We start from the raw sequence: 49,742 nt of genomic DNA, 5'->3' as shown, positions 1-49,742 counted from the left end.
AGAAACGATCGTTTGCGGCAGGGAGATGGCGCCGCCGCGATCCGACAGGCCTCCTGAGACTCCGCCACTTTCGTGAGACGCTCCGACACCTTTCGTGAGACTCCGACACTTCTCGTGAGATCGGACAACTGCTTGAAAAATGCTTGCAGATTGCAATACACGTTGACAACCCTGATAGGCTGTGCCGTAGCTCATCTTGCGCTCTAGCGCATAGGGAGGCGGAGGCACAGTCTCTCACGGTAATCACCCCGCATACACCTTCCGCCCCGCGAAACCCGGCGAATCCTGCTGGCTTTTTTCAAGCACAAAGCAAGCATCCGAGGCGCTGCCCGCCCAGCCCGCTGCCCCTTCCTCCGACCGCCTGCGGCTCCACGGCTCAGCCCGCTGAGGGTCGCAGGGCCGTCGTCGGGTTCCGGTAGGTTCGACCCACGACCTCGACGGGATGGTGTGACGGATGGCTGATTCGGGTTCTCCTTTCGCTTCGACGAATGCTCTGGTGGAGGTCTATGGCCGCTACGTCGACTGGGTCGAGAAGCTGGGTCAAGATGAGCGCCCCCAGTCGGACAACGAGTGGGTCGCTGCTCTTCTCCGGTTGCTCTCGATCGATGAGCAGCTGCTCGATCGGGCCATTGAGTTGAAGGCGGCGGTGGACGCTCGCGGGTTGTCGGGTCTCCCGCTCGAGGTGCAGCCCGAGGTGCAGTTCGCGGTGGACTACGTCGCCGAGATCCCCGACGTCGCAAAGCTGCACTCCGAGCTCGCGCGACGATCAGATCAGTTGCGGGCGATCAAGGCGTCTGGTGAGCCGATGACGGAGCCATTCCCCACCGATCTCCCGGACCCGTTCCAGGCTCAGTGGATCGGTGTTCGGGAGGCAGCGAAGCTGTTGTTCAACCAGGTGCAGCTCCACAATGCCCAGGCATATGCTGCCTCGTTCGGGCGTGCTGCAGAGCTCCACGGTATGCCCGTCGAGACGAGCACCCACCGCGGCGACGATGGATCATTCACCCACACGGTGAGCGTCTCCTTCGACCGTGACGAGCAGCCCAAGGCCACCTGGTGGCAGAGGCTCTTCGGGCGCCGCGCCTGACTCCCCCGGCGCACTCCTGACGCACGGAGGGCCCGCTCAGCTGGTGAGCGGGCCCTCCGTGCGTTGAGGTGCTGCGGGTCTATTCCTTGAGGTACGCCATGCGGTAGACCTCGTTGACGAACGCGCTGCGCGAAGGTGCACCCACGGATGCGGCCAGCTCGGTGAGCTCGTCCTCCTGGGCCCCGGTGATGCGCAGCTGGATCTGCGTGCCGCCGGTGCCACGGGAGCGGCGCTTGCGGCGCTGGAGCAGCCCACCAGCCTCGGCATCCTCGGGTGCGAAGATCGCCCGGATCTCCTCGAGGGGAACGCGCTCGAGGGCGTCGACGAGGAGTTCGTCATACGTCTTGTCAGGCTCTCCTGCAGCGATACCTTCACGACGGGCGACGCGAACGGCAGCGAGGACGACCGGGTTGATGTACGCGGGAACGTTGTCGACCTTGTTCTTGACCGGATCGGCCGGGGCGGCCTCACGAGGTTCCGGCGTCACAGCTGCAGCGGCTTCAGCTTCAGGAGCATTCGGGGTGCTCTCGGTCGCGTCGGGGCTGGCAGGCGCCGGTGTGGCGGCCTCCCGAGGCGGAGACGGCTTGCGGGGTGCGAGGAGGCCGGTGAGTTCGGCTGCGTCTTCGCTGCCGGCGCCCTTGAATGCGTCGGCGAGGCTGCTCCTCTTGATCTCGGGGGCATTCATGCGAGGACTCCTTCCGCTTCACGTTCCTGCTCGAGCTCACCGACGCGCTGCAGGAGCTCCTTGGTGAACTCCTTGTAGTTGTCGGCCAGCAGGCTGGGGTCTTGCGCGTAGAGGCCGTCGACGGGCTTCTCACCGCTCTTCAGCGCCTGGATACGGGCGGTCTTGTCTGCCTTCGAGGCCTGCTTGAGCTCGTGGACGAGGAGGCCGCGCTTGCGGGCGTCGACGGCTGCAGCCTGGTGGTCTCGAATGATGGTGTGGAAGATCGGTGCGGAGTCCCCGACGATCCCGGAGAGGCTGTTGCGCACGTCTCGCTCGATGCGGCGGGAGCGGCTATTGATGCCGAAGAGGAGGACGCCGGCGAGGCGGAGGTTGGGGTTGCGCTTGCGCACGGCCATGAACCGAGCAGCGACACGTTCGACGCCGTCGATGCTGGCCTCGTCCGAGCGGGTCGGGATCACCACGGCGACCGATACGGACAGTGCGGCTTCCACGAGGATCCTGTCGCCCGGAGGGGTGTCGATGAGGATGAGGTCGTAGTCGTCGGCGATCGCGGCCAGCTTCGACTCGAGGACCGCGTCGAGGCCCTCGGCTCCGCGCTGTTCACGGGCACCGAAAACAGCCGGCGCATCTCCGACGGCTTCGCCCCCCGGGACGACATCCAGGTTCTCTCTGACGTTCTTGAGCAGCGGCAGCGGCATGCTCGTCAGGAACGCGTTGAAGAGGGACTCCCCTGTGTCGGGCTCGAAACCCAGCTCGCGAGACAGGTTGCCCTGCGGATCCAGATCGACGGCGAGTACTCGCAACCCCGAGGCGGCCGCCATGCCAGCGACGTTGGCGGTGGCGCTGGTCTTGCCGACGCCTCCCTTGCCTTGGGAGAAGCTCACGCAACGCTCAATGCTCATCGGTATCTCCTTCAATAGTTCCTGCTTGTTTCAACGTATGAGAACTAGCGCGAAGTCCTGCGGTTCGACACGCTATGTTTCCCGCTTGATTTCGTGCGGTTCATATCGCGTCACATCGTGCTGTATTCCACTCGTGAATTATGGCTAGCTTTCCTTCGTCACGTAACGCTTTCCTTATGGCCTTAAGTATGGCGGTAAGTGTAGGTGGATGTCCAGCGTTAGTTGTCGCGTGTCGCGTGGCGTTCGCGGATGAGATCAACGGCGGCAGCGAGGGGAGTGCCTGGGTCGAGCTGAGAGGTGACGGCCGTGACGGTGTGGGGGAGTGCCGGGCTGAGCATGACCTCGACGGCCTGTTCGCTCTCCCGTGTCCAGGTGAGGGCAGCGTCGCCGGTTGTCAGTTGCCAGCCGTCCGCCGTGAGTTGCTTGTGCATTGTCGTGAGGTCTCCGACGAGCTCTTGAGTGGCTGCGGGAGCGTCGTACAGGCGGATGCCTCGGCCGAGGACGGCTGTGACGAGCTCGACGACGTCCATACGGCGCTCTCGCGCAATCGGCTTCCGCTGCCGCCTGGTGGAGGCGAAGAACGCCTGTGCAGCTTCGTGAGCGGCCGCCTGCTCCTCCGGGGTCGGAAGTTCATGCAGGGCGACCTGGCGGCGCTTCTCAGCTCGCTCGAGATCCTCGCGACGGATGCGCTCGAGCGTGGTCTCGCCCTCGGTGAGTTCGTTCAGACGGCGAAGGGTCCATGCGAAGTGCGCGAGAGGATCCCGCAGCTCTTCGTAGCGGGGGGAGCGGAGCTTCCCGGCCTCGATGAGGCGCTGGAGCGTGTCGGCCAGGCTCTGGGGCGTGTATCGGCGCGGTGTGATGCGGTTGCGTTCGAGGATCCGGGCGAGGTTGCCGATGTGGCGGCCGCCGCGGAGTACTCCAGGGCGCAGCGGGGCGCCTGGGCGGGGTGCGGAGCCGTCTGAGAGCAGGAATCGCTGGGCGATAGCCCACACGAACCGCTGTGTTTCGAGATCGCGAGGTGCTCTCTGGGACCGTGGTTGTGACTTCCTCTTCAGCTTCGGCCGCGCAGCGGCCTTCTCGCGCGCTTCAGCGCGCGTTGGTGAGTACTTTTTGACAGGGGGGGTCTTGTTAACCGAACCCCTGCGGGGTAGGTGGAAAGTATCCACAGGCACGGCTTCGGAGATCGGCTCAGCGCCACGAGGAACGTCCGTGTGGGCTTCTGTGGTGAGGGCACGCATGGTGAGGGCTCGGACGGATCCTGCGGCCTCCTGGTAGCTGCCGTGGGCCTTACGCGCCAGGGAACGTTCCTGGGGGGAGAGGTGGCGGCCGCGCACGATCGTCACGGACGCTCCGAGGGCCTCGAGGATCCCCCTGGCGGTACCGACGTGCCGGCCAGACATCCCGAGCCGCTTCGCGACCGTCTCCCTCGACGTCGTGACCCCACGGCCGGAGGTGGAATCTGCCGTCGACGCATCGTCGCGAGCCACCATGATGACCGTGTCCGCCTTGATCTTCCCGCGGCACAGCTCTACACCTCGAGGAGAGGCGAGTTCTTCGACGACCCAGCTCATCCACGCCGACCGTGACCGCCATGCGGGTACAGACGCGTAGGCGCCATCCTCGACCGGAAGCGACCACGAGGTGCATCCACCCGTGACGCTTCGGCGAGCGCGAGCGGTTGTGGGATACGTCGGGGCATCAGAAAGAGCGTCGCCGTGGTGGGAGTCACCGTAAGGCGTACGCGGGTTTTGAAAGCCTGATTTAGCAGTGTCGATCGGCGAAATCTGCTTGCAATTTTCTTGCAAATTGACAGCAGAAACAGGCTCGAATGACTGTGTTTCAGGGCATGACTGAGCTACGATGGGTTCACCACCTAGTCCTACTAGTGGGTACGGAAAAGCCCCGGGTGACTCCCGGTGCGAAGCCAGGAAGCCGACCGCCAAGTCGGATTCCTACAAAATTCAGATCAGTAGCTGCGAACTCCTGAGATCTGAACCTCATGCGAATGGGCCCTCTGCTTCGGCAGGGGGCCTCTTGCGTTAAGCGGTGTCGATAGGCAACTCCCCGTCGCGGTCCCGTGGGGGCATCCAGGCGGGGATGCCTTGGTCGGTCAGCTCGACATGCTCCAGGAGCTGCTCGATGAGCTCGGACGTGGACACGCCGGCTCTGGAGGCGATAGCCTCGGCGCGCTCCTTGTTCTGACGCTCGATGCGCCAGCCAGGAATGACGGGATCGATCAAAGATCCTCGTCGACGTTGAATGCGGGCCATGCGGGCCACTTAACCATATGTGTACATATTCATGGAAGAGGGTTGTCCGCGTGTCGCGGTCGCGGGGCCGGGCCACGTCTCAGTCCTCGCCTGCGACTGGGGAGCGCGTGATGAGGGTGTTGCCGGTGGGGATGGTCTTGGAGCCGGGGTCTCCTGTGGCGAAGTCGCGGTAGGAGAAGGTGATGTCCTCTTCGTCCTCTTCGGCGAACTCGACCAGGCCCCAGGTGTCGGAGTCTTCGTCGACGAGGATCAGGATGCCCTCGGCCCGGAGTTCGCCGTCGACGAGTAGCTCTTCGGGGAACTGGTCGATGGCGGGGGAGTAGCCGCTGAACATCTCGGCCTCGTCGGAGATCTCCGGCTCTTCCTCTTCGATCTGGATGCGCTCGAGGAGGGCGACCTGAGCTGCGAGCTTTTCGCGGCGGATATCACCTTCGGCATCGCCGAGGATCTTGCGTTCGCGTTCGATGAGCTCCGGGTCGCCGGCGTTGATGATGGGCGTGGCCATGTGGTGGCCGTAGTCGGCGTAGATCGGCTTGCCCTTTTCATCGACGTCGATGACGTCGTCTTCCAGGTCGACGATCTTCATGATGTCGTGGATGCGCTTCTTGGGGCGCATGTTCTCGACGAGCTGCAGGTCACCGGGGAACACCCACCGCTCGGGGTGCTCGGCGTCGGTCTGGTACGGGTCGGGCGTCCAGAAGCCCTGCACCTCGACGGCCTGGCCCTGCTTGTTGTACGCGATGCCGCGGCCCTTGGCGGTGGTGGGGATCGTCGTACCGGTGGTGTAGTTGTTCCACATCATCTTCGCGGCCTCGGCCGAGAGGCGACCCCAGCTGGCGCGGAAGGTGTAGTTGTCACGCATGTCACCGGTGAGGAAGTCGGCGTCGGGGCGCTGGAGGCCGTTCATGATGTGGATGCGCATCTTGCGGCCGAGGGAGGCGATGTCGCTGATCTCGTCGAGGACGGGCGGCTGTGCTGCAGCCCCGCGTGGCTTGACCATCCGGTACCAGCGCAGCAGCGCGTTGCGGAAGGTCTTGAACTCGTCGATGACGAACAGGATCGGTACGAACTCCTCGAGGCGGATGGATCCGGCCTCGTAGGCGGCCATGCGGCGCTGCATCTCTTCGTAGACCTCGTGGGCGACGCGCGCCTGGTGGTCGATGCGGCCAGCGATGAGCTTGACGTTGGGCCAGGTGCGGAGCCCGAGCATCTCGAAGCGCTTGCCGTCGATGCCCCAGATCTCCCAGCCGTGCGCGGCGAGGAATCCGATGACCCCGAGCTCGCAAACGGTCTTGCCCTTACCGGTCTTCCCGGTGGTGAGGAAGTGGGGATCCTGCTTGGGGCGCCAGCTGATGACGTTGCCGTCTTCGTCGATCGCGACGGGCACGGCCAGGTCGTCGTAGGTGGCGAGCGGGTCGACAGTTTCGGGGGCGATGAACGGGTTGGGGATGACGCTCGGCAGCTCGGGGCGGGGTTCCATCCAGAAGGTGTCATTGGGGAGATCCCAGTACGCCCTCCAGCGGCCCTCCAGCACGCCGGAGATCTGCGACTCGACGGAGGCGCGCACGCCGCTGCGGGAGAGCTTGGGGGCGACCTCGTACTTGACGCTGATGCGGGTGACCTTCGTCGACGTGATCGTCTTCCCGTCGACCTGGCGGGTGATCGGCTCGGTGGAGACGGTGGTGTTGGCGCTGCTGCCGAAGGTCTTGGAGACGATGAGCTTGGAGCGTTCGATCTTCTCGTCGCGATCGCGTTCGACGGCGGAGGTGCCGGAGGCGACCAGGATGACGGTGCTCTTCTTGTGCTTGGCGACCTTGAACGCGGATCCGAACTGTCGCTTGGCGAGTCGACGGATCTCCGCGAGCATCTCGGGGACTTCCTCGTCGGCGAGCGGGTTGTAGACCACCTTGAGCTGGGTCGGCTTCCCCACCCAGCCGCCGCGGTACTTCGAGGGCACGACCTGGCCGCGGTGGGGGTCTGGCCAGCCGAGGATCCCATGCACCCGGTGCAGGAACAGGTCGGCGTCGTCGTGACGTTCACGGTTGCGGAGGTAGAGCGCGACGGTGCCGGCGATCAGGAGGGCGCCGAGGATCCCGATGAGCACGGCACCGACGGTGTTGGAGGTGATGTACGCGAACATGCTGATCGCGATCGTCGAGAACAGGACGATCGCGATAGCTGCAGTCGGCTTCGTGCGTGGCGGAAGCGTCGACCCGGGGATGATCATGCGGCTCATTTCTCAGCCTTTTCCTTGCGGGCGGCGCGGGCGCGGAGCAGGAGCACGATGAGAGACACGATCGCTCCGACGGCGCACAGCACGATGAGTACTCGGGGGAGATCCAGGCCGATGCCGTCGTGGAAGGGGATCAGCACGTTGTCGGTGACGAGGATGTGCCAGTTCACGAGGGCATCCCTCACGCCCGGGACGAACTTCGCCAGCAGCGGCGGGACGAAGATCATCCCGGCCAGGATGTAGATCAGGGTGTCAGTGTCGTTTTCTTTCACGATGTCTCCTCGAATCGGTGCTCTCACTTAGAAGGGGTGGGCGTGGGCGCTGTTAACCGACAAACTGCCTATTCGGTGGTCTCGGGCGGCATCAGGGTGAAGGCCTTCCAGGCGCCCTGACCCGTGGTGCCGACCTCAGCTGCGCGGACGAGCTCGAGCCGCCAGACGCCGGTGTCGGTGGGGACGTCGACGATGACGAGAGTGGAGCTGGGGGCGTCGACGATGGTCGCCGCGCCGGTCAGCTGCGTCACGGTGATCATGCGCGGGTCGGTATACGCCCACGCCTCTTGCGCCTCCACGGTGAGCAGCGGAGAGAGCTCGGCCCACCAGGCGTCGTAGTCGCGGTCGTGTGACACGAACACGGTCATCGCGGCCTCTGCAGCCGCCACCGCCTCCTGCTGGCTCTTGAAGTCCGCCTTGTCGTCGCCGACGGGCTCTCCCAGCGTGGGGAACCCCTCGGGGCGCTCCGGCCCCTGCACCGCGGTGGGTGTCGGGGTGGGGTCGTCGATCTCGTCGGGGGCGGTGCACCCTGCGAGCAGAAGCATGCCGGCGACGGCTGCCGTTGCGGTGATCAGATGGATTCTCATGCGCTTGCCTTTCCCCAGTACTCCCAATGCCAGGCCTCATCTGGCCCCTGTCCGCCGGGCTCCGCCCACGGCGGATGCACCCACCCGTAGGAGGGTCCGTTGCGCTTGAGCCAGTCGTAGATCTGGCTGTTGAAGCCGATGGCCAAGTGCCCGCGGTCGCCGACGTCGATCGCCATCGCCCAGCCGTGGTTGCTGGTTCCGGGCTCGGCCGCGTTCTTGCCGTACTTCCGCTTCGCCTCGACCTGGCCGGGGTAGTCGCGGTAGCCGTCGTTGATCGGGAGGTCGTACCCGAACTCGGCCTTGAAGGCCGCGTTGAGCTGGATGAGCGCCTGGGTCGCGTCGCCGCGCAGCTTGTACTCGGGCTGCCAGGGGATCGGGGTGAGCAGGTTCTCCGGGATGCGGCCGTTCTGGTGTCCACCCCACGCCCCGGGCTCGGTGCCGTTGGCTGCCGGGTACTCGCCCGTCGAGCCGACACCGCAGCTGCCGGCATCCGTGCCCGAGGTCAGCGGAAGACCGGTCAGGGTGGAGACGATCTCACTCGCCGCGTCGAAGAACTTCGCGTAGTGGTACGGGTTGGCGTTGCCCTGCACGCGGTGTGCGGCGATGGTCGGCTGCAGGGTCTCCCAGCCGCTGACCTTGAGCAGTGAGGTGAAGAACTTCGTCGCCGACGTCTCCGGATTCATCCGTTCCGCGTTGGTGCCCCACCACTTCTGCTGCTGGAACAGACCGATCGAGGATGTCGCCGATCCGTCAGGGTTCGTCACACCGCTGGTCTCCCAGTCGCCGTAGCCGATGTTGACGAGGCTGGACTCGCCCATCGCGGTCATGACGCCGATCACCTGACCGCGCCCGTCAATGCCGAGCTTCTGCGCGGCGATGACGATGTGGGCGGCGTTGACGAGCTGCTCGTGCTTGTATCCGGCGATCGGGCCTGCAGGGACGCCGGCGACGTCGACCTCCGCGGTCTGGGTCGTGCCCTGCTCGTTGGGGAAGCACCCTGCGGCGTTGGCGCCGAAGATCACCGTCATACCCATGACTAGCCAGTACACGAGCACCGCGGCGGGGATCACTGCGATCGCAGTAATCCCCGCAATGACACCGCCGGTCTTCTTCACTTGACGCCTCCTGTGGTGGCGGATGCCGCGGCCGCCGCCAGACGAGCCCGAAGTGCGCTCGAGGACGACGACGCTGCGCTGCTGACAACGGCGGAGCTGGTGGCCGTGGTGGCCGCCGCAGCCCCGGTAGCGGGCGTGCTGACGGGCGTCTTCGGCCGGTAGGAACTCGTGCGCGACGGTGCCTCGCGGGGTGCGATCTGGCTGGATCCTGCAGCGTCGACGATGATCTGGCGCCCGTACGCAGCGAATGACGACCCTGCAGGCCGCTCGTCGTGGTCTCCGTCGCCGGTGGAGGTGGCCTTGTCACCTCGAGACGCAACCTGCTCGATGCCGCGCTGCAGGACGAACTTGCCGCCCTCCTTGGTCAGGGTGAGCACCGCGGCGCTCGTGCCGCCGGTCGCAGCTGCGAGAGCGACGGATGCGCCGGTGGTCAGCAGCTTCGTCGCGGCGGCCTTCACTCCACCCGCCTTCTTCACATCGGTCTGGGTGAGCTCGACCATCGGCTGCGCGGGAGCAGCTCCTGCCGGAATGCCGGTGATCGCGGGCTGCGGGGCAGGGGTGGGGGTTGGCGTCGCGCTGGAGGCGGCGGTGGCGGCCGCCGCGGGAGAGCTGCCGGTCGCTGCTGCAGCTGCACCAGCGGCCGCTGCTGCAGCTGTGGAGGCCTTCTGGTGGGCGTTCCACGACAGACGGCTGGAGACGTAGTTCTCGGCCATGCGCTGCGCGCGATCGCGGATCGGGTGCGCGCGGTCGGCGGACTTGCCCAGGCCGAGACGGGCGAGCCGCTCGGAGAGCTTCTCCCCGGCCTTCCTGGCCTTGTGGAAGTTCCAGATGAGCGCAATCGCCATCGTGAGCACCACAGCATTGATGACGATCATCTGCGCGAGTGTCGACAGCGGTGTGGTCTCTGCGAGCGCCATCATCATGCTGGTGGTGATGGACAGGAACCCGGAGACCAGGACGATGCTGGCGCCGATGCTGAAAAGGCCTGCGAGGATTCCGAGGGCCGAGCTCCACCATGCACGACGGGCGAATCCCGGAGCGATTGCGGCGTAGGTGGAGAACAGCCACTTGCCGGCACTCCACAGGGTGAAGCCGGAGGCGAGGAGCAGCACCATCCCGAGGATGAGCGACAGGAAGTTCAGGGCGCTCGATCCTCCAGCAGCGATGCCGGCGGTGATGACGAATCCAATGTTGGTGTTGGAGGCGTACTCGGCGGCATCGGGGGCGCAGGGGCGAATCGCGTCACGGACGGCGGCTCCGTCTTCGAACGGCTTCGAGGCGATCATCGCGTCGTTGAATGCGGTGGCGCACGAGCCCTCGAGCAGCTGGCCGAACACGATCTCTTGTGCGGGGTAGCGCACCCAGGCGTCCATGATCTGACCGATGAGGGCGTCGGAGACGACCTCGCGTGCGGTGTCGGGGGAGGGCATCTTGTCGAGGAAGGATGCGTCGCCGCTGGAGATCGATGCGGCGATGGATCCGCCCCAGGCCTGTGCGGTGCGAAGGCCACCGTCGGGGCCGGTGATCAGACCGATCGGGTTCGCGAGGAGGGTGACAGCGAGGACGCTCGCGGCGACAGAGATGGCCATGTCCGTCGCTCCGGCGGCGACGCGGCCGCGCATGATGGCGACGAAGCCGATGATCGCGGCGAGGGCGAGGCCGACGGGGATCCATCCGATCTGCGAGAGAAGACCGGAGAGCATCTGGAAGATCGCTTCGATCGGCGGGGCGATCCAGTCGATCCATTCGAGGGTGACGATGAACTGCATGAACCACAGGCCCCAACTGAGGCCGGTGAGGTTCGCAACCCAGATCGCGTCGACGGTCTGTGCGAGGAACGCCTTGATCGGGTCGAACACGCCGCCACGATCCATTGGCAGGGACACGTACTGGGCGATCGAGATCCCCGAGCTGTCCTTGGCATCGATGGGGGCGAGGAAAGGCAGGGTCGCACCGGCGTCCCCATCAGCCGCGTACGCGAGGATCACGTTGCCGCCGAGGATGGATGTGATCGTCCAGATGCCGACGAGGATCGCCACGGTGCGCAGCGGGTGGCGGCGGATCCACTTCCACACACGGCGGATGCGGCGACGAGTCCCCTCAGCGGTGCGGGCGATGGGTGCGATTGCGGTCATGAGTTCACCTGCTCGGTGGAGGTCTTGACGGTCTTCGGGGTGGAGAGGGTGGCCGCGGCCCGGTCAGGGCGACGGGAGACGCGCGTGCGGATCTTCCCCATGCGGCCTCGGGCATCACGGAAGAGCGCTTCACCGCGGCGCCCCACTGGCACCTTGTTGTCGGCACCGAGAGGCGAGAGACCTTCGGTGACGGTCTGCACGTTCGCCGGGTTCTTGCTGAACCCCTCCTGGAACCACTCGAGGTTCGACTTCGCCGCGACGGAGTCGGTCTGCCGGGTCAAGATCCGGTTCTTGATGAGGGAACGAGTGACCTCGTCGCCAAAGTCGCGCGCGTCTTGCGACGCGGCGAGTACCGGAGCAGCGTGCTTGCGGCCATCTCGCAGGAAGAAGTTGAACTCGGCGAGCCCCTGGGGACTGGCCGTGATGTGCGCGAGCTCGTCGCATGCGAACACCGCGAGCTCGTTCACATTGCGGAAGCAGATCTCTCGGGAAATGCGGGTCAGTAGCGCGTACATCGCGTGCCCGAAGAGCTTGTCCAGGCCCAGCTGGTCGAACATGGCCGCGTTGTTGATCTCTTCCTTGGTAGGGAGGGCGACGCCGTGGGTGAGGAAGACGATGCCGCGGCTGGCGAGGTTCAGCGGCGGAAGGTCGTTGTCGAAGAGGACTGCGCCGTACTCGGTGTCGGCGTAGAGGTTCATCAGACCCGCGAGCTCGCGGGCGGTCTCGTCGGTGCGGCCGAGGTCGGTCAGGCGGGCGAGGAGTGCGTTGGCGTTGGTCAGACCGGCGTTCTCTGCCTTCCGTTCGTTGAGGACGTCGGCGAGCATCACGCCTGCTGCAGAGCGGGCCTTCACACCGAGGAGGGCGGAGCAGAGTGTGAGCATCTGGCTGGCGCCTGCCTTCGCGCCGAAGATGCGCATCGGGTCGAGTGACCACTCCGGGGCGACGAGGTCGACGATGGTCGTCTGGGACGGGTCGATCGACTCGGCGAAGACTCCGTACTCCTTGGCGTCGGTGCGGTCGATGACGATGAAGCGCCCGCCACGGTCGTGCACGGCGCCGAGGATGATCTTCATCGCGACGGACTTTCCACCACCCGGCTCACCGGCGATGCCGATGGAACCGGAGACGTCACCCGTGATCTGGCCCCACAGGTCCAGGAGCACCGGCGGTTCGGTTCCCGATGTGATGTTGTCGGCGAAGAGGAGACCGGTTCCGTCTCCGAGGTCCGTGGAGGTCATAGGGGCGAGCGAGGCGAACTGCGTGCCCGTGGTCAGCTCCGCGAACTCCTTCACGATGCGCTCGGATGGGTGCCCGGGCCACATCGCCCACCAGAGCTTCTCCTGGCCGCCGATGGGGATGTCGAACTGGAACTCGAGGTTGTCGGCGAAGTACTTCTTGGTGAACTGCGCACGTTCGGTGGCTTCGTCGGCGGTGTCTCCGGCAACGGCGACGATGAACGTGGCCTGGATCTCGACCTCTCGCTCGGACGCTCCGAGGGCCTGGTGCCATTCGCTGAGGTCGCGGGCAGTGACGTCGAGATCGCCACCGGATCCGGTGATCGCCGCGGTGCCCTCCTGCTGATCCATCTGGTCGGTGAGGTTGATCTCTGCGCGGGCGTTGCGACGCTTCGCATCCCGGGCTCGCAGGCTCTGCACTCGGAAGACCCAGTCGGCGTTTACGCCGAGCTCGTCGAGCGCTCCGACCCAGTCGAGATCCTCATCCCACCCACCCCGCGGGCTGCCGGCCAGTGCCATCAGAACCTGGTAGCTGGCCGCACCTGTGCGGGTGTCCGTCACCTTGAGGAAGCGGTTGGCGAGCGGATTGATGCGGCTGATCTTGCCCTTCGAGTCGGTCTGACCGCCCTCGTCGAGGTGAGGGAGCGGGTACGACTTCGGTGTGGTGGTGTGCTGCAGGTGCTCGTCGATCAGCACCTTTGTGGCCCCACGGGGGAGCTCATCTGCGCGGGGCGCCGGCGCCGGGTTCTCGTACAGCCCGCGGGTCATCGCGTGGGTGCCGATCCACAGCTGCTCGGCAGGGGTCGACCGACGCGGGATGAAGGACGCCGGGATGGCCTCCTCGATACGAGCTGCAGCGCGCATCGCTGAGGTGATCTCCTCGGCCGAGGGGGCGCGCAGCGGAAGCGCCACGGTCTCGCGGACGGAGTGCTCCATCCAGCCGTAGACCATGCGGGCCTTGTCCTTGAGGCTGCGGACGCGCAGGGGCACGGAGATCCAGTACTCCCGGCGGCCGTTGGGGCGCATGTCGAACTCGTCCATGCTGAGGAGTACTTCCTCGGCCCAGACGGGGTTCTCGCTGACGTCGACGCCGGCGAGCATCTTGTTCGCGATCTCCTCAGGGGAGACGATCCCGCCGAAGCCCATCAGCATGTACTCACCGATCAGACCCTGCGCCAGCGCGCGGTGGATCTTGCGTCGGACGTCGTTGAGTTCGCTACCGCCCAGGCCCTTGGGGAGTCCGTCGAGGCGCCAGGTGGCCCACACGGTGCCCGTGCGCGTCCACTTCAGGTGGCCCATGATCGCGATGTCGGGGATGCGCATGTCAGCTCTCCTTGATGCGTGCCTGCTCGAGCAGACGGTCAAGCCCCGACGCGTAGCGAGCCGGGGCAGTGGGGGACGGGGCGAGGGTGATCGGGGGAGTTTCCGCAGCCGCGCTGATCGACGGGGCGGGAACCGCCACCGGTGCGGGGCTCGGGGAGGCGACGCGGATGGGTGCGGGCTCGTCGACGGCGGGAGCGCCCACGATCAGGACGGTTCCCGTGAGGCGATGGGGCGATCGCAGTTTCATTGGCTGACCGTTCAGCGTTCCCGCTGCGGGATTTGCGATCGCCCCCACCGTGTCGGCGGCCATGTGATGGATCTTGCGTCGTGTCGAAGGAAGCTGGCCGGCCAAGTACAGGGCGACGGCGGCCATTCCCAGCAGTGCGACGATGCGGACGAGGGGGAATGTGCCGAACAGCGGCCCCCACACGCTCATCGTGTTCCACCCGATGACGAGCACGACACCACCAGCGATGAACTGCGGGACCGAGTAGGGCCCGCCGGGAAGACGGGTGTTGCCCGCCTTCCCGACCATGATGGGGATGCGGCGAACGCTCGTGTAAAAGCGGCTTACGCGTGGCCGCTCGGCATCGGGAGTGCTCATGGGCTGGGCCTACGAGAATTCGCCGCGGAACAGGTTGCCGATGAGCTGGAGGCCGCCGTTCAGTGCGAAGTACGCCAGGCCGGCGACGAACAGTCCGCCGAGAACCGCACCTGCACTGAAGCCCTTCTTGAACGCGGTGATGAGGAACAGGACGACGATGACCGTGAGGCCACCGTTGACGACGAGGGCGTACAGCTCGTTGTTGAATCCGTTGGCGGTGCCGATGATGCCGTCGGCGTGGACGATCAGCTGCGTGCCGACGTGGTCGAATCCGGCGGCGAGTGGCTGGATGAGAGATTTCACTGGTCTTCTCCTTCGGTGGTGTCATCGGTCGATGACGGGGTGGGTGCAGGGGACTCATCGACCTGGGCGGTCGAAGAGGACTGGGAGGTGCTGAGGCTGGTGACTTCCCACCGCCCAGCACGAGCGGTCAGGTCGACGAAGTACGTGGCGGTGACCGTGCGGCCTTCGGCGGTCTGGAGGGTCACGAGAGCCTGCACGAGGGTCGTGTCACCGTCGGCAGGAGACTTGGACGGCTGCTCCTCGGCGAAGAACGACACCGGGGTCAGGAGGGCGAATGGTGCCGGAGAGATTGCGGGGATGGTGACGCCAGGCGTCAGGTAGGAGCTCGTGCTGCCCTGGCCGATGAGGTACGCGGCCAGCATGAGCTGGATCGTCTCGACGGCGGCGGAGTCAGAGGAGAGCTGCGTGTTGAGTCCGAGCCCTGCGGCTCCCGCGGTCGACTGCGGGCCGACAACGGGCGCCGGGTATCCGATGGCGCTGAGGCGGTCGGATGCGGTGTCAACGATCACCTCGTAGTAGCGGCGAACCCATGTCGGTTCTTCTTCGACCGCCTGTTCCATCACATCGGCGCCGACCATGACGGTGACCGTGGTGGCGTCCTCTGTGGGCGCTGTCTCCACCACGGCGAGGTTGCGATACTCGAAGGGGATGTCGCCGAGTCCCGGGGGAGCGGTGGTGACGTAGGTCTCCAGCGCCGTGCTGTCCTCCTTGGTCGCCGAGAGCCAGCTGCCAACGAAACCGATGGCGAAGGATCCAGCTGCCTGCTGCAGCGGGGTGAGGTCGCTGGACTCGGCCGCGGCCGCCACGGGAGCGGATCCCTGTCCGCGTGCAACCAACATGCCGATCGCGATCGGCCCACAGGCGATCGCGACGAGCACGACTACGGAGACGGCCTTCGAACCGAGGAGAGAGCCGTTCGTGAAGCCGGACGACTCTGCGGCGCCGTCGTCGATGGGTGCCTCGGCCGCCGCCTCGGCAGGCTTCTTCTTCCCGAAAAGCTTCATGCCGCACCGTCCGTCGTGTTGCGCTGCGGAAGGTCGACGGGACCGGTTGTGAGGCGCTGGTAGGTCTCCGCGGCGTCTTCGTACCGACGGGACTGGAGGAAGGCCAGTGCCCGCTCCCGGGTCGCCTGATCGAACAGGCCCTCATGAAGATCGAGAGCGATGTCCTGCCCCTCGTCGTAGACCCCGAGCACCTCGGCCTGATTCTTCAGTTCGCCAAGAAGCTCAGGCCCGATCTCCTCCACGTCGCGACCCGCCTGTGAGCCCATCTCGATCTCTCCCGTCGATCCCGGGCCCGGCATGGGCCCTCCTACCTGTAAGGGGCAGCCAGAAACGGGCGAAACCGACAAAGAGATCGAGAAAAAGTTCGCGGAGTTCGCCGGTACACGTGAACTTCCCCGGAATCACGCGGATCTCGCGCGTGTACTCGCCAGAGGATCACGCAGCGAAGAAGGGGCTAATACACGTACGGGTACACGCGCGCTGAGGAACGTCGAGGGCGATCAGGTCCACAACACCTCTGGGAGCTCCGATGTCCTCCACCATCCAGCTGGCACCGCTGATGACGCGTCTCAACCTCGAATGGTCCACCACGCACGCACCCCGCGAGCACTACTTCGGTGCCCTCGGCATCCGCCTCTGTGGCGAGCTGCTCGAGGAGATCCACCAGGTGCACCGCGCCGCCCGCAGCAAGCAGATCAGCTCGAGCGACCGGGACGCATACCTGGCCGAAGAGGATGCCATCCTCATCGAGCTGATCAGCCTCGCTCACACCGGCGACCGCATCGCCGAGCGCACGCTCGTGCAGCTCCTCCTCCCGGCCGCGCAGCGGATGGCGCACCGCGTCCGCAGCCTCGGCGACATGGACCGGGCCGACCGCGTCGGGTACGCGATCAGCATGGCCTGGGAGATGATCAGCCAGTACAAGCTGCACCTACGTCGGCGCGTGCATGCGAACCTCACCATGGGACTGCTGCGACTGCTCAGCCCGAAGAAGACCCAGAACGACCTGGTCGTCGCGAACTGCACGACCCCCGTGAGCGACGATGTCCTCGAGGCGGTCGCCGGCGGATGGAATGGACCGGAGCAGCCGATCGAAGTTCTCGCCGCGCGACTGTTCTCCTGGGGCGTCGACAACGGCATCGTCACCCGTGAAGAGACCGCCCTGCTGGCCCGCGTCACGCTCGGTGAGGAGAAGCAGACAGACATCGCTCAGGAGCTCGGCGTATCCGTCGACTGCATCAACCAGCGCATCAAGCGCTCACGGCAGCGTCTCCGCGTCGCCTTCGGCGAGATTCTCTGACAGAGGACGGCACAGCGAGACGCCTGATCAGCGGCCCTCATCTCAGTCGAGGTGGGGGCCGCTCTCTGCGCTCACCGGGTCAGGCCGAGAGAGGTCGCCAACAGATCGAGCTGCTCACGCAGCGCCTGCTCATCTACGCGCCACACAAGCCGGTTGAAACCTGATCGGGCGCCCAGCTTCGACGGGTCACTCTCCTGCACGAGGATCCCTGAATCGACCAGCGCTTGAGTGTGCGCGATGAGGGTGGTTCGCCCCACCTGCAGATCTTCCATCAGGTCGTGCGCGGTCACGGAGCCCCGCGTCAGGGTCGCCCGGATGATTCCCGCCCGCAGTGCGGGGATCCCGAAGGCGCGAAGCACGCGGGCGCGCTCGTCGGGAGAGTCGGGGGTCATGACCCCCATTGTGGCATCCGCGTAACGATCAGCTGTGAGCACCGAGATGATCGCCACCGACCACCGATATAACGCCGAAGCGGTTTACCCTGAAGGTGGCGCTAAAGAAGGTGGCTTAGTCGCCTATTGGCTTTCAAAAATAATGAAAGCCTGTAGGCTGGGCTGAACCACCGGGGGGTGGCACCGAACATTGGATCAGTTTGTCGGTTCCAGACGTGAGAGAGCACCCCTTCTAGGTAGAAGCCCTCACGGAAGGACACGACGTGACCATCACGGCACCCCCGCTCACCCCGAGCACCCCGGACGCGGCCCCCGCATCCAAGGACGCCTCCTCGGCCGTCAAACCTGTCCGTACCCGTCGCTCCGGGATCTGGGGCTTCGCCGCACTCGCTCTCCTCCTCCTCGGAGCACTGGGCGGAATCTTCATGTTCCAAGCCGCAAGCAACGCCACTCAGGTGTTCGTCGCCGCTGGGGATATCACCCGCGGCCAGACGATCGAGAAGGACGACCTTACGACGATCTCCATCGCCGCGGGGCAGAACACCACCGCGATCTCCGCCACCAAGGCGGATGACATCCTCGGGACGATCGCTTCCGTCGACATTCCGGCGGGCGGCCTCATCACCGAGACTTCCACCACGACCGCCCTCACCGTCCCCGACGGCAAGGCGCTCATCGGACTCACGCTGCAGCCGGGTCGGCTCCCCGCCCAGCAGCTCACCGCTGGAGACAACGTCATCCTCGTTCCCGTTCCGGCGCAGGGCGTTGTCGATGTCGAGGTCACCGCGGACCAGACGATCCCCGCTGTCGTCTCCCAGGTGCGCCCGATCCCCAACAGCAACGACGTCGTCGTCGACGTCTACGTCGCGACCCAGGCAGCCCCCGGGGTCACCAGCAAGGGCGCTGCCGGTTCCATTGCTCTCTACCTCGCAACGGGGGACAAGTAATGGCCATCATCGCCCTCACCAGCCTCGCCGGAGCCCCCGGGGTCACGACCGCGGCAACGGCACTCGCCGTGCACTGGCCGCGACCCGTCCTCCTGCTCGAGGCCGACACGAGCGCCGTCTCGACGCTGATGGCCGGCTTCTTCCGATCCAACCTGCGGACCACCGACGGCGGGATCGAAAAGCTCGCCTTCGCCCTGGCGCGCAACGCCCTCGACACTGAAGACCTCCTGGACGGCGACTACCAGATCGCGATCCCCGTCCACGATCTGCCGCCGATCCCCGACATGCCGATCCCGTCTATCCCCGACGGCCACAAGCTCTGGGTGATTCCCGGGTTCGTGAACTACGCCATCGTCGACGGCGTCCGCGGCCTGTGGAACAAGCTGCCGCGCCTGCTCAGCGGCCTCGACGACGGCGGCATCGACGTCATCATCGACCTCGGTCACCTGGACGTCGACGACCCTCGTCTGCCTCTTCTCGACGCCGCAGAGTGGGTTCTCGTCACGGCGAGCTCATCCATGATCGATCTCAACAGGGCCTACCGTCGGCTCGAGCTGCCGGATATCAATCAGCGTGCACGTGCTTTCGCCGGCGATCGCTACTGGACCTTGCTCACCTCCCCTGCAGCAGAAGCGGTCTCCACGAAGGAGTTCGGCACCCATGTTCTCCCCGTGGTGTCCACGCTGCCGCATGACCCGGACGGCGCCGCCGTCTTCTCACACGGACGCCCCGACCCCAAGCCGAACAAGAACGCGTATCGACGGGCCATCCGAAGTGTCGCCCAGGATCTCTGGGTGCTGCGCCACCGCGATCAGAGGAGCGTCAGCTGATGACCGACCAGCCCGATATCGAGATCGCCACCCGCCCGTTCCTCGGCGATATGCTCAGCCCCAGCAGCAGCGCCACCCCTCCCGTGCAGCCTGCCCCGACCTCTGGCAACCACCACCTGCTGGCAGCGATGACCGGAGGCCGACCGCCCCTGCACCTCGTCGACGACACCGACAGCGAACAGCTCGAGCAGGTGTACGCGAACTCGGTCGACCTCGCCGCCGCGTACCCGACCGAAACTGAACCGGATGAGGAGAAGCTGCGCGCACGCTCTCGCCGCCGGGAGACCGCCGCCATCCGCGCCGACGGATACCTGCAGGTGGACTGGAACATCGTCAAGCAGCTCACTCGCGAGCTCACCGCGGCTGACGAATCGATCGGCCGGTCGCGCCGTTCCTTCGACGTCGCCACCGCCTCCCCGGATCCGGAAGATGAGTTCGAGCAGCGCACCATCGATGAGATCAAGGTCATCATCAACCGGTACACCACCCGCATCGCTGGTGCGAAGGGCTCAGATCACGACTGGACGGATCTGAAGAAGGCCCACTACACACAGGCCATCTTCGACCAGGCCCACCGCTATGGCCGCTTGCAGCAGTACCTCCGCGAGCCTGACGTGGAAGACGTCTCCGTTGTCGGATACGCGAACGTCGTGGTCACCAAGACCAACGGAATCCGTGAACGACGTAGCCCGATCGCTGAAGATGACAAAGACCTCGAAGACCTGATCGCCGAGATCGCGTCGCACCGAGGACGCACGTTCACCAAGCCGAATGGATACCTCGACCTGGACATCGGCGGTGCGCGGTTGTCGGCGACGGGTGTCGGGATCACTTCCGACACCAACCTCACGATCCGTAAGCACAACCTCGTCGACATCGAGCTTGCCGACATGGTGGCTAACGGGACCATCTCCCAGAAGATCGCCGATTTCATGGCCGCGGCGTCCCGCGCCAATCTGTGTGTCATCGTCGCTGGCTTCCCCGGTGCAGGAAAGACGACGATGCTCCGTGCGCTGATGTCCACCATCCGGCCGGAGGAGAAGATCGTCACGATCGAGACCGAAAGGGAGCTGTACCTCAACAAGCTCCCTGATCGACACTGGCAGGTGCAGGATCTGCAGTACATCCCGCCGCAGTCCGCCGGCGCCGACAGCGCAGCCGGATTCACTCTCGACCAGTGCTTCATGCTCGCCGTTCGCTCCAGCGCGCAGCGCATCCTCTTCGCTGAGATCCGAGGCCCCGAGGGGCCCGTCGCTTTCAAAGCGATGGAAGCAGGACGTGGATCGATGTCCACGATTCACGCGCGGAGTGCGGACCACACAATCCGCCGGTTGGCGATCGTCCTCATGAGCGAGGAAGGGCTCACGGATGACACTGTGCCCATGAATCGGATTGGGGACAGTCTCGATCTCATTCTCTACATCAGCGAGCTCGAGAACCCCGATGGGACTCGGCGACGGGTCGTTACCGAGGTTGCTGAAGTCCGCCCCAATGACCAGGGCCTCCCGATGGCTTCGAAGCTGTTCAAGTACGACCCCAACATCAAGGACTGGACCAACCCGGAGGATCCGTCTCCCCAACTCGACGGGCCCCTGCGGCGCGCCGGGTACGACTGGGAAAAGGAGATCCGCGGATGATCCTCGTCAGTTCTCTGGCCGGGGTGGCCTTCGTAGGCGGACTCATCATGGTCGCGCTCTACTTCCGCCCCGCGCCTCCGAAGCAGGCGCCGACAAAGCCATCTCTCAGCACCCGCTGGGGTCAGGTGAGCAAGAAGACCAAGACGGGTCTCATCGTCGGTGGCATCCTCGGGATTATTGCCGCCATCATTTCCGGCTTCCCGGTGATGGTGATCGTCGTCCCCGCCGCGATCACGATCGTGCCGGCTCTCCTCGGAAAGCCGTCGACGTACGAACGCGACCTCATCCTCGCCCTCGAGAACTGGGCGCGATCGCTCGCGAGCACAGCAGATACCGGCGCCTTCACTCTGCGAGAGGTCATCGGGATCACCCAGGGCAGCGTGCCTCAGATGCTCAAGGCGCCGGTTAACCGCCTCTACACGCGGATGAGTTCCAGCTGGTCCACCGCTGACGCCCTTCGCGCGTTCGCTGACGAGCTGGACAACTCCCATGCCGACGAGGTCACCATCTACCTGATCCAGGCTGCAGAGTTCAACGCCGGCGGCCTCTCGAGAGCACTCGAGAGCGTCTCGGAAGGCCTGAGCGCCACCGCCAAGCAGAAGATCCTCATCGAGGGAGAGCGGAAGAAGCCGCGCGAGACGATGATCTCGATGACCTGGATCGTTGGAATCACTCTGGTCATGCTCGTCTTCTTCGCTGGCACCGGAAACATGGACTTCTACCGGACTCCCCTCGGAGGCGTGGCGCTGGGTCTCATCCTCAGCTCCTTCGTCGGGCTGATGGTCTGGGCGCGCGCCATCACTCGGGTGCCCCCGGAGCCTCGATTCCTCAGCGCCCCGGTTTCGACGGAGGTCGGCGCATGAACCCCACACTGATCGCCGCCGTCCCCGGCCTCCTGGTCGGAGGGGGACTCGCAATCGCGCTCCTCGTCCTGGCTCCGCGCACCGTCCGAGCAGGCGATGCACTCGTTCGTCTCGGCGAAGCATCCGTGGCCCCCACCATCAGCAGCCCTCCGCTTTCCCAGTGGGACCGGATCGGGAGCTGGCTCTCACAGAACCTCCCGCAGGTGAAGTTCCTGGCGCCGCCGACCCGAGATCTCGACCTCCTGGAGATCCCCGTCTCCCGATTCTTCGCGCGCAAGTTCCAGCTCGCGATCCTCGGCCTCTTCGCACCCGTCGTCCTGTCGCTCCTCGCACAGGTCTTCACCGGACAGCCCTTCCCGCTGCCCCTCCTCGTCAGCCCGGTGCTGGCACTCATCATGTGGATGATGCCCGACGGGCAGGTGAAAGCCCGCGCGGCAGCTGCCCGCCGAGAGTTCACCCGATTCGTGAGCGTCTACCTCAAGCTCGTCGCGGTGGCGCTGCTCGGCAGCACCACCGCAGACACCGCTCTCAACGATGCCGCTTCCGTCTCGGATACCTGGGTGTTCCGGCGGATCCGCCGAGAGTACGCGCGGGCCGAACTCACCCGCACGACCAAGTGGGACGCGATCGAGCGTCTCGGCGCTCAGATCGAGATCCCGTCACTGATCGAGCTCGGCCGCACGATGCGTCTCTCCGAAGCTCGGGTCAGCCTTCGCGACCAGCTGCTCGCCACCGATCAGAATCTGCGAACGCTCGTCGAGGCGGCCGATGAGGACGCGGCGAAGAAGATCACCAAGCGCAGCGGACTCCCGGTCTACATGACGTTGTTCCCCGTCATCCTCATTGTCTTGCTCCCTCCGATTTACAGCCTGTTCACCATCTGACCAACGAAAGGAAACATCATGGATGAAATCCCCTGGAAGGCCGTTTGGATCGTCGGCGGCGTGCTCGCCGGCCTCGCGATCATCGGCTTCCTCGGCCCGTGGGGCCTCAGCTACATCCAGAGCGTGCTGCCCGGATGACCATGCGAATCCGACAGCAGCAGGGATGGTTCACCCGTCTTCGCGCGAAGCTCTCGCGCGAAGACGGGTGGGCTGGCACCGTCGTGCTCATCATCGGCACGATGTTCCTGCTGCTGCTCGGAGTCCAGGGTTTCGTCTGGTTCACCGCCTCCAACGCCGCGCAGATCGCGGCCCAGTCTGCCTACACGGTCGCCCGCTCGTACGAGTCGACGCCCGAAGCAGGACAGGCAGCGGCAATCCAGCTGCTCGAGTCCATGCCGGGCACGCTGCGCGACCCCGTGGTGACGGTCAACCGCACGGCGGAGTCTGTCACCGTGACGATCACCGGACAGGCCACCGAGGTCATCCCCGGCGGCCTGATCCCGCCTGCGACGTACACACTCACTGGACCTGTTGAGAGGTGGGTGCCAGCACCATGAAGACCTTCCTCAGAAAACTGTTCAGTGACGAGCGGGGAGATCTCGAAGACCTCCCCGGCTGGACGATCATGAGCATCGGCGCAGTCGCGCTCGTCAGCCTCATCCTGCTCTTCGGCCGACACGGATACGTGAACAACACCGTCCAAGCTGCCGCCTACGCTGCAGCCCGCGACGCCTCGCTCTCTCGTGCCGGCGACGCCGTTCCGCACGCCATCTCCGCAGCTCAGGTCGTCCTCGGCGACAACGTCCAGTGCACCGATCTGGACGTTCGAGTTGGCGGCAACGGTCTCACTACAGGCCTCGGCGAAGCAGGAACCGTCTCCGCCACGATCACCTGCACCGTCTCCACCGGTGACCTCGTGATGCCCGGCATCCCCCTCCCTGGCACGTTCACCATCGAGAAGACCGCTCACAGTCCCGTCGACCCCTACCGAGAGAGGTGACCCGTGAAGTTCCTCACTTGGTACGTCATGATCTTCATCGTCCTCGTCATGCTCGCCGGCCTCGCTACCGATTCCCTCGGGAAGATGCAGACGTTGCAGCAGGCCCTCACCATCGCGCAGAGCGCCGCTCGAGCTGGGACCAACGCCGCTACCGGCACCAGCACGAACGGCGACGCCTTCGACCTCTCCACGCAGATGGCGGCCACCGCCGCACAGAACTACCTCGCATCCGCAGACGTCCGAGGGACCGTTACCGTCACCGGAGATACCGTCTCCGTCACCGTGAACATGACGTATGAGCCTCATATGCTCGGACCCATCGGACTCCCGTCCATCCCCGTCGAAGCAACCGGCTCCGCCCGACTGATCGGAAACTGAGAATCATGAACCGTCGCACAGCAACCGCCATTGCCGGAGTCCTCGCCGTCACCGCGATGATGCTCACGGCATGCACGCCCAGCGAGCCGACGCCGACCAAGGAGCCCACGGCGAGCGCGACGCCGACCGCGGAGCCGACCGGAGTGCCGACCCAGGCGCCCGTCGCAGCGCCGAAGGACGAAGCCGAAGCCGTCGCTGCAGCGAACACCGCGTACATCGCCTTCCAGCAGGCGCAGTTCGACTTCATGGCGGACCCTGATCTCGGGCCGGACTACTTGGTGAACTTCGTCTGGCCCGGAACCCGCATGGAGACGATCATGCAGGACACCTACAACAACAAGATCGAGAAGAAGACTTCAGTGGAAGGGGAGCCGTTCGGATGGCAGGCCAATGAGGCTCTGTCCTATGTCGCTCCCCTCACGAGCCAGAGCAATGGCGAGGTCGATCCACTCGGAGCCGTGAATCTCTTCGGATGCAGCGACAACACCGGTACGACGTTCCTGCTGGACGGCGTCGAGAACACGGACATCCCCAAGGGCAGTTTCCCGTACCAGGTCGAGATGCTCTACAGCCCGGACTTTGAAGGCTGGTTCGTATCGAACTCGACTGAGATGACGGGCATGGAAGGGGCGCCGCTGTGTTGAGAACATGGGCGCGTCGCGGCGCAGCAGTCCTTGTCAGTTTCGCGGCCGTGATCGCGGTGTCTGTCTCCCTCTCGGTCCCCGCCGCCGCAGCGAATAACTGTCACACGAACTCGCAGGGTCAGGTCGTGTGTGATGTCGAGGTAGAGGTTCCCGGAGGCCCGGGCTCGGAGACTCCAGGTACGGGGCCGGCTGATTTCACGCCAGGCCCGACGACCTGCACGTATACGCCGAAGGAGGGCGAGCCGAGAGAGGTTCCGTGCTCGAAGGACGGCGGTTGGTGGGCGAACGACATCCAGTGCTATTGGACGTTGGATGACCCGCAGCGCCCTGCTCCCACCGGGCGTGACGCCAGCGTAGGTGCCTGGTACTCCTGCCTGCCGATCGAGCCCGCGGACTGCGGCGGTCGCCTCTGCTACGGCACGAGTGTCTGGCGTGAGACGCCTCCTCCCGGTGTGAACCGGTACACCCCCGCTCAGGCGGCTGGGATGCTGGCACGCACGTTCGTCCTGAAGCCGATCGAGATCGGCATGGCGCCGGAGCAGAAGGTGCACTCGGACGACCCTGCAGGCACGGCTCCGTACCGACGGACCTGGGTGGGTATCCCGGTCTGGCTGTGGGTTGATCAGCCGACGGAGAGCACGTGGGGGCCGATCTCACGCACCGCGACGTATGGCGGTGTGACAGTCTCTGGAACCGCGAGCGTGCAGTCGCTCACCTGGACCTCGGGCGATGGACAGAGCCTCAGCTGCGGCGCGGGTACCCCCTTCGACGCTGCAGCGATGGCGAACCAGGCAGCGGTCGACTCGCCCACCTGCGGATTCCGGTACCAGCACCAGTCCGATGGCGGCACCTTCACCCTGTCGGCAACGTCGACGTGGGCGGTTGAGTGGACTGGTGGCGGACAGTCTGGCCGGATTGCGATGCCGACCACGACGACGTCGACGACAGTCCGTGTGGGTGAGCTGCAGTCCGTTAACGTGTCACAGGACGGCGATACCTTCGGCGGTTGAACCGGAAGGAACGAACGATGAAGAAGCTGCTCACCGGGGCGGGCGCGCTCCTGCTCCTCACGGGGATCCTCGTAGGGATCCCCGCAGCCCTCGTGGCGCTCGCCGGGAATCCGTTCCCGACCGCTCAGCAGTGGCACGCGATCGTCACCCTCACACCCGACTACGGCAACGTGATCATGTTCACGAAGATCCTGCCGTTGGTCATCTGGGTGCTGTGGGCGGCATTCGCGATCCCCTTCCTCGTCGAGCTCGTCGCCGCGATGGGCGGACGCAAGACCACGAAGAAGGTCGCCGTGTTCCGTGGCCAGCAGAAGCTGGCCGCCGGTCTGATCGCCGCAGTCGCGGTCATGTTCGCCGGTGGCGCCGGGGCTCTCGCCGCCCCCGCTCCGGCGTCAGCAGACTCCTACTCGGTCGGCACCGTGGATGCCTCTGCGAGCCCGCTGGACCTGTCCAGCGCCATGGCCTCGGTTCAGGCCGCACAGACCCCTCCTGCGGCCCCTGAGCAGCAGCAGGTGGTGCACCAGGTCGTCGACGGGGACACTCTGTGGGATCTCGCCGTCCAGTACTACGGCCAGGGCGAGCGATTCGTGGAGATCTTCAACGCGAACCTGGGGGTGCAGCCCGACGGTCAGAGCCTGACCGACCCGGATCTCATCCTCCCCGGCTGGCAGCTCAGCATCCCCGGCGTCTACACGCAGGCTCCGGTCGAAGAGGCATCCGCGCCGACGACGCCGGCGCCGACGCCTGACGAGTCGGTGCAGGCTCCCTCGACGGATGCACCTGTCCTGGACGGTGCAGAGGGAGGCGCTGGCAGAGGTGCCGGCGGAGGCGCTGGCGCCGGTGAAGCCACGGACGTGCGCGGCATGGGTGAATCCATCGACCGCCCGGTGGTTGAGCAAGCCCCCGCCGTCGACGACGCGTCAGAGACAGCCGACGAGGCCGACATCGCGATCCCTCTGATGACGGCCGGAGGCATCGCAGGACTGCTCGTAGCCGGTCTTCTAGGCGCGTTGGGAGCGCGCCGACTACGACAGCGCCGCAAGCGCGTCAAGGGAGAGCGGATTGCTCTGCCAGAGCCCGAGGTGGCAGACCTCGAGCTGGAGATGCGGATGGTGGAGAACCCCATCGGCGTCACCGACGTCGACAACGCCCTGCGCACCCTGCAGGCATGGGCCGAAGACAACGGCGAGCAGCTGCCCGAGCTGCTCGCCGTCCGGGTCGCCGACGATGAAGTGGCCCTGTACCTGGCCGCGCCCGCGGATCTGCCGGAACCGTTCGAGTCGATGCACGAGGACCGCACCGCCTGGATCGTCCGGCCCGGCCGCGCGCAGGCCCCCGACCGCCCCACAGTGTCCCCGTACCCTGCCCTCGCCACCATCGGCACGGACGCACAGGGCGGCTACGTGCTGCTGGACCTCGAGCAGATCGGCTCCCTCAACGTCACCGGCGACGAAGAGATCGCACGAGGGATGCTGAACGCTCTGGCGTGCGAGTTCGCGACGAACCCGTGGTCGGACGAGATCCAGGTCACCCTCGTCGGCCTCGACGATGCGCTGGCCCGGGATCTCGATCGGATCCGCATCCACCAGGTCGCTGACATCCCCGCTCTCGTGCGCAACCTCCGTGCCGACCTCGACGACCGTCGGGACGCTCTGGACTCCTACGGCGTCGGGGGAGTGCTCGAGGCGCGATCGCGCGCCACCGACATCGAGACCTGGGCGCCGCACATCGTGATCCTGGCCGAGACTCCGATCGGCTCCCTCCGCGACGATCTCGCCGACCTTGTCGCACGGATGCCGCGACTGGGCATTGCCACGATCGCCCAGGGAACCGCGCTGGCAGCCGGTGCCACCGTCGAGGTGACCTCGAAGGAAGACGCCGAGTACCGCAGCGGCGGGGCCCTCCCGCCCCTCCCGTTCCGCCCGCAGATCCTGGCAGGCGAAGAACTGGAGCTCGTGCGGTCCCTGTTCGCCACCACCGACCGCGAAGCGCAGCCCGTCGACCTCGAGCAAGAACACGCCCATGCCGCGGCCGAGGCAGAGCCTGCCGAGACCACGACCGAGCTCATCGACGTCACAACGGCTGAGGACGAGCTGGAACCCGCCGCCGAAGCGACTGAGGTCGCCGCGGTGCCCGCAGCCCCCGAGCCCGTCGCCACCGCGGCGGTCGAGATCCCCGAGGCCGCCCCCGTGTCCGTCGTCGACGAACGCGCCGACGAGGAGCCCGCCGACATCGACGTGCCGAGCGTGGAAGTCCCCGACTGGCCCGCTCCCTACATTCGTCTCCTCGGCCCCGTTGATGCGCTTAACGTCGACATGGACGCGATCCCTGGCCGCGGCATCGAGTTCCTCGCCTTCCTCCTCCTGCAGAACACCCCCTCCGTCCCCGGAGCGCTCGTGCAGAAGAAGCTCTGGCCCGACACGTTCTCCAAAGACAACAACAACGCACGCCAGCTCGCGAAGCAGCTCCGCCGCATACTCGGCCATGACCCGTTCGGTCAGCCGCTCCTCCCCGAGGGCCGCAGCAGCGCCGGCTTCACCATCCACGACCAGATCCGCACCGACTGGCACGACTTCTGCGACCTCATCGGTCCCGACCTCAGCACGACCCCGAACGAGAACCTGATCCGCGCCATCCGCCTCGTCCGCGGCCAGCCCTTCGACGGTCTCAAGCGCCGCGGCGCCTGGTGGGCCTGGCGAGGACCGATCGAGGAGACCATGCGCGCCGCGATCCTCGACGCAGCCGACGAGCTCACCCACCGCGCCCTCGCGACCGGCAAGTTCGACGATGCCCGCCTCGCCGCCCGCATCGCCCAGTCCGCCGACCGCCTCAACGAGGCCGGATGGCGGCTGGAGATCGAGACCGCCATGGCCGCCGGAGACGTCGACGCGTTCAACACCATCGTCGGCGCCATGTTCGAAGTCGTCGGCGTCGACGCAGAGATCGACGACGCCACCCAGCAGCTGCTCGATGACGCCCACGAAAAGCTCCCCGGGCTCGCAGCACGGTGACCGAGCCGTCCACGTACCTGCTGGAACCTGCCTACACCCCCCGGCGGTCCTTCGCAGGGCCGTGGACGCTCATTTCCCTCAGTGCTGCCGTCCTCGGCCTCCTGCTCGTCGCCGCCGCACCTGTCCTGGGTGGCACCGCCTACGGCTGGGTAGTCGTCGCCGTCACGGCGGTCCGCTCCGCGCGTCTCGCCGTTGTCGATGAGCGCACCCACACGCTCCCCAACCGGCTCACCGGGGCACTGGCCGTGTTCGGGATCATCCAGGCGATCGGCATCTCCGCGTGGCGGCACGACGCCGCTCCTCTCGTCATCGCGGGGGTGACAGCGGGGATCCTCGCATCTCTTTACGCTCTTCTCGCGCTCACCAAGAGCGGCGGATTCGGTGACATCAAGTTCGCCGGCGCGCTCGCGTTGACCATCGCCCCCTACGCGGGGCTCTTCACGTTGTACTTGCTCCCCATCGCCTTCGTCATCAGCGCGGTCAGGATCATGGCCCGTCGCGTTCGTGGACGAGCGGCCAAGCACCCTCACGGGCCGTCCCTTGCGATCGCCGGCATAGTTCTCCTCGTTGGATCGATGCTCGCCGGCCCCGCACTGATCCTGGCCTAGCCGCGACACGCCGCAGCCGGCAACGGGGCGATCAGTTCCTCGACTTGCTCACGGACGGCAACTGGCCCCCCGAGTGGTCACCGGTTGTACGCAATCGTGAATGGTGAGTCGCATCGAGTCGCATCGAGTCGCAACGGCGAATCGCAGCGGTGAGTCGCACTGTGTGGTGCGAAAAGGCAAGTGAGACTTCGCCGATTTGCCGAGTGGCGAACGGTGAATGTGGTTCGATCTCCTCATGAGTTCCGAAACGACCACTGCCACTCCCGAGCAAACGAGGGAGGCCATGACGACACTGTCCCGAAGGAGGTACACCCAGATCCGCAGCATCCTCGTCCAGCTGCCCGAGCGTGGCGCCCCGAGAGCATCGACGGTATCGAAGATGCTGCACGGGCGGAAGCACCGAGCGCTGCTGCTCTATCTGCTCCTGCTCACCTGCTGGCCCTGGCTGGAGGAGCGCCGAAACCCCCTCGAGGGGTCGATCTGGATCCGCGCACTCACCTCCAAGAGCGGTCTCACCTGGACGCCGTCGACGCTCTCCCGCGCATGGGCCGAGCTCGCGGATCTCGGACTAGTGGAGCTGCCGAAGAAGGAAGGGCGATTGCGTCGACCACGGCCCCGCCGTGAGGACGGCGCTGCAGACTACGACGTCCCCGGAGGGCGCCGAGACAGGTACAACGCCTACTTCTCCCTCCCCGACGAATTCTGGACCGATGGCCTGTTCGCCAAGCTCTCCCTCCCTGCTCTCGTAATGCTGCTCGTCATCGCGAAAGAGACCAACTCGAAGAAGACCAAGGAGGTCTGGCTCCCCTATGAACACATGCCCGAGTGGTACGGGATCAGCGCAAAATCGGCGCAGAAAGGCATCACTGAACTTCTCGCGGAGCGCCTCATCAAGCGTCGCCCGGATGTCAGGCCCGCCCCACTCTCACCCACAGGAAGCACCACACACATGTACTACTCGCTCACCGGCGTCTACGGCCACACCTCGCGCGCCGCCCGCCGTAAGAAGGCCGCGAGCGCCCGCGCCGAGCGTGAGGCGCAGCGAGCGCTGGACGCGACACCCGAATCTCAGGAGACATCATGAACCCACCACCATCTAAGCCCGTGCGGCTCATCTATGTCGACGACTCTGGTGCCGAGCGCAGCGGCTACGCGACCTTCAGCTGGCTGGAGCTGCGCATCGACGACTGGCAGGTCGCGCTGCGTGAAGTACTGGACTGGCGGCATCGTCTCGCTCGTGAGCAGCAGGTCCCGGTGACCTACGAGCTGCATGCCACCAAGTTCGTCAATGGCCGCGGCGATCCGTCGCTCGATCCTTCGTGGAACCGCCATAAGGCGAAACGGTCGCTCGTCGTCGACGACGCGTTCCGGATGCTTGCGGCAGCACCTTGGTTGTCGGTGGGGACCATGTATTCGCAGACGTCGCTGCGCGGGCGCGCCTTCGCTGACGAACGTTCACGTGTCTATGGTGAACTCGTCACCCGGCTGGATCAGCGCCTCACGGCTGCGGGTGAGCTCGGAATTCTATACATGGATGGGGATGGCACCGACCGTAGCTATGTTGCGGCACACCGAGAGCTCAAGCTCGCTACCCGTTCCCTCATCGAGGATCCCGCGTTTCAGCACTCGCACAGCAGCCATTTGGTGCAGTTCGCCGATCTCGTCGCCTATGCCGGCTATCAGCACATTCTGCAGCTGCCGGAGAAGCGGTTCGCGTGGCCGTGGTACCCGTCTCTCAGTGCGGTCGACGTGAACGGTGGCCCGCTCGCTGTATAAGCCCGGAAAAAGAAGCTGGACCCGTGGGCCAGTGTTCACTGGGCGGGTCCGCTTGTATAGCTTACCTGATTCCGCGGGCCGAGTCTCAGCCATCTGGGTACTTCGTCAGACGCAACCGGTGATCGCAGCGGACGCGTAGGGGAGCTGGATGGCAATGGAGACTATGCCCAAGGCCAACAGGTACGCCGCGATCGCGATCAGTGGGACTGCGCCGGACAGTCCGCCCCCTGGTCGCACGAGTTGCCTGATCCGTTCAGGACCGGCGGCATGCAGCGCAGCTGGGTGAGAGTCGAGGGATGTATCAGGAGAAGGCTTCGCCATTTTGAGTAGGGCCCCTACAAGAGCGGGGGTTCCGACGGCCTGGCGCGCATGGTTGTCGGCCGCGATCTCGAGATAGTGAGGGATTGCTTCGGCGACTGCTGCAACGAGAGGCACCCATCGGAGATAGGCAGCTATGCCGTCGACCAGTGAAGATATCAGATGGTGATGCTGTCGCAGGTGAGCATGTTCGTGTTCCAGCACTGCGGCGAGTTCGTCGTGGTCGAGTGAGCGGATGGCGCCCGAGGAGAGGACGATGCCGCCATCACGCAAAGCGAATGTGAGGGCGAGGACTGTCTCGCTGTCGATGACGGAGACTTCGTGACCGTGGAGGCGGGTACGAACCGATCCCGACCGCACCGCTTCGGCGGTGACACGCGCTTTGCGCGCATTCCGCAGCATCCGTGCGCTCGTGGCTACACCCAAGGTCAGCGCGACGACCGCTGGTATGACGAGGAAGAGAATTGTCGGAACGAGCGAGCTCGTCGTTGAGTCGAGGAAGGGATTCGCCGCCGCCAAGCAACGCTGACAGACATCCGCAGCCTGCCCGGAGAGCACCACAGGTCCGGACCCGGCCCAGGCGAGCACTGGGCCGATGGCCAGTACGGATCCGATCCAGACGAGCATCCCGCCGACGATCAGTCCGATCGCTAGGCGAGGGATGCGGACCAGCGCCGGTGCAGCTCGACGCAACAGCCACGGGCCGAAAACTGCGAAGGCCGCTCCTCCCACGAGGAGAAGAACGGCGACGGTCAGTGGCATCACGGCCGTCCAGCCTCGTCGCGGCGATCCAGGTAGTCACGGAGAAGGTCGAGCTCATTCTCGGGCAGTGAATCGACGAACTGCAGTATCGACGACACGCGGTCGTGCGTACCTGCCAGTACCTGCTCGATGAGGCCCGCTGCATGCTCTTGCCTGCTCACGCGGGCGGCATATCGAGTCGACCGGTCTTGCCTTGTGATCACCAGCAGACCTTTCCGATCAAGGTTTCCCAACACGGTCGCGATCGTGGTGTACGCAGGGTCAGTGGGGAGTCCGTCGATGACATCTCGGACTGTGGCGGGGCCGCACTCCCAGAGCACATCCATCACCTGCGACTCGAGCGCACCGAGGCGAAGCACCCCGCGGGGTCCATCTGCTGGACTTCTCATGCCGCCACCCGTGCCCGACGTCGCGACACCGGGCATGCCACCTGACCGCGTAGCCGCGCAACGAGCGCAATTCCCGTCGCGACCAGCGCAACGCCGGCAAGCACAGGCTGAAAGGGCGCGAACCATGCAATGGCTCCCGAATACCCCAACGCGAGAAGCGCAAGCTTGTTGCAGACCGGGCATCCCACCGCGAACCACGTCAACAGTCCGCCGGCCACACCGAGTCGTCCACTCCGACGATCGCTGCGATTAGCAGCGGCCTCTTCTAGAGCGGGATCCGCTGCGCCGGCCGATGAGTCACCCTTCACGTACGTGCCAACGAGCATTCCTGACATGGCCGCCGTGAGAAGCAGGACAGGCCAGTTCCACCACACTGGCGGGATATCGCGAGCGAACACATCGTTGGGAATCAGAACGGTGACGAACCCGATCACGAGAACGACCGGTACCGCCGTGATTATCGAGGCCAGGACCTGCCGCGGCCCCCAGCTTCGAAGCGCCTGCGCAGCGAGTATCAGGCTCTCCCGCTGCCCCCGGAAGAAGTCACTGACGGCGCGCTGCATGGAACCATCATCACACGAGGTCGACTACCTTGCATAGTCGACTATCTGACATAGTCGACTATGTTGGATAGTCGACTGTCCACTCAGCCTGCGACCAGGAGGTCCACTCATGACGAACGCACAGACGCCCCGGCCCTGGCCAGCCTGGGTGGTGCCGGTGGGAGTTCTTGCCCTCGTAGGCATCCTCATCGCGCTCGTACTCTCGCTTGTCACTCCTTCTGAGAGCGGTTCCGAGGAGTCGAGTGGCCCCACCGTGGTGGAGAATCCGGCGGGGCCTGACCTTTCTGCGGCGGAGAGCCGTGACGAGAGCGATCTCCTCGCAGCTGGTCCAGCTGATGCCCCCGTGGTCCTGGTGATGTTCTCCGACTACCAGTGCCCGTTTTGTGCACTGTGGAGCGAGAACACATTGCCGGCGATGATGGAACACGCGGAGAACGGCGACTTGCGGATCGAAGTGAGGGACGTCAACGTATTCGGCCCTGCCTCCGAGCGTGCGGCACGAGCCTCCTATGCAGCCGCCCTGCAGGGATCGTTCTGGGAGTATCACCACGCTCTCTTCGCAGACGGACACCACCGCACAGAGGCCAACCTCAGCGAAGAGGCGCTCATCGCTCTGGCAGGCGACGTGGGCTTGGACACGGAGAAGTTCGCGGCTGATCTGAACGCCCCTGCGACAGCGGAGGTGATTGCGAAGAATCAGAATTTCGGGCTCGAGTTGGGCGCGACGTCGACGCCGATGTTCGTGCTGGGGGGAAAGCCGATCATCGGCGCGCAGCCGACCGAGGTTTTCGAAGACGCGTTCCAAGCCGCACTGGAATCGGCGCGCTGAGGCCGCCGTGGAGATCGGATTCGTTGCCGCGTTCGTCGGAGGAGTGCTTGCGCTCCTGAGCCCGTGTGCGGCACTGCTGATGCCCGCCTTCTTTGCGTCGACGATCGGCACCGGTTCTCGACTCGCGCTCCACGGTGCAATCTTCTACGGAGGTCTGCTCGTCGTTCTCGTCCCGCTGGGGGTCGGGGCCGGGGCACTGGGAGCGCTCTTCGTATCGCATCGTCAGGTGGTCGTTCTCGTGTCATCTGTGGTGCTTGTCGCCCTGGGTATCGCACAGACTCTAGGCTTCGGATTCGACCCTGCCCGCCTCCTTCCGGCAGGTGCGGATCTCCACGCTCGCGCCGCTTCCAAATCGGGCATCGCGAAGACCGCGATCCTCGGCGCAGCCAGCGGCATCGCCGGCTTCTGCGCCGGCCCGATTCTGGGCGCCGTCCTGACCCTGGCGGCGACCCGCGGCAACGCCGTGGCCGCCGGAGCGCTTCTGGCTGTCTACGGCGCGGGGATGGTCGTTCCGTTGCTGCTGATCGCCGCGCTGTGGCAGAAGCTCGGGGCTCGCGGGAGACAGGTGCTTCGCGGCCGCACCTTCACCTTTGTCGGTCGCGAGTGGCACACGACGTCAGTGATCACCGGCCTGCTCGTCACCGGCGTCGGCATCCTCTTCTGGGTGACGAACGGCCTGGTGGGTGCACCTGAACTCGTTCCCGTCGAGGCTCAAGCCTGGTTGCAGGCGAACGCGAGCATGTTGGCGAACCCGCTCGTCGATATCACTCTCGTCCTCATCCTCGCTGCCCTCATCCTCGCCCTGTGGAGCCGTCGCCGTAAGCGTCTCGCCGCCCCAACAAGGGATCCGGAATGACCGAGAGCACCAGCTCGATGTACCCCACGGGGTATATCGGGATAGCCTGGTCGCGCGGCCCGTCGGAGACGAAGGAGGAGACGATGGCTCGAAAAATCCCCGAGACGAACGACCCTCACGACGACTCCGGATCGGCGGCGATCGCCGCGCACGCGCGGTCAGGCCAGCTCGACATGAACGACCCAGTGATTCGCCGCGAAGCGAATCGAGCGATGCGGCAGGAAACCCGAGCCCACCTGTGGGGCGACATTGCTCACCGTAAGGGGGTGCGGAGGGCGCTCTTCATAGCGCTCCTCGTCCTCGCGGTGTGGATCGCGGCACTGTTCACACCGGTCCTTCTCGGGATCACGTGACACCGCGGCCTCCGCAACGCCCCCAGACATCGCACGATCACAGAAAGCGAGCCAACCATGACGGACGCAGATTCTTCTGACGCACAGGCGTTCTGGGAGGCCCGATACGCGAGTTCGGAAGCCGTGTGGTCAGGGCGTGTCAATACGGTCGTCCGAGAGGTCGCCGAGTCCCTGGAACCCGGATCAGCTCTCGATCTCGGCTGCGGCGAAGGCGGCGATGCCGTGTGGTTGGCATCCCGCGGGTGGCTGACGGTGGGCGTAGACCTCTCTGAGACTGCCGTAGAGAGAGCTCGCACCGCCGCGGCGAGTGTCGGCCTGGACGCCAACGCTGTCAGTTTTGTCGCAGCCGACTTGAGCGAGTGGACGACCACGCAGACGTTCGACTTCGTCACGTCGGCGTTTCTTCACTCCTGGCCGGTGGAGATCCCGAGGTCGGACATCGTGCGACGCAGCAAGGACTTCGTGGCGCCGGGCGGCTCGCTTCTTGTCGTGGCTCACGCAGCGCCGCCCCCCTGGGCAGACGCCGCATCCGCTTCCTCCGCGAGCTTCCCGACCCCGGAAAGCGATCTCGCGACCATGGATCTTCCCGACGGTTGGCACGTCGACCGTTGCGAACTCAACGAGCGCGAGGCGATCGGTCCGGGTGGGCGCCGAGCGACGCTTATCGACAGTGTCGTCCTGGTGCGCCGCCCGAGCTGATCGAGAGGGGTCGTCTACGCGTTACGAGGTCGAGCACATGCCGCGCGGAATGCTGGGCCCCGCATCGGCAGTTTCGCCAACGGTCCGAGCAGGCAGAAATCGAACACAGCTGACGCGAGGAAGAGCAGACCCGGGGCAAGCAGGAGCAGCCACCACTGGCCCGCGATCACACCGACCGCGCTCAGAGCAACGCCGAGGATGCCCCGCACCCAGCGGCCAGCGGTCGATCCAAGAAAAGCGATAACAGGCATGACACCCCTCCGATTCCATACCCCCGTGGGTATACAGCTGAGAGTAGCGCACATCATGAACCGCAGGGTGGCAACTTCTGTCGAGAATCTGCAGCAGGGATCACCGCGCGGCCGACACGACAGGGATCAGCGATGAACCGCCGCCTGACTTGGACCTGCGCAGCAGTCGCCGCCGTGCTGGTGTTGACGGGATGCACGAACGAGCCGCTGGGAGCTTCCGCCGGGGAGGTCTCGGCCGCGAGCGACACCGTTGTGTTTGATCGGTCCCCCACCCGGTTCGGCGATGGTCTTGTGGCCGTCCGCTATCCGAGCGCACAGTCAGCGGAACTCACCTTCGTCGTGACAGACGGAGAACAGCAATGGGAAGCACGCACGAACCCTGCCTGCACGGGGTTCGCTGTCACGCGAGTCGATGGGGAAGACCTGCTCGTCATCCTCGATTCCGACGCGGCCTTGCACGACGGTGTCATCGCCACAGAGACCACGGCGACTGCGTTTCGCGACGACGGGGCCGTGGCGTGGGGGCCGGTGAGCGTGAACGGCGGGATGTCCGACCTCGGCCTGATCACAGTCGAGATGCTGGGTGGCGCTCTGATCGATGAGCCGGCATCGGGGACCGCGCTCTCACCGCGCACAGGCAAAGCGATTGACCTGCCCGACACCGAACGGCCGGCGTACGCGCACGGCGGACTCCTGGCCTCGAACACGCCCACCGGGGTGGCCGTGCGGGATGCGGCAGCTGACGGAGCCCCTCTGCTGTGGAAGTCCGAGCCCGAAGCGCCACCCGGGGCAAGCGGTCCGGCGCGCGTCACGGCAGACTCGACGATCCCTGCGGGCGGGGTGCTCATCCTCGAGTGGCCGACGGCCGACGGCGTTCAGTTCACGGTCCACCGGTTCGACGACGGCACGCTCCTTGCGATTCTTCCGGGCACACCTGCTGCGAGAACCCTCTCCACGCCGGCTGAGGACATTGTCTTCTTCACCACCGACACACCAACCGGACGCGCTGTGGTCGCTGTCTCTCCGTCTCTGGGCGAGCTCTGGCAGGACGAGGTTCCGTCAGCCAGTCAGCCGGTGTCGGCCACCACGGAAAGCGTCTGGTTCACCGCCTCGAGCGGATACATGCGACGGGACGTCGATGCCGCAGCCTTCGTCGATGACCCCGGCCCCGCGCCCGCACTCGCGCTGCGCTCGGGTGCCATTCTCCTGGCGACGACCCAGGCGACCGAGTTCACGCTCGCACCGCCACCTTGACATGCATACCCCTGGGGGTATGCTGGAGTGAGGTTTTCGAAGGGAATGTCATGCTGTTGGAACGCTTCTATGATGAGGATCTCGCTCAGGCCAGCTACCTGATCGGCTGCCAGGCCACGGGGGACGCCGTCGTGGTCGATCCGCGACGGGATATCGGGATCTATCTCGATGCGGTGAAGAAGCACGGGCTGCGCATCACAGCCGTGACGGAGACCCACATTCACGCGGACTACCTCTCCGGCACACGCGAACTAGCGCACGCCACCGGCGCTGATATCTTCGTCTCCGGCGAGGGTGGGATCGACTGGGAGTATGGCTTCCCCGCGAACCGCCTGCACGACGGAGACATCATCACGGTGGGGAACATCCGGGTGCAGGCACGGCATACGCCCGGGCACACCCCTGAACACCTTGTCTTCCTGGTCACCGATGGCGCGTTCGCTGACGAACCGGGATACGTGCTGTCCGGTGACTTCGTCTTCGTCGGCGATCTCGGGCGACCCGATCTCCTGGACGAAGCCGCCGGCGGGGTGGACACCCGATTCCAGGGTGCGCTGGACCTGTTCGACAGCCTGCGCACGGTCTTCCTCGCCCTTCCTGATCACGTGCAGGTTCATCCTGCGCACGGTGCGGGAAGCGCGTGCGGGAAGGCGCTCGGCGCCATTGCGTCGACGACCGTGGGCTACGAACGCCTGCACGCCTGGTGGGGGCCGTATCTTGCCGCCGACGACAGAGACGGATTCGTCGCAGAGCTTCTGGACGGGCAACCTGATGCGCACGCATACTTCGCGCGGATGAAGCGGGAGAATCGCGATGGCCCCTCGATCCTCGGACCACTCCCCGACCTGGTCGAACTCGACACGAACCGCGCGGCCGGTGCCGTCGACGCCGATGACGTCGTATTCGTCGACACCCGCACCCCTGACGCCGTGAGGGCGGGCTCCATTCCGGGCGCATTGGCGATCCCAGCTGTGGGCAAGACGGCGGCATGGGGCGCGTGGGCGGTGGATCCCGAGCGCGAAAAGCGCCCGCTGCTGCTCCTCGTTCACGACGGTACGCAGGCCATCGAAGTTCGCGACCACCTCATCCGGGTCGGCATCGACTCGTACGCGGGTTTCATCACCTCACTCGCCGACCTCCCCACGGTGCCCTCGAACACGATCTCTCCAGAGTCGGTGGCTACCCTCGAGGACGCGTTCGTTCTCGACGTCCGACAGGCGAGCGAGTACGCCGTCGGGCATGTCCCCGGTGCGACCCGGATCGGCGCCGGGCGGGTGCTGTGGGACAGCGATGAACTTCCCTCGAATCGGACGATCGTCACCTACTGTCAGAGCGGTGCCCGCAACATCGTCGCCAGCCAGGCACTGCGTCGAGCGGGAATCCCTGTCGTCGAGCTCGAAGGCAGTTACCTCGGGTGGGTGCGCGCCGGCCAACCGGTGGAGACACCCGTAGCCTCCTGATCCTCCCTCAGTCGTGAAAGAAGCGTGGACATGAACGAGATCTCTGTAGACGAGCTTGCCGCCATCCCTTCCGCCGTCGTCATCGATGTGCGCGAACCGGATGAGTACGGGGACGGCCACGTGCCGGGTGCCCGCAACATCCCGCTCGGGGAGGTGGCAGATCACAGTGCCGAGATCGATACGACGGATGCCGTCTATGTGATCTGCCAATCCGGGCGTCGAAGCGCCAGAGCTTGTGAGGCACTGGCGGCCGCAGGCATCCGGGCTGTGAACGTCACTGGGGGCACGTCTGCTTGGATCGAGTCGGGCCGGCCGGTGCAATCGTGAGCGAGCAGCACATGCTTCTGATCCACGCCTTCGGCTCTGACCCCGCGGTGATCACCGGCGCACTGCGAGTTGCTCGCAACGCGAGCTACGGACTTCCGGAAGCCCGCATCCGCGTGGTTGTGCAGGGGCCTGCTGTTGCGGGACTTGTCAGCGGCGCAGGTTTCGACGAGGACCTCGTCGACACGCTCCGAGGCATGATCGACGTCGCTGCATGCGGCAACAGCATGGAACGTGAAGGTGTCGAGCAGGACCAGCTGTCCGAGGGCGTCACCGCCGTGCCATCGGCCGTCATCCATCTTGCGGAGCAGCAATGGGCGGGCGCCGCCTACGTGCGCGTCTGAGGTGATCTTCCTCGTCGTCGTCCTTGGCGTCGTCGTGGGCGCCGTCATGGGACTGGTCGGCGCTGGCGGCGGGATCATTTCCGTGCCCGCGCTCGTCGGCCTGGTCGGAGTCCCGGTCGCGGACGCCATGACTGCATCTCTCGTCATGGCGATCGCCTCCGCATCCACCGCAGTAGTGCCGCGCCTTCGCGGCGGCGTTGATTGGCCGGTCGCGGCGACCGTGAGCGCGGCCGGCATTCCGGCAGCACTCGTGGGTACCGCCGTGAACGCACTGCTCCCGCAACCGCTGCTCTTGATCGGATTCGGCGCGCTCATGCTCGTCGCGGGCGTGCGGATGCTCCGACCGATCCCCGACAATGCATCCCGGGGAGAGCGGCATCCTCGCTGGCTCATCCATGCCGTTCTCATCGGTCTGGGCGTGGGCATGCTCACAGGTCTGTTGGGCGTCGGCGGGGGGTTCGTCATCGTTCCTGCGCTGGCCCTTCTCTTGCGTCTCCCGATGAAGCTGGCGATCGGTACCTCGCTCGTCGTTACGGTCGCGAACTCGCTGGCCGGTGCCGCCGCGCACGCAAGCATCGGTGGCATCGACCTTTCCCTCACCGTTGCCTTCACCATCCCCGCGATGATCGCATCGCTCGCGGGTGCACGTCTGGCGGCCAGGCTCCCAGGCAAGGGGTTGCAGATCGGCTTCGCCGTGCTCGTGCTCGTCATCGCGGTCGTCACCCTCGTGGCGACCATCATCCCTCTAACCTGAATGTCGTCAGTCCGTCAGCACTGAATGCTTCGAGCCCCGCGGCGGGGGCGTGTAGGTGCACGTGTCCCCGGCGCACAGCTCCGGCTTGCGAGGCGAAAAGCGTCGCGCCAGAGCGCACCCCGCGCAGAACCCGAACGCCGTCTCCAGATACAGAAGAAGCAGGCATCCGCCGCAGATCGTCTGAGCGACCACCGCGGGAAGCCCAAGCCAGCCGAGACTGACGCATCCCACCAATGCCATCCCCAATCCGAGGCTCCACGCCAGCACCTTCGAGCGAGCCTCAACCCATTCCGGGCGTTGCGCGCGGGTGAGCAGAGCGCCCAGCAGCAGAGTCGGGGTGTAGGCCGTTCCGATGACGAGCCGGATCAGCATCTCCACCGCGAAGACCATGCCGAAGGCGCGCATCGGCTGCAAGTCCCCGGTCGCCAACGCCCACATCCACGCAGCGAAGCCACCGAGGAACAGGATGCCGGCAGATGCTCGGACGGCTCGCTCGTTCACGACCGGCACATCCACTCCGGTCACCCACTGTCCGATCGTCGGGCGTTCAGGTGTCTCAGAGGGGGAAGGCATGAAACCATAATACCCTGGGGGGTATAGTACGATTGTCGATGATCCCGAACGAAGGAGACAGAGATGTGCGCGAGAGTGATGTGCGACGTGTGCGGCAAGGCCACCTGGGAGGGCTGCGGGCAGCACGTGGAAGAAGCGCTCTACGGGGTTCCCGTGGAACAGCGCTGCCCCGGTCACCTTGACACGGCAGCGTGACCGGATGAGCACCACAACGGTGACCGGCACTGCACTGCGCGAAGTGATCGAGGGCACCGATATCGTGATTCTCGACTTCTGGGCCGCCTGGTGCGGCCCGTGCCGCGCCTTCGCGCCCGTGTTCGAATCCGCATCGAGCGCGCACCCGGACATCACGTTCGGCAAGGTGGATACCGAAGCCGAGCAGGAGCTCGCAGCCGCGTTCAACATCCGCTCGATTCCTACCCTGATGGTGTTCCGCAGCGGGATCATCGTCTTCTCGCAACCCGGGGCCCTCAGCGAGGCTCAACTCGACCAGGTCATCACTGCCGTCCGCGGACTGGATATGGATGATGTGCGTCGGCAGCTGGACGAGGCCTCCGCGGGTGCATCGGAATGACAGTCCTCACCGACTCGCTTCCGGCCGGCAGAGCGGACTCTGGCGCTCAGCGGCGCGTGGTGCACCGCTTGCGACGCGCGCGGGGGCAACTGGACGCGGTGATCTCCGCGGTCGAAGCCGACGCGGGGTGTCGGGATGTCGTCATCCAGCTGGCAGCGGTGACGAGCGCCTTGAACCGTGCGGGCTTCGTGATCGTCGCCGACGCTTTGAAAGAGTGCCTCTCCGTGAATGATGCGGACAAGGAACCGACCGATATGACCACGGAAGAGATCGAAAAGCTCTTCCTGATGCTCTCGTAGCAACGATTGAAGGAGACCCCATGTGCTACCAAGTGACCTGCAAGAAGTGCGGCAAGGCGACGTGGAAGGGGTGCGGCCAGCACGTCGATCAGGTGATGCGCGGCATCCCTCGGTCGCAGCGCTGCGACGGACACGCCAACGAACCGTCGACGGGGTTCTTCGCCCGACTGTTCAACCGGTAGGCGCGGTTGTTCACGCGAGGGTGAGGAACAGCTTCTCCAACTCGTCCGGCGTCAGCGACTCGCTCTCCGGGTCGGCCACGCAATTGCGCATCGCGGATGCGACGATCGCATACCCGGCACGATCCAGCGCCTTCGATACTGCAGCGAGCTGAATGACGACATCGCGGCATTCGCCACCGGATTCCACGGCGGTGATCACCGCAGCGAGCTGCCCCTGAGCACGACGCAGACGGTTGACGATCTTCCGCTGCTGCGCAACTCGAGCTGCCCCGGCTTCCTCGGACATGACTGTGTCCTCGGAAACGCTGGCTTCCATGGTCTCGATCATTCGGGCACCCCTTGCTTCTCACGTCCCTGATGGACGACGCCCTTTCAGTATCCCACGAGTCCGCATACCCAGGTGGGTATGCGGACTCTCTGGGACTATAGTTGCGCGGTGTGCGCATGAGTATCCCCAGCCCTGATCCGAACTGGGCCCAGTTCGCCATCGGCCCCCTCACCATCCACACCTATGCCCTGTGCATCATCACGGGAATGATCGTGGCGGTGATCCTCACCCAGCGGCGACTCGCCCGTCGAGGCGCGGAACCGGGCGTGGTCATCGATATCGCCTTGTGGGCGGTGCCGCTGGGCATCATCGGCGCCCGGTTCTACCATGTCTTCACACACGTCGGCGACTACTTCTATCCTGGTGCGAATCCCGCAGACATCTTCGCGATCTGGGATGGTGGCAACGCCCTCTATGGGTCACTGATCGGCGGCGCGCTCGGCGCGTGGATCGGCTGCCGACGGGCCGGAATCCGCCTCTGGTCGTTCGCCGACGCACTGGCACCCGGCCTGCTCATCGCTCAAGCGATCGGCCGTATCGGCAACTACTTCAACCACGAACTCTTCGGCCTCCCGACAACGCTGCCCTGGGGACTCGAGATCGAATCCACGAACGCGAAGTTCCCCGAAGGCCTCGCCGACGGAACTCTCTTCCATCCGCTGTTCCTCTACGAGATCCTCTGGAACCTCGCCGGTGTCGCGATCATCCTGCTCCTCGAGCGCAGAATCGCCCTCCGATGGGGTCGCACGTTCGCGCTCTATCTCATCTGGTACGGCCTCGGCCGCAGCTGGTTGGAAGCCATCCGCATCGACCCGACCAGCGACGGCTTCTGGGGCATTCCCGCCAACGTCTGGGCGTCGTTCGTCGCCGTCGCACTCGGCATGGCGCTGTTCGTGATCCAGTCGATCCGTCATCGCGAGCCCGAGACGAGCATCTACCGATCTGCGCGAGAAACCGATTCCGGCGAACCGACTCCATCACCTCGCCAGTCAGTCAGCGACGCGAGCGTGGAGGAACGCGAAGCCAGCTGACCAGCGATTCTGGGCAGCTCCGAGGGATTAGCAGCAGCTCGGCGGCACGGAGATCGTGGCCTACTGGCGCTGTTGTTCCCCAGGTGCCGTGGTGGCGAACTCCGCCGCCTCCGGGTGGTTCAGGTCGAAAGCGGGCCGCTCGCTGCGGATGCGCGGGATCGACGTGAAGTTGTGGCGCGGCGGCGGGCACGACGTCGCCCACTCCAGCGATGAACCGTAACCCCACGGGTCGTTTACCGTGACCTTCGGCGCCCGGCGGGCCGTGATCCACACGTTCAGGAAGAACGGGATCATCGACGCCCCGAGGATCATCGCGCCAATAGTGGAGACCTGGTTCTGCCAGGTCCAGCCGTCGGCTGCCGAGTAGTCCGCGTAGCGACGAACCATGCCGTCGACGCCCAGCCAGTGCTGGATCAGGAAGGTCATGTGGAAGCCGATAAACAGCATCCAGAAGTGCACGTATCCGAGACGCTCGTTGAGCATGCGCCCCGTCCACTTCGGCCACCAGAAGTAGAAGCCCGCGAACATCGCAAACACCACGGTGCCGAACACCACGTAGTGGAAGTGCGCGACCACGAAGTAGGTGTCAGAGACGTGGAAATCGAGCGGCGGGGCCGCCAGGATGACACCCGTCAGACCGCCGAAGACGAAAGAGACCAAGAAGCCGAGGGCGAACACCATCGGCGTCTCGAAGGTCACGGACCCTCGCCACATTGTTCCGATCCAGTTGAAGATCTTCACACCCGTCGGCACGGCGATGAGCATCGACATGAGCGCGAAGAACGGCAGCAGCACGGAGCCCGTCACATACATGTGGTGTGCCCACACCGCCACGGACAGGGCAGCGATCGCGATCGTCGCATAGACCAGGGTCTTGTACCCGAAGATGGGCTTGCGGCTGAACACCGGGAAGATCTCGGACACGACGCCGAAGAACGGCAACGCGATGATGTACACCTCGGGGTGACCGAAGAACCAGAACAGGTGCTGCCACAGCAGGACCCCACCGTTCGCCGGGTCGAAGATGTGCGCACCGAGGACTCGATCGGCCGCTGCGGCGGAGAGAGCGGCCGCGATCACCGGGAACGCGACCAGGATGAGGAGGCTCGTGATGAGAGTGTTCCAGGTGAAGATCGGCATGCGCCACATCGTCATGCCCGGGGCGCGCATCGTGATGATCGTCGTAATGAAATTGACCGCGCCAAGGATCGTGCCGAATCCACTCAGCACGAGCCCCAGCATCCAGAGGTTGCCCCCGACTCCTGGCGAGAAGCTGGCGCCAGCGAGTGGTTGATAGGCGAACCAGCCGAATGAGGCCGCTCCCTGCGGGGTGAGGAATCCTGCGATGACCATGGTTCCGCCGAAGAGGAAGAGCCAGAACGCGAATGCGTTGAGTCGGGGGAACGCCACATCAGGGGCGCCGATCTGCAGAGGAAGAAGCGCGTTGGCGAAGCCGGCGAACAGAGGTGTCGCGAACAGAAGCAACATCACGGTGCCGTGCACCGTGAACAGCTGGTTGTACTGCTCCTTCGTCGGAATGATCTGCATCCCCGGAGCGAACAGCTCAGCGCGGATGACGAGGGCCATCACTCCACCGAGGAGGAAGAACATCATCGACGCGATCAGATACATGTACCCGATCGTTTTGTGATCAGTGGAGGTGATCCACTTCACGAAGACGTTGCCCTTCTGCTCGACACGGGAATGGCTCATCAGAGCCGCCTGGCGAGTGGGAAGCTCGGTCGGACGTGCGCCCACCGGTGGGACATTCGTCGTGGTCATCTGCTCTGCTCCGAATCCTCATAGGGGCCCACCCGACGCTCACCCGAGTCGGCAACATCGACGAACAAGTACATGATGGCCAGCACCACGAAGCTGCCGAAGAACACCACCACACCGGAGACCACAGAGAACCCCCACGCCCGCGTGGTCATCAAGGTGACTGCCGCGAAGAACATGCCAGCCAGAGGCGGCAATATCACCAGCGGGCGCAGTAGGCCGTCAACCGAATGATGGGACATACCGAGAAGAATACCCCTACCCGTATCGATGAATCGAGGGGTTGACATCCCGTCCGACCTCGACAGTTGCCGTTGCCGAGCCGTCGATCAGGCCGAGGCCGCGAGCGGTGCTGCGCCTTGGCGACCGCGGAGCTTCCGGCCGGATCGCCGATACCACTGGGCGCAGAGAATAGTGATGATCGCTATGTCCACGACGTCGCCGGCGTAATACATCAGCATCGCGCCTGCCTGCGCGTCCAGCCCGTCCACCCCGACCGGCGGGTGAGCGTAGAGCGTCTTCGCGAGGATGCCGTGGGCGGCGAGGGCAAGGACGACGACAGCGGTTCGGAGCGGGAATCCGGCACGATGCGGGGCGGGATCGATCGGGATGATCGCCGCGGTGAACAGGTATCCGGCGAGCAGGAAGTGGGTCATCACGATCAAATGGACGAGGAAGCTCGCTCGCATCGCGTCGTAGAGGGGTGTGGAGTACAGCACCCACATCCCGCCGACGTTGAGAACAGCAGCCACGACCGGAGCGGTGAGGAACCGGGCCGGCCAACTGTTCAGAACGTGAGACAACCGGCGCGCGGAGCCAACGTCGATCGAACGCAGGGCGAGCGTGACGGGAGCGCCGAGAACAAGCAGCAGCGGCGCCGCCATGCCGACGAGAAGATGCGCCCACATGTGTGCGACGAAGTCCTGGTGGGCGGCTGCCGCAAGCGGCCCCACGAATCCTGCTGCGGCTGTGACAATGCCGACAGTCCACGAGGCACTGCGGTACCAGGGCCACGGACGGCCCCGCCGCCACTGGATGATCGCGCAGCCACCATAGAACGCGAGTACGAACGCGAACGGGAGGGCGATGATGATGTCGGGGCTGATGCCCGGTCCGGAAGCGTGATCATGCACCGGCTCACCCGGCAGGAATGCCACTGCGCCGAGTGCGGACCGTCAAGGTAACCCCGGCGACGATGAGAAGGACGGCAATGATGTTCCATGTCAGGTCATACGGGAGCACATCCTCCACGTAGCGGATCTGGTGAATACCCCACCATTTGTGCTGCACCGTACCGTCGTACAGCTGGAAGGCCCCCGCGCCAAGGAGAACTCCGCCCCACCACCTCATCTGCCAGAAAGCGCCGCGCCTCCGCAGATCCGCAAGCAGAAAGAGGCCGCCGATTGTGGCTGCCCAGCTCAGGGCGTGGAAGAACCCATCCGACACCAATCCGATATCCGGAGTTCCCAGATCGTAGAAGTGATGCCAGTGCAGCAACTGGTGAAAGACGGTCTCATCGATGAAGGCCACCAGGCCCACGCCGAAGAGGATGCCCGACCATAAGTTGCGCTTCGAAAACGTGGCCCGCGCTCGATAGTCAATTCGCGTCGATGTTGAATCCGTGATGGCAGTCATCGCGTCACTCCCTCGTCCCCGCAGCCGTTCGGTTGACACCACACGATAGAGAGAGAGCATCGTCAGCGTGACGGGCTTGACATGTGCGCTCGTCCGTGGAGCAGGGCCGCGACATCGGTAAGGGACGCGCGTCCTCTACCGAAAACGTGCACCGAAACCCAGTTACGGTGCACGGTTCTGGACCCCGACACAGCTCTACTTGGATCGCCGCGCCAGAAACGATCAATTTCGGCAGGGTCGTGGCTTGGCCGTCGATCAGCGCGCGACAGGTTTCGTGAGTATCCGACAAGTTTCGTGAGGACGGTCAGCTGGTACAGCAGCCGGACACAGAGAAGGGGCGTACTGATCCCGGGGGGGGGGGGATCCACTCATGGCACCTCGGGTGCACGGCCACGAGGTCCTCGTAACGCTCGCCCGCGATTGTGCTATCCCAGCAGATAGGCCGAGAGCGAGCCTAGGTCCTGCGCGAGCGTTGAGCGATCCACGGAGAAGGTGACGTGGCGACCGCGGCGCTTGCCGCGCTCCACGGTCCCTGACACATAGGTCTCCTCAAGCTCTTCCAGAGCCGCCCGGACCGTCTCTTTCGCAAGTTCGCTACCCACCACGATCTCGTTGATGGTGGAGCCCGGATGGTTCAAGAGGTAGTGCAGCACCTCGATGCGAGTCGTGGCCGCTATTGCCCGTTGTGCGCGCGCGGCATTCAGCGGCATGTCTGACGACGCGGCGACGAGTCTGGGCATCTCACCATTGTGCCGTTCGACCCCTTCTGCACGTCGCACTTCCAGTCCCACAGCGCCCCCTCCGGCGATTGCATACGTACCTAAAGTACCGCTTGCGGAGGGGCTCGCACCTGTCCGACGAGCGCGGATCTGGCTCAGGGTGACGGCACCGCGCCTCGCTCAAGAGGCCATTTAGAGGCCTCTGAACTCAGAGAAAATTCCCGCCGCGTGTCGTGGGACCCACGCAGATTTGTCGGTTTCGAAGCCCCCTCGGCACCCCTTGTCAGTGAGGGGGTGTTGCGAAGCCCTCCACCAGTAGTTATATTCGGGAAGACTAAGTTATATTCGGGAAGCTCATTTGTAGGAGGGGCCATGCGGACCAACACTTGCCCGGCCGACCACAAGCACGGCGAGACGCCGACCTGCTACCGGAGCCACAAGTGCGCGTGCTTCGACTGCAAGGACGCCAACCGGATCCGTTGCTACGAGTACAAGAAGCTCGTCGCCTACGGTCGCCCGACGGGAACGCTGATCGACGCCCGCCCCGTGCAGATCCACCTCGGCGACCTAGTCATGGCCGGCATGACGCCTGCCGCGATCGCGGCAGGCGCCGGCATCGACCTGAGCACCGTCCGCAACATCATGAACCGACGGATCCCGCGCAAGCGCAGCACACCCTTCCGCATCTACCAGGCGACCGCCGAAAAGCTGCTCTCCGTCACACCCGACCTGACCACGGTTCCCGACGGACACCGGGTGGATTCACGCGGAGCACGCCGACGCCTGCAGGCGCTCGGGCTGAAAGGCTGGGCAATCCAGTACCTCGCCGATCGCTGCGACCTGGACCGACACAAACTCGACCGAGTCCTGATCTCCCCTCGTGTCTTCAGCTCCACCAATCGTGCGATCACCGCCCTCTTCGAAGAGCTCTGGGACAAAGAGCCCCCGACCGACACCCCGATCCAGCGCGCCGTCAAAACCATCACCATGCGGCGAGCGCAGGCGGAGGGGTGGTTGCCGGCGCTCGCGTGGGACAACATGGATCTTGATGACGCTCCGGCGGATGCGAGTTCTGAGCCGGTTCTTGTCGATGAGGTCGCGGTGGAACTCGCGCTACGTGGCGAGCCCGTGCGTCTCACCCTGTTTGAGCGGCAGATCGTCATCGATCGTGCGTCCGAAGCGGGGATCTACACCAGTGCGATCGCACCCGTGCTCGGCATCACCCCTCGTCACGTTGAGCGGCTGCGTGCACATGCGGAGGCTGCGTGATGAGCAAGATTCTCGACTCTCTGGAGGCTGCCACGCACGGCACGGCCTCGGGGTACAAGAGCGGTTGCAAAAGCAGAGGTGCGTGCCCGAATCGGGGCAGCCGGGTGGATCTCACCTGCGAGCGCGCTTACCGGGCCTACGTGCATTACCGGGCACTGTTCCGGCTCGGCCCGGATGTGCGGATTACTCGAGCGATGCTCCGCGAGGCGAAGGGGTTGAAGCCATGGTCGTAACCACTGCGGATCTCAGTGTGCGGATGAGCGCCGAGTGTGGGACAACCGTCGACGTCTCTTGGAGTTTCCGTCTCTTCCAGCTCGTCTGCCGTCGGGTGGATGGCAAGCCGCTCACGCCATCGATGGAGGCCGCTTTCGATCGCCTCCTGCAGCTCGTCGAGCAGCTCGCCCTTCACGTACACGATTCGAGGATCTGATGCCCTACGTACTTTCCGTCTCTGGCGTTGTCCCCTCGCGGATGCTCGACAACATCTTCCCGATCCTGCAGGTATCCGGGGTGGCACTGGGGGCGTCCGATGATCCCCCCCAAGGCCGCGCGGTCGCCAGCGAGCAGCCCTCCGCAGTCCCGACCACGCGCCCACACCGACGAAGGGCCCGTGATGACCACCACCGACGTAGAAAGCCAGCTGAGACCCATCGACACCGTCGCGGCATCCGGGAACCACCACGCCCTCGTGATGCGCAACAACGGCGACGGCACCTCCGGCTGGCAGTCCACCCCCGCAGCTGACCCGTTGCAGACACTCACCACCGCCGGGCACCAGTCGCTCATCGATCCCGGCGACCTCTCCGACCTCGAGCACGAGCCCACCGACGACGAGATCTGGGTCATGGTCTACGACTCCGAATTCCGGATGCTCGAGCCCTACGAGGTCAAACGCGGCATGGCCTTCCCCGGCGAGTACGTCCTCCTCGGCAACAAGCGCGAACAGGTACGCATAGCCGGCAACGCCGTCACCCCGAACGCTGCCCGCGACCTCATCGCCGCCTGCGTCGAATCCCTCGGCTACACCGTCCGCCGCCACTACAACCTGGTCGCCTGACCACCGACCCCGAACAAGGATCCCCGATGCGCACCACCACCAAGATCAAGAGCATCACCGGCGCCGCCGTCGCCCTGGTCGCACTCACCATCACCGCCTTCATCG

Annotated in this window: 58 protein-coding genes; 33 read left to right on the top strand and 25 right to left on the bottom strand. The window is 65.3% G+C overall.

The window, feature by feature from the left end:
• Positions 1-454: 454 nt before the first annotated feature.
• Entirely contained in the window at positions 455-1,087 is a 633-nt protein-coding gene (locus E0W80_RS15820; protein ID WP_131493918.1) for a hypothetical protein, read from the top strand.
• Between the two features lie 79 nt (positions 1,088-1,166).
• Here E0W80_RS15820 and E0W80_RS15815 read toward each other — a convergent pair whose 3' ends face one another.
• The 14 genes from E0W80_RS15815 to E0W80_RS15750 all read right to left on the bottom strand — a co-directional run bounded on the left by E0W80_RS15815 (position 1,167) and on the right by E0W80_RS15750 (position 16,054).
• Complete coding sequence (locus tag E0W80_RS15815) at positions 1,167-1,772, bottom strand: hypothetical protein (RefSeq protein ID WP_131493917.1); 606 nt, start codon at positions 1,770-1,772, stop codon at positions 1,167-1,169.
• Positions 1,769-2,674, bottom strand: coding sequence for a ParA family protein (locus E0W80_RS15810; protein ID WP_131493915.1), 906 nt, complete (start codon positions 2,672-2,674; stop codon positions 1,769-1,771). The genes E0W80_RS15815 and E0W80_RS15810 overlap by 4 nt, the downstream gene beginning before the upstream one ends.
• A gap of 218 nt (positions 2,675-2,892) precedes the next feature.
• Entirely contained in the window at positions 2,893-3,666 is a 774-nt protein-coding gene (locus E0W80_RS15805; RefSeq protein ID WP_131493913.1) for a hypothetical protein, read from the bottom strand.
• Between the two features lie 1,047 nt (positions 3,667-4,713).
• A complete protein-coding gene (locus E0W80_RS15800; protein ID WP_131493911.1) occupies positions 4,714-4,914 on the bottom strand; it encodes a hypothetical protein in 201 nt (66 codons plus the stop codon).
• Between the two features lie 109 nt (positions 4,915-5,023).
• Positions 5,024-7,180, bottom strand: a complete 2,157-nt coding sequence (locus E0W80_RS15795) for a cell division protein FtsK (protein ID WP_131493909.1) — start codon at positions 7,178-7,180, stop codon at positions 5,024-5,026.
• A complete protein-coding gene (locus E0W80_RS15790; protein WP_131493907.1) occupies positions 7,177-7,449 on the bottom strand; it encodes a hypothetical protein in 273 nt (90 codons plus the stop codon). Before E0W80_RS15790 ends, E0W80_RS15795 begins: the two co-directional genes overlap by 4 nt.
• Before the next feature lie 68 nt (positions 7,450-7,517).
• Entirely contained in the window at positions 7,518-8,036 is a 519-nt protein-coding gene (locus E0W80_RS15785; RefSeq protein WP_131493905.1) for a hypothetical protein, read from the bottom strand.
• Positions 8,033-9,151 (bottom strand): M15 family metallopeptidase, encoded by a 1,119-nt coding sequence (locus tag E0W80_RS15780; RefSeq protein WP_131493903.1) that lies wholly within the window; start codon positions 9,149-9,151, stop codon positions 8,033-8,035. The genes E0W80_RS15785 and E0W80_RS15780 overlap by 4 nt, the downstream gene beginning before the upstream one ends.
• Complete coding sequence (locus tag E0W80_RS15775; protein WP_131493901.1) at positions 9,148-11,286, bottom strand: hypothetical protein; 2,139 nt, start codon at positions 11,284-11,286, stop codon at positions 9,148-9,150. The genes E0W80_RS15780 and E0W80_RS15775 overlap by 4 nt, the downstream gene beginning before the upstream one ends.
• Positions 11,283-13,844 carry an ATP-binding protein gene (locus E0W80_RS19430; RefSeq protein WP_240740569.1) on the bottom strand — a complete coding sequence of 854 codons (2,562 nt, stop codon included), beginning with the start codon at positions 13,842-13,844 and terminating at the stop codon, positions 11,283-11,285. Before E0W80_RS19430 ends, E0W80_RS15775 begins: the two co-directional genes overlap by 4 nt.
• Position 13,845: 1 nt before the next feature.
• Entirely contained in the window at positions 13,846-14,448 is a 603-nt protein-coding gene (locus tag E0W80_RS15765; RefSeq protein WP_131493899.1) for a hypothetical protein, read from the bottom strand.
• Positions 14,449-14,457: 9 nt separating this feature from the next.
• Entirely contained in the window at positions 14,458-14,751 is a 294-nt protein-coding gene (locus E0W80_RS15760) for a hypothetical protein (protein ID WP_017831612.1), read from the bottom strand.
• A complete protein-coding gene (locus E0W80_RS15755) occupies positions 14,748-15,755 on the bottom strand; it encodes a conjugal transfer protein (RefSeq protein ID WP_131493898.1) in 1,008 nt (335 codons plus the stop codon). Before E0W80_RS15755 ends, E0W80_RS15760 begins: the two co-directional genes overlap by 4 nt.
• Positions 15,752-16,054 carry a hypothetical protein gene (locus tag E0W80_RS15750; RefSeq protein ID WP_131493896.1) on the bottom strand — a complete coding sequence of 101 codons (303 nt, stop codon included), beginning with the start codon at positions 16,052-16,054 and terminating at the stop codon, positions 15,752-15,754. The genes E0W80_RS15755 and E0W80_RS15750 overlap by 4 nt, the downstream gene beginning before the upstream one ends.
• A 230-nt stretch (positions 16,055-16,284) precedes the next feature.
• On the opposite strand from E0W80_RS15750, the gene E0W80_RS15745 reads away from it, so the two are divergent.
• A complete protein-coding gene (locus E0W80_RS15745; protein ID WP_131493894.1) occupies positions 16,285-17,055 on the top strand; it encodes a hypothetical protein in 771 nt (256 codons plus the stop codon).
• A gap of 71 nt (positions 17,056-17,126) precedes the next feature.
• On the opposite strand, the gene E0W80_RS15740 is transcribed toward E0W80_RS15745, so the two are convergent.
• Positions 17,127-17,447 (bottom strand): hypothetical protein, encoded by a 321-nt coding sequence (locus tag E0W80_RS15740; RefSeq protein WP_131493892.1) that lies wholly within the window; start codon positions 17,445-17,447, stop codon positions 17,127-17,129.
• Between the two features lie 34 nt (positions 17,448-17,481).
• Here E0W80_RS15740 and E0W80_RS19515 point away from each other — a divergent pair, with 34 nt between their 5' ends.
• From E0W80_RS19515 to E0W80_RS15670, 15 genes are all read left to right on the top strand, one after another.
• Complete coding sequence (locus E0W80_RS19515) at positions 17,482-17,613, top strand: hypothetical protein (RefSeq protein ID WP_276320548.1); 132 nt, start codon at positions 17,482-17,484, stop codon at positions 17,611-17,613.
• A gap of 97 nt (positions 17,614-17,710) precedes the next feature.
• Positions 17,711-18,394, top strand: a complete 684-nt coding sequence (locus tag E0W80_RS15735; protein ID WP_131493890.1) for an SAF domain-containing protein — start codon at positions 17,711-17,713, stop codon at positions 18,392-18,394.
• Positions 18,394-19,224, top strand: coding sequence for a hypothetical protein (locus E0W80_RS15730; protein WP_131493888.1), 831 nt, complete (start codon positions 18,394-18,396; stop codon positions 19,222-19,224). The genes E0W80_RS15735 and E0W80_RS15730 overlap by 1 nt, the downstream gene beginning before the upstream one ends.
• A complete protein-coding gene (locus E0W80_RS15725; protein WP_131493887.1) occupies positions 19,224-20,861 on the top strand; it encodes an ATPase, T2SS/T4P/T4SS family in 1,638 nt (545 codons plus the stop codon). The genes E0W80_RS15730 and E0W80_RS15725 overlap by 1 nt, the downstream gene beginning before the upstream one ends.
• The gene (locus E0W80_RS15720) at positions 20,858-21,724 is read left to right on the top strand and encodes a hypothetical protein (protein WP_131493885.1); all 867 of its coding nucleotides are present in this window, start codon (positions 20,858-20,860) and stop codon (positions 21,722-21,724) included. Before E0W80_RS15725 ends, E0W80_RS15720 begins: the two co-directional genes overlap by 4 nt.
• The gene (locus tag E0W80_RS15715) at positions 21,721-22,608 is read left to right on the top strand and encodes a hypothetical protein (RefSeq protein ID WP_017831602.1); all 888 of its coding nucleotides are present in this window, start codon (positions 21,721-21,723) and stop codon (positions 22,606-22,608) included. The genes E0W80_RS15720 and E0W80_RS15715 overlap by 4 nt, the downstream gene beginning before the upstream one ends.
• 134 nt (positions 22,609-22,742) lie before the next feature.
• Entirely contained in the window at positions 22,743-23,165 is a 423-nt protein-coding gene (locus tag E0W80_RS15710) for a hypothetical protein (RefSeq protein WP_131493883.1), read from the top strand.
• A complete protein-coding gene (locus tag E0W80_RS15705) occupies positions 23,162-23,608 on the top strand; it encodes a hypothetical protein (protein ID WP_240740568.1) in 447 nt (148 codons plus the stop codon). The genes E0W80_RS15710 and E0W80_RS15705 overlap by 4 nt, the downstream gene beginning before the upstream one ends.
• Positions 23,609-23,611: 3 nt before the next feature.
• Positions 23,612-23,986, top strand: coding sequence for a hypothetical protein (locus E0W80_RS15700; protein ID WP_131493879.1), 375 nt, complete (start codon positions 23,612-23,614; stop codon positions 23,984-23,986).
• 5 nt (positions 23,987-23,991) lie between these two features.
• Complete coding sequence (locus tag E0W80_RS15695) at positions 23,992-24,630, top strand: hypothetical protein (RefSeq protein ID WP_131493877.1); 639 nt, start codon at positions 23,992-23,994, stop codon at positions 24,628-24,630.
• 308 nt (positions 24,631-24,938) lie between these two features.
• Entirely contained in the window at positions 24,939-25,640 is a 702-nt protein-coding gene (locus E0W80_RS15690) for a hypothetical protein (RefSeq protein WP_240740567.1), read from the top strand.
• Positions 25,641-25,657: 17 nt separating this feature from the next.
• Positions 25,658-28,651, top strand: a complete 2,994-nt coding sequence (locus E0W80_RS15685; RefSeq protein WP_131493875.1) for a LysM peptidoglycan-binding domain-containing protein — start codon at positions 25,658-25,660, stop codon at positions 28,649-28,651.
• The gene (locus E0W80_RS15680; RefSeq protein ID WP_131493873.1) at positions 28,648-29,259 is read left to right on the top strand and encodes a prepilin peptidase; all 612 of its coding nucleotides are present in this window, start codon (positions 28,648-28,650) and stop codon (positions 29,257-29,259) included. The genes E0W80_RS15685 and E0W80_RS15680 overlap by 4 nt, the downstream gene beginning before the upstream one ends.
• Positions 29,260-29,542: 283 nt before the next feature.
• Entirely contained in the window at positions 29,543-30,343 is an 801-nt protein-coding gene (locus E0W80_RS15675) for an ArsR family transcriptional regulator (RefSeq protein ID WP_131493871.1), read from the top strand.
• The gene (locus E0W80_RS15670; RefSeq protein WP_240740566.1) at positions 30,340-31,035 is read left to right on the top strand and encodes a DUF3800 domain-containing protein; all 696 of its coding nucleotides are present in this window, start codon (positions 30,340-30,342) and stop codon (positions 31,033-31,035) included. Before E0W80_RS15675 ends, E0W80_RS15670 begins: the two co-directional genes overlap by 4 nt.
• Before the next feature lie 105 nt (positions 31,036-31,140).
• Here the strand turns inward: E0W80_RS15670 and E0W80_RS15665 are convergent, their stop codons facing one another.
• Genes E0W80_RS15665 through E0W80_RS15655 form a run of 3 tightly spaced genes read right to left on the bottom strand, consistent with a single transcriptional unit; the run spans position 31,141 to position 33,067 of the window.
• Positions 31,141-32,115 (bottom strand): M56 family metallopeptidase, encoded by a 975-nt coding sequence (locus E0W80_RS15665; RefSeq protein ID WP_131493867.1) that lies wholly within the window; start codon positions 32,113-32,115, stop codon positions 31,141-31,143.
• Positions 32,115-32,474, bottom strand: a complete 360-nt coding sequence (locus tag E0W80_RS15660; RefSeq protein ID WP_240740565.1) for a BlaI/MecI/CopY family transcriptional regulator — start codon at positions 32,472-32,474, stop codon at positions 32,115-32,117. Before E0W80_RS15660 ends, E0W80_RS15665 begins: the two co-directional genes overlap by 1 nt.
• Positions 32,475-32,500: 26 nt before the next feature.
• Positions 32,501-33,067, bottom strand: a complete 567-nt coding sequence (locus E0W80_RS15655) for a hypothetical protein (protein WP_131493864.1) — start codon at positions 33,065-33,067, stop codon at positions 32,501-32,503.
• Positions 33,068-33,215: 148 nt separating this feature from the next.
• Between E0W80_RS15655 and E0W80_RS15650 the strand changes: the two genes are divergently transcribed.
• The 9 genes from E0W80_RS15650 (at position 33,216) to E0W80_RS15610 (ending at position 40,191) form a co-directional block, all read left to right on the top strand.
• Positions 33,216-33,896 (top strand): thioredoxin domain-containing protein, encoded by a 681-nt coding sequence (locus tag E0W80_RS15650; RefSeq protein ID WP_240740564.1) that lies wholly within the window; start codon positions 33,216-33,218, stop codon positions 33,894-33,896.
• A 7-nt stretch (positions 33,897-33,903) separates the two neighbouring features.
• Positions 33,904-34,752, top strand: coding sequence for a cytochrome c biogenesis protein CcdA (locus E0W80_RS15645; protein WP_131493860.1), 849 nt, complete (start codon positions 33,904-33,906; stop codon positions 34,750-34,752).
• An 83-nt stretch (positions 34,753-34,835) separates the two neighbouring features.
• Complete coding sequence (locus E0W80_RS15640) at positions 34,836-35,105, top strand: hypothetical protein (RefSeq protein ID WP_131493858.1); 270 nt, start codon at positions 34,836-34,838, stop codon at positions 35,103-35,105.
• Positions 35,106-35,162: 57 nt separating this feature from the next.
• Positions 35,163-35,804 carry a class I SAM-dependent methyltransferase gene (locus E0W80_RS15635; protein WP_131493856.1) on the top strand — a complete coding sequence of 214 codons (642 nt, stop codon included), beginning with the start codon at positions 35,163-35,165 and terminating at the stop codon, positions 35,802-35,804.
• A 383-nt stretch (positions 35,805-36,187) separates the two neighbouring features.
• Positions 36,188-37,309, top strand: a complete 1,122-nt coding sequence (locus E0W80_RS15630; RefSeq protein ID WP_131493854.1) for a hypothetical protein — start codon at positions 36,188-36,190, stop codon at positions 37,307-37,309.
• A 50-nt stretch (positions 37,310-37,359) separates the two neighbouring features.
• Positions 37,360-38,769, top strand: coding sequence for an MBL fold metallo-hydrolase (locus E0W80_RS15625; RefSeq protein ID WP_131493852.1), 1,410 nt, complete (start codon positions 37,360-37,362; stop codon positions 38,767-38,769).
• Between the two features lie 30 nt (positions 38,770-38,799).
• Complete coding sequence (locus E0W80_RS15620) at positions 38,800-39,096, top strand: rhodanese-like domain-containing protein (protein ID WP_131493850.1); 297 nt, start codon at positions 38,800-38,802, stop codon at positions 39,094-39,096.
• Entirely contained in the window at positions 39,093-39,437 is a 345-nt protein-coding gene (locus E0W80_RS15615) for a DsrE family protein (protein ID WP_131493848.1), read from the top strand. Before E0W80_RS15620 ends, E0W80_RS15615 begins: the two co-directional genes overlap by 4 nt.
• A gap of 1 nt (position 39,438) precedes the next feature.
• Positions 39,439-40,191 (top strand): sulfite exporter TauE/SafE family protein, encoded by a 753-nt coding sequence (locus E0W80_RS15610; RefSeq protein WP_240740563.1) that lies wholly within the window; start codon positions 39,439-39,441, stop codon positions 40,189-40,191.
• 6 nt (positions 40,192-40,197) lie between these two features.
• Here the strand turns inward: E0W80_RS15610 and E0W80_RS15605 are convergent, their stop codons facing one another.
• The gene (locus E0W80_RS15605; RefSeq protein WP_240740562.1) at positions 40,198-40,764 is read right to left on the bottom strand and encodes a DUF4395 domain-containing protein; all 567 of its coding nucleotides are present in this window, start codon (positions 40,762-40,764) and stop codon (positions 40,198-40,200) included.
• Between the two features lie 199 nt (positions 40,765-40,963).
• Here E0W80_RS15605 and trxA point away from each other — a divergent pair, with 199 nt between their 5' ends.
• From trxA to E0W80_RS19220, 3 genes are read left to right on the top strand one after another with little or no spacing between them, the layout of a single operon-like run.
• On the top strand, positions 40,964-41,338 hold the full coding sequence (trxA, locus tag E0W80_RS15600; RefSeq protein WP_131493846.1) for a thioredoxin: 375 nt from the start codon (positions 40,964-40,966) through the stop codon (positions 41,336-41,338).
• Positions 41,335-41,637 carry a metal-sensitive transcriptional regulator gene (locus tag E0W80_RS15595; protein ID WP_131493844.1) on the top strand — a complete coding sequence of 101 codons (303 nt, stop codon included), beginning with the start codon at positions 41,335-41,337 and terminating at the stop codon, positions 41,635-41,637. Before trxA ends, E0W80_RS15595 begins: the two co-directional genes overlap by 4 nt.
• 20 nt (positions 41,638-41,657) lie before the next feature.
• Positions 41,658-41,819, top strand: coding sequence for a hypothetical protein (locus E0W80_RS19220; RefSeq protein WP_165875491.1), 162 nt, complete (start codon positions 41,658-41,660; stop codon positions 41,817-41,819).
• 10 nt (positions 41,820-41,829) lie between these two features.
• Here the strand turns inward: E0W80_RS19220 and E0W80_RS15590 are convergent, their stop codons facing one another.
• Positions 41,830-42,105, bottom strand: coding sequence for a metal-sensitive transcriptional regulator (locus tag E0W80_RS15590; protein ID WP_240740561.1), 276 nt, complete (start codon positions 42,103-42,105; stop codon positions 41,830-41,832).
• 158 nt (positions 42,106-42,263) lie between these two features.
• Here E0W80_RS15590 and lgt point away from each other — a divergent pair, with 158 nt between their 5' ends.
• Positions 42,264-43,178 (top strand): prolipoprotein diacylglyceryl transferase, encoded by a 915-nt coding sequence (gene lgt, locus E0W80_RS15585; RefSeq protein ID WP_131493840.1) that lies wholly within the window; start codon positions 42,264-42,266, stop codon positions 43,176-43,178.
• 60 nt (positions 43,179-43,238) lie between these two features.
• Here the strand turns inward: lgt and ctaD are convergent, their stop codons facing one another.
• From ctaD to E0W80_RS15560, 5 genes are all read right to left on the bottom strand, one after another.
• Positions 43,239-44,891 (bottom strand): cytochrome c oxidase subunit I, encoded by a 1,653-nt coding sequence (ctaD, locus tag E0W80_RS15580; protein ID WP_131493922.1) that lies wholly within the window; start codon positions 44,889-44,891, stop codon positions 43,239-43,241.
• A 65-nt stretch (positions 44,892-44,956) separates the two neighbouring features.
• The gene (locus E0W80_RS15575; protein ID WP_131493838.1) at positions 44,957-45,199 is read right to left on the bottom strand and encodes a hypothetical protein; all 243 of its coding nucleotides are present in this window, start codon (positions 45,197-45,199) and stop codon (positions 44,957-44,959) included.
• 87 nt (positions 45,200-45,286) lie between these two features.
• Positions 45,287-46,114, bottom strand: coding sequence for a cytochrome c oxidase assembly protein (locus E0W80_RS15570; RefSeq protein ID WP_240740560.1), 828 nt, complete (start codon positions 46,112-46,114; stop codon positions 45,287-45,289).
• Positions 46,095-46,592, bottom strand: a complete 498-nt coding sequence (locus E0W80_RS15565) for a DUF2243 domain-containing protein (protein WP_131493836.1) — start codon at positions 46,590-46,592, stop codon at positions 46,095-46,097. Before E0W80_RS15565 ends, E0W80_RS15570 begins: the two co-directional genes overlap by 20 nt.
• A gap of 425 nt (positions 46,593-47,017) precedes the next feature.
• Positions 47,018-47,332: a hypothetical protein gene (locus tag E0W80_RS15560; protein WP_131493834.1), complete on the bottom strand. Its 315-nt coding sequence runs from the start codon at positions 47,330-47,332 to the stop codon at positions 47,018-47,020.
• Positions 47,333-47,683: 351 nt separating this feature from the next.
• On the opposite strand from E0W80_RS15560, the gene E0W80_RS15555 reads away from it, so the two are divergent.
• From E0W80_RS15555 to E0W80_RS15540, 3 genes are all read left to right on the top strand, one after another.
• Entirely contained in the window at positions 47,684-48,580 is an 897-nt protein-coding gene (locus E0W80_RS15555; RefSeq protein ID WP_131493832.1) for a hypothetical protein, read from the top strand.
• A gap of 223 nt (positions 48,581-48,803) precedes the next feature.
• Complete coding sequence (locus E0W80_RS15545) at positions 48,804-49,010, top strand: hypothetical protein (RefSeq protein ID WP_131493831.1); 207 nt, start codon at positions 48,804-48,806, stop codon at positions 49,008-49,010.
• Between the two features lie 183 nt (positions 49,011-49,193).
• Positions 49,194-49,637 (top strand): DNA cytosine methyltransferase, encoded by a 444-nt coding sequence (locus E0W80_RS15540; protein ID WP_240740559.1) that lies wholly within the window; start codon positions 49,194-49,196, stop codon positions 49,635-49,637.
• The last annotated feature ends 105 nt before the right edge of the window (positions 49,638-49,742 follow it).

Origin of the sequence: Microbacterium sp. PI-1, assembly GCF_004337555.1 — a bacterium.
GTDB classification, from domain to species: Bacteria; Actinomycetota; Actinomycetes; order Actinomycetales; family Microbacteriaceae; genus Microbacterium; species Microbacterium aurugineum.
Note: the sequence above shows the minus strand (reverse complement) of the source record. Positions and strands in the feature narration are given on the sequence as shown.

Excerpts from the sequence above, each read along its gene's own strand:
- E0W80_RS15655 (WP_131493864.1), bottom strand. The coding sequence starts at position 33,067 with ATGCAGCGCGCCGTCAGTGACTTCTTCCGGGGGCAGCGGGAGAGCCTG.
- E0W80_RS15665 (WP_131493867.1), bottom strand. The coding sequence starts at position 32,115 with ATGCCACTGACCGTCGCCGTTCTTCTCCTCGTGGGAGGAGCGGCCTTC.
- E0W80_RS15765 (WP_131493899.1), bottom strand. The coding sequence starts at position 14,448 with ATGAGCACTCCCGATGCCGAGCGGCCACGCGTAAGCCGCTTTTACACG.
- E0W80_RS15775 (WP_131493901.1), bottom strand. The coding sequence starts at position 11,286 with ATGACCGCAATCGCACCCATCGCCCGCACCGCTGAGGGGACTCGTCGC.
- E0W80_RS15685 (WP_131493875.1), top strand. The coding sequence starts at position 25,658 with ATGAAGAAGCTGCTCACCGGGGCGGGCGCGCTCCTGCTCCTCACGGGG.
- E0W80_RS15785 (WP_131493905.1), bottom strand. The coding sequence starts at position 8,036 with ATGAGAATCCATCTGATCACCGCAACGGCAGCCGTCGCCGGCATGCTT.
- E0W80_RS15795 (WP_131493909.1), bottom strand. The coding sequence starts at position 7,180 with ATGAGCCGCATGATCATCCCCGGGTCGACGCTTCCGCCACGCACGAAG.
- E0W80_RS15710 (WP_131493883.1), top strand. The coding sequence starts at position 22,743 with ATGACCATGCGAATCCGACAGCAGCAGGGATGGTTCACCCGTCTTCGC.
- E0W80_RS15555 (WP_131493832.1), top strand. The coding sequence starts at position 47,684 with ATGCGGACCAACACTTGCCCGGCCGACCACAAGCACGGCGAGACGCCG.
- E0W80_RS15675 (WP_131493871.1), top strand. The coding sequence starts at position 29,543 with ATGACGACACTGTCCCGAAGGAGGTACACCCAGATCCGCAGCATCCTC.
- trxA (WP_131493846.1), top strand. The coding sequence starts at position 40,964 with ATGAGCACCACAACGGTGACCGGCACTGCACTGCGCGAAGTGATCGAG.
- E0W80_RS15820 (WP_131493918.1), top strand. The coding sequence starts at position 455 with ATGGCTGATTCGGGTTCTCCTTTCGCTTCGACGAATGCTCTGGTGGAG.
- E0W80_RS15755 (WP_131493898.1), bottom strand. The coding sequence starts at position 15,755 with ATGAAGCTTTTCGGGAAGAAGAAGCCTGCCGAGGCGGCGGCCGAGGCA.
- E0W80_RS15545 (WP_131493831.1), top strand. The coding sequence starts at position 48,804 with ATGGTCGTAACCACTGCGGATCTCAGTGTGCGGATGAGCGCCGAGTGT.
- E0W80_RS15810 (WP_131493915.1), bottom strand. The coding sequence starts at position 2,674 with ATGAGCATTGAGCGTTGCGTGAGCTTCTCCCAAGGCAAGGGAGGCGTC.
- E0W80_RS15595 (WP_131493844.1), top strand. The coding sequence starts at position 41,335 with ATGACAGTCCTCACCGACTCGCTTCCGGCCGGCAGAGCGGACTCTGGC.
- E0W80_RS15740 (WP_131493892.1), bottom strand. The coding sequence starts at position 17,447 with ATGACCCCCGACTCTCCCGACGAGCGCGCCCGCGTGCTTCGCGCCTTC.
- E0W80_RS15750 (WP_131493896.1), bottom strand. The coding sequence starts at position 16,054 with ATGCCGGGCCCGGGATCGACGGGAGAGATCGAGATGGGCTCACAGGCG.
- E0W80_RS15695 (WP_131493877.1), top strand. The coding sequence starts at position 23,992 with ATGAACCGTCGCACAGCAACCGCCATTGCCGGAGTCCTCGCCGTCACC.
- E0W80_RS15625 (WP_131493852.1), top strand. The coding sequence starts at position 37,360 with ATGCTGTTGGAACGCTTCTATGATGAGGATCTCGCTCAGGCCAGCTAC.
- E0W80_RS15670 (WP_240740566.1), top strand. The coding sequence starts at position 30,340 with ATGAACCCACCACCATCTAAGCCCGTGCGGCTCATCTATGTCGACGAC.
- E0W80_RS15635 (WP_131493856.1), top strand. The coding sequence starts at position 35,163 with ATGACGGACGCAGATTCTTCTGACGCACAGGCGTTCTGGGAGGCCCGA.
- E0W80_RS15590 (WP_240740561.1), bottom strand. The coding sequence starts at position 42,105 with ATGTCCGAGGAAGCCGGGGCAGCTCGAGTTGCGCAGCAGCGGAAGATC.
- E0W80_RS15620 (WP_131493850.1), top strand. The coding sequence starts at position 38,800 with ATGAACGAGATCTCTGTAGACGAGCTTGCCGCCATCCCTTCCGCCGTC.
- E0W80_RS15560 (WP_131493834.1), bottom strand. The coding sequence starts at position 47,332 with ATGCCCAGACTCGTCGCCGCGTCGTCAGACATGCCGCTGAATGCCGCG.
- E0W80_RS15720 (WP_131493885.1), top strand. The coding sequence starts at position 20,858 with ATGATCCTCGTCAGTTCTCTGGCCGGGGTGGCCTTCGTAGGCGGACTC.
- E0W80_RS15640 (WP_131493858.1), top strand. The coding sequence starts at position 34,836 with ATGGCTCGAAAAATCCCCGAGACGAACGACCCTCACGACGACTCCGGA.
- E0W80_RS15565 (WP_131493836.1), bottom strand. The coding sequence starts at position 46,592 with ATGACTGCCATCACGGATTCAACATCGACGCGAATTGACTATCGAGCG.
- E0W80_RS15540 (WP_240740559.1), top strand. The coding sequence starts at position 49,194 with ATGACCACCACCGACGTAGAAAGCCAGCTGAGACCCATCGACACCGTC.
- E0W80_RS19430 (WP_240740569.1), bottom strand. The coding sequence starts at position 13,844 with ATGCGCATCCCCGACATCGCGATCATGGGCCACCTGAAGTGGACGCGC.
- E0W80_RS15630 (WP_131493854.1), top strand. The coding sequence starts at position 36,188 with ATGAACCGCCGCCTGACTTGGACCTGCGCAGCAGTCGCCGCCGTGCTG.
- E0W80_RS15730 (WP_131493888.1), top strand. The coding sequence starts at position 18,394 with ATGGCCATCATCGCCCTCACCAGCCTCGCCGGAGCCCCCGGGGTCACG.
- E0W80_RS15605 (WP_240740562.1), bottom strand. The coding sequence starts at position 40,764 with ATGCCTTCCCCCTCTGAGACACCTGAACGCCCGACGATCGGACAGTGG.
- E0W80_RS15575 (WP_131493838.1), bottom strand. The coding sequence starts at position 45,199 with ATGTCCCATCATTCGGTTGACGGCCTACTGCGCCCGCTGGTGATATTG.
- E0W80_RS15725 (WP_131493887.1), top strand. The coding sequence starts at position 19,224 with ATGACCGACCAGCCCGATATCGAGATCGCCACCCGCCCGTTCCTCGGC.
- E0W80_RS15815 (WP_131493917.1), bottom strand. The coding sequence starts at position 1,772 with ATGAATGCCCCCGAGATCAAGAGGAGCAGCCTCGCCGACGCATTCAAG.
- E0W80_RS19220 (WP_165875491.1), top strand. The coding sequence starts at position 41,658 with ATGTGCTACCAAGTGACCTGCAAGAAGTGCGGCAAGGCGACGTGGAAG.
- E0W80_RS15715 (WP_017831602.1), top strand. The coding sequence starts at position 21,721 with ATGAACCCCACACTGATCGCCGCCGTCCCCGGCCTCCTGGTCGGAGGG.
- ctaD (WP_131493922.1), bottom strand. The coding sequence starts at position 44,891 with ATGAGCCATTCCCGTGTCGAGCAGAAGGGCAACGTCTTCGTGAAGTGG.
- lgt (WP_131493840.1), top strand. The coding sequence starts at position 42,264 with ATGAGTATCCCCAGCCCTGATCCGAACTGGGCCCAGTTCGCCATCGGC.
- E0W80_RS15745 (WP_131493894.1), top strand. The coding sequence starts at position 16,285 with ATGTCCTCCACCATCCAGCTGGCACCGCTGATGACGCGTCTCAACCTC.
- E0W80_RS15705 (WP_240740568.1), top strand. The coding sequence starts at position 23,162 with ATGAAGACCTTCCTCAGAAAACTGTTCAGTGACGAGCGGGGAGATCTC.